At 40.0% G+C, this 57,671-nt stretch carries 54 protein-coding genes, 1 tRNA gene and 1 pseudogene (2 of these 56 cut by a window edge); 34 read left to right on the top strand and 22 right to left on the bottom strand.

Annotated elements, in window-relative coordinates:
* From rseP to ACIQXP_RS01965, 4 genes are all read left to right on the top strand, one after another.
* Positions 1-159: the 3' end of an RIP metalloprotease RseP gene (gene rseP, locus ACIQXP_RS01980; protein ID WP_090981990.1), read on the top strand. Its footprint begins 1,230 nt before the window's first position; 159 of the gene's 1,389 nt are visible here — the last part of the coding sequence; the start codon falls outside the window, past its left edge; it ends in the stop codon at positions 157-159.
* A gap of 83 nt (positions 160-242) precedes the next feature.
* Positions 243-776: a Fe-S protein assembly co-chaperone HscB gene (gene hscB, locus ACIQXP_RS01975; RefSeq protein ID WP_293744429.1), complete on the top strand. Its 534-nt coding sequence runs from the start codon at positions 243-245 to the stop codon at positions 774-776.
* Positions 777-1,264: 488 nt separating this feature from the next.
* On the top strand, positions 1,265-1,558 hold the full coding sequence (locus tag ACIQXP_RS01970) for a DUF3817 domain-containing protein (RefSeq protein WP_387504220.1): 294 nt from the start codon (positions 1,265-1,267) through the stop codon (positions 1,556-1,558).
* 88 nt (positions 1,559-1,646) lie between these two features.
* A tRNA-Leu gene (locus tag ACIQXP_RS01965) sits at positions 1,647-1,726 on the top strand.
* Between the two features lie 728 nt (positions 1,727-2,454).
* Here the strand turns inward: ACIQXP_RS01965 and ACIQXP_RS01960 are convergent.
* Together ACIQXP_RS01960 and ACIQXP_RS01955 are read right to left on the bottom strand one after the other, a co-directional pair.
* Positions 2,455-3,216: pseudogene (locus ACIQXP_RS01960) on the bottom strand (recombinase family protein); the annotation flags it as partial.
* 14 nt (positions 3,217-3,230) lie between these two features.
* A complete protein-coding gene (locus ACIQXP_RS01955; protein ID WP_387504221.1) occupies positions 3,231-3,476 on the bottom strand; it encodes a hypothetical protein in 246 nt (81 codons plus the stop codon).
* An 852-nt stretch (positions 3,477-4,328) separates the two neighbouring features.
* On the opposite strand from ACIQXP_RS01955, the gene ACIQXP_RS01950 reads away from it, so the two are divergent.
* The 3 genes from ACIQXP_RS01950 (at position 4,329) to chrA (ACIQXP_RS01940) (ending at position 7,002) form a co-directional block, all read left to right on the top strand.
* A complete protein-coding gene (locus ACIQXP_RS01950; RefSeq protein WP_387504222.1) occupies positions 4,329-5,183 on the top strand; it encodes a chromate resistance protein ChrB domain-containing protein in 855 nt (284 codons plus the stop codon).
* Between the two features lie 62 nt (positions 5,184-5,245).
* Complete coding sequence (chrA, locus tag ACIQXP_RS01945) at positions 5,246-5,839, top strand: chromate efflux transporter (RefSeq protein ID WP_387504223.1); 594 nt, start codon at positions 5,246-5,248, stop codon at positions 5,837-5,839.
* Positions 5,722-7,002, top strand: coding sequence for a chromate efflux transporter (gene chrA / locus ACIQXP_RS01940; RefSeq protein ID WP_387504513.1), 1,281 nt, complete (start codon positions 5,722-5,724; stop codon positions 7,000-7,002). The genes chrA (ACIQXP_RS01945) and chrA (ACIQXP_RS01940) overlap by 118 nt, the downstream gene beginning before the upstream one ends.
* 325 nt (positions 7,003-7,327) lie before the next feature.
* On the opposite strand, the gene ACIQXP_RS01935 is transcribed toward chrA (ACIQXP_RS01940), so the two are convergent.
* The gene (locus ACIQXP_RS01935) at positions 7,328-9,091 is read right to left on the bottom strand and encodes an alpha-L-fucosidase (RefSeq protein ID WP_387504224.1); all 1,764 of its coding nucleotides are present in this window, start codon (positions 9,089-9,091) and stop codon (positions 7,328-7,330) included.
* Between the two features lie 470 nt (positions 9,092-9,561).
* On the bottom strand, positions 9,562-9,741 hold the full coding sequence (locus tag ACIQXP_RS01930; protein ID WP_387504225.1) for a hypothetical protein: 180 nt from the start codon (positions 9,739-9,741) through the stop codon (positions 9,562-9,564).
* A gap of 183 nt (positions 9,742-9,924) precedes the next feature.
* Here ACIQXP_RS01930 and ACIQXP_RS01925 point away from each other — a divergent pair, with 183 nt between their 5' ends.
* From ACIQXP_RS01925 to ACIQXP_RS01880, 10 genes are all read left to right on the top strand, one after another.
* A complete protein-coding gene (locus ACIQXP_RS01925; protein WP_387504226.1) occupies positions 9,925-10,419 on the top strand; it encodes a hypothetical protein in 495 nt (164 codons plus the stop codon).
* A gap of 231 nt (positions 10,420-10,650) precedes the next feature.
* On the top strand, positions 10,651-11,214 hold the full coding sequence (locus tag ACIQXP_RS01920) for an HdeD family acid-resistance protein (RefSeq protein WP_387504227.1): 564 nt from the start codon (positions 10,651-10,653) through the stop codon (positions 11,212-11,214).
* A gap of 185 nt (positions 11,215-11,399) precedes the next feature.
* Positions 11,400-11,582: a hypothetical protein gene (locus ACIQXP_RS01915; protein ID WP_387504228.1), complete on the top strand. Its 183-nt coding sequence runs from the start codon at positions 11,400-11,402 to the stop codon at positions 11,580-11,582.
* Between the two features lie 76 nt (positions 11,583-11,658).
* Positions 11,659-14,169, top strand: coding sequence for a cation-translocating P-type ATPase (locus ACIQXP_RS01910; protein ID WP_387504229.1), 2,511 nt, complete (start codon positions 11,659-11,661; stop codon positions 14,167-14,169).
* 260 nt (positions 14,170-14,429) lie between these two features.
* The gene (locus ACIQXP_RS01905; protein ID WP_387504230.1) at positions 14,430-15,296 is read left to right on the top strand and encodes a universal stress protein; all 867 of its coding nucleotides are present in this window, start codon (positions 14,430-14,432) and stop codon (positions 15,294-15,296) included.
* A gap of 510 nt (positions 15,297-15,806) precedes the next feature.
* The gene (locus tag ACIQXP_RS01900; protein WP_293743309.1) at positions 15,807-16,388 is read left to right on the top strand and encodes an RNA polymerase sigma-70 factor; all 582 of its coding nucleotides are present in this window, start codon (positions 15,807-15,809) and stop codon (positions 16,386-16,388) included.
* Positions 16,389-16,443: 55 nt separating this feature from the next.
* Positions 16,444-17,625, top strand: coding sequence for a FecR family protein (locus ACIQXP_RS01895; protein WP_387504231.1), 1,182 nt, complete (start codon positions 16,444-16,446; stop codon positions 17,623-17,625).
* A 264-nt stretch (positions 17,626-17,889) separates the two neighbouring features.
* Positions 17,890-21,399, top strand: a complete 3,510-nt coding sequence (locus ACIQXP_RS01890; protein ID WP_387504232.1) for a SusC/RagA family TonB-linked outer membrane protein — start codon at positions 17,890-17,892, stop codon at positions 21,397-21,399.
* A 49-nt stretch (positions 21,400-21,448) separates the two neighbouring features.
* The gene (locus tag ACIQXP_RS01885) at positions 21,449-22,864 is read left to right on the top strand and encodes a RagB/SusD family nutrient uptake outer membrane protein (protein ID WP_293743312.1); all 1,416 of its coding nucleotides are present in this window, start codon (positions 21,449-21,451) and stop codon (positions 22,862-22,864) included.
* Between the two features lie 28 nt (positions 22,865-22,892).
* Positions 22,893-24,011, top strand: coding sequence for a TlpA disulfide reductase family protein (locus ACIQXP_RS01880; RefSeq protein WP_293743313.1), 1,119 nt, complete (start codon positions 22,893-22,895; stop codon positions 24,009-24,011).
* Between the two features lie 467 nt (positions 24,012-24,478).
* Here the strand turns inward: ACIQXP_RS01880 and ACIQXP_RS01875 are convergent, their stop codons facing one another.
* The 7 genes from ACIQXP_RS01875 to ACIQXP_RS01845 form a co-directional block, all read right to left on the bottom strand.
* Positions 24,479-25,081 carry a hypothetical protein gene (locus ACIQXP_RS01875; protein ID WP_293743314.1) on the bottom strand — a complete coding sequence of 201 codons (603 nt, stop codon included), beginning with the start codon at positions 25,079-25,081 and terminating at the stop codon, positions 24,479-24,481.
* 144 nt (positions 25,082-25,225) lie between these two features.
* Complete coding sequence (locus ACIQXP_RS01870) at positions 25,226-25,897, bottom strand: hypothetical protein (RefSeq protein WP_293743315.1); 672 nt, start codon at positions 25,895-25,897, stop codon at positions 25,226-25,228.
* Between the two features lie 936 nt (positions 25,898-26,833).
* A complete protein-coding gene (locus tag ACIQXP_RS01865; RefSeq protein WP_387504233.1) occupies positions 26,834-27,571 on the bottom strand; it encodes a hypothetical protein in 738 nt (245 codons plus the stop codon).
* Positions 27,572-27,977: 406 nt separating this feature from the next.
* The gene (locus ACIQXP_RS01860; RefSeq protein WP_387504234.1) at positions 27,978-28,337 is read right to left on the bottom strand and encodes a hypothetical protein; all 360 of its coding nucleotides are present in this window, start codon (positions 28,335-28,337) and stop codon (positions 27,978-27,980) included.
* Positions 28,337-28,546: a hypothetical protein gene (locus ACIQXP_RS01855; protein WP_387504235.1), complete on the bottom strand. Its 210-nt coding sequence runs from the start codon at positions 28,544-28,546 to the stop codon at positions 28,337-28,339. The genes ACIQXP_RS01860 and ACIQXP_RS01855 overlap by 1 nt, the downstream gene beginning before the upstream one ends.
* A gap of 17 nt (positions 28,547-28,563) precedes the next feature.
* The gene (locus ACIQXP_RS01850; RefSeq protein WP_387504236.1) at positions 28,564-29,202 is read right to left on the bottom strand and encodes a hypothetical protein; all 639 of its coding nucleotides are present in this window, start codon (positions 29,200-29,202) and stop codon (positions 28,564-28,566) included.
* A 19-nt stretch (positions 29,203-29,221) separates the two neighbouring features.
* A complete protein-coding gene (locus tag ACIQXP_RS01845; RefSeq protein WP_387504237.1) occupies positions 29,222-29,869 on the bottom strand; it encodes a hypothetical protein in 648 nt (215 codons plus the stop codon).
* A gap of 345 nt (positions 29,870-30,214) precedes the next feature.
* Here ACIQXP_RS01845 and ACIQXP_RS01840 point away from each other — a divergent pair, with 345 nt between their 5' ends.
* The 3 genes from ACIQXP_RS01840 to ACIQXP_RS01830 all read left to right on the top strand — a co-directional run bounded on the left by ACIQXP_RS01840 (position 30,215) and on the right by ACIQXP_RS01830 (position 32,689).
* Entirely contained in the window at positions 30,215-30,775 is a 561-nt protein-coding gene (locus ACIQXP_RS01840) for a Crp/Fnr family transcriptional regulator (RefSeq protein ID WP_090982024.1), read from the top strand.
* A 74-nt stretch (positions 30,776-30,849) separates the two neighbouring features.
* Entirely contained in the window at positions 30,850-31,758 is a 909-nt protein-coding gene (locus ACIQXP_RS01835) for an NmrA family NAD(P)-binding protein (RefSeq protein WP_293743321.1), read from the top strand.
* Position 31,759: 1 nt separating this feature from the next.
* Positions 31,760-32,689 (top strand): alpha/beta fold hydrolase, encoded by a 930-nt coding sequence (locus ACIQXP_RS01830; RefSeq protein ID WP_387504238.1) that lies wholly within the window; start codon positions 31,760-31,762, stop codon positions 32,687-32,689.
* A 295-nt stretch (positions 32,690-32,984) separates the two neighbouring features.
* Here the strand turns inward: ACIQXP_RS01830 and ACIQXP_RS01825 are convergent, their stop codons facing one another.
* Positions 32,985-33,302, bottom strand: coding sequence for a nuclear transport factor 2 family protein (locus ACIQXP_RS01825; protein WP_293743323.1), 318 nt, complete (start codon positions 33,300-33,302; stop codon positions 32,985-32,987).
* A 20-nt stretch (positions 33,303-33,322) separates the two neighbouring features.
* Positions 33,323-34,117 (bottom strand): SDR family oxidoreductase, encoded by a 795-nt coding sequence (locus ACIQXP_RS01820; protein ID WP_387504239.1) that lies wholly within the window; start codon positions 34,115-34,117, stop codon positions 33,323-33,325.
* A 125-nt stretch (positions 34,118-34,242) separates the two neighbouring features.
* Here ACIQXP_RS01820 and ACIQXP_RS01815 point away from each other — a divergent pair, with 125 nt between their 5' ends.
* Positions 34,243-34,635, top strand: a complete 393-nt coding sequence (locus tag ACIQXP_RS01815) for a winged helix-turn-helix transcriptional regulator (protein ID WP_293743325.1) — start codon at positions 34,243-34,245, stop codon at positions 34,633-34,635.
* 164 nt (positions 34,636-34,799) lie between these two features.
* On the opposite strand, the gene ACIQXP_RS01810 is transcribed toward ACIQXP_RS01815, so the two are convergent.
* Together ACIQXP_RS01810 and ACIQXP_RS01805 are read right to left on the bottom strand one after the other, a co-directional pair.
* Entirely contained in the window at positions 34,800-35,522 is a 723-nt protein-coding gene (locus tag ACIQXP_RS01810) for a response regulator transcription factor (protein ID WP_387504240.1), read from the bottom strand.
* 11 nt (positions 35,523-35,533) lie between these two features.
* A complete protein-coding gene (locus ACIQXP_RS01805; RefSeq protein WP_387504241.1) occupies positions 35,534-36,958 on the bottom strand; it encodes a sensor histidine kinase in 1,425 nt (474 codons plus the stop codon).
* Positions 36,959-37,191: 233 nt separating this feature from the next.
* Here ACIQXP_RS01805 and ACIQXP_RS01800 point away from each other — a divergent pair, with 233 nt between their 5' ends.
* Entirely contained in the window at positions 37,192-38,601 is a 1,410-nt protein-coding gene (locus ACIQXP_RS01800; RefSeq protein ID WP_387504242.1) for an alpha-L-fucosidase, read from the top strand.
* Between the two features lie 66 nt (positions 38,602-38,667).
* Here the strand turns inward: ACIQXP_RS01800 and ACIQXP_RS01795 are convergent, their stop codons facing one another.
* The gene (locus ACIQXP_RS01795) at positions 38,668-39,177 is read right to left on the bottom strand and encodes an RNA polymerase sigma factor (protein WP_090982041.1); all 510 of its coding nucleotides are present in this window, start codon (positions 39,175-39,177) and stop codon (positions 38,668-38,670) included.
* 394 nt (positions 39,178-39,571) lie between these two features.
* On the opposite strand from ACIQXP_RS01795, the gene ACIQXP_RS01790 reads away from it, so the two are divergent.
* Complete coding sequence (locus tag ACIQXP_RS01790) at positions 39,572-41,536, top strand: sensor histidine kinase (protein WP_387504243.1); 1,965 nt, start codon at positions 39,572-39,574, stop codon at positions 41,534-41,536.
* Positions 41,537-41,696: 160 nt separating this feature from the next.
* On the opposite strand, the gene ACIQXP_RS01785 is transcribed toward ACIQXP_RS01790, so the two are convergent.
* Positions 41,697-42,584, bottom strand: coding sequence for a helix-turn-helix domain-containing protein (locus ACIQXP_RS01785; RefSeq protein ID WP_090982045.1), 888 nt, complete (start codon positions 42,582-42,584; stop codon positions 41,697-41,699).
* A gap of 110 nt (positions 42,585-42,694) precedes the next feature.
* Here ACIQXP_RS01785 and ACIQXP_RS01780 point away from each other — a divergent pair, with 110 nt between their 5' ends.
* Genes ACIQXP_RS01780 through ACIQXP_RS01760 form a run of 5 tightly spaced genes read left to right on the top strand, consistent with a single transcriptional unit; the run spans position 42,695 to position 47,890 of the window.
* Complete coding sequence (locus tag ACIQXP_RS01780) at positions 42,695-44,212, top strand: alpha-L-fucosidase (RefSeq protein ID WP_387504244.1); 1,518 nt, start codon at positions 42,695-42,697, stop codon at positions 44,210-44,212.
* Positions 44,213-44,233: 21 nt separating this feature from the next.
* The gene (gene fucP, locus ACIQXP_RS01775; RefSeq protein WP_387504245.1) at positions 44,234-45,502 is read left to right on the top strand and encodes an L-fucose:H+ symporter permease; all 1,269 of its coding nucleotides are present in this window, start codon (positions 44,234-44,236) and stop codon (positions 45,500-45,502) included.
* A gap of 6 nt (positions 45,503-45,508) precedes the next feature.
* Entirely contained in the window at positions 45,509-45,844 is a 336-nt protein-coding gene (locus ACIQXP_RS01770) for an L-rhamnose mutarotase (protein WP_293743332.1), read from the top strand.
* On the top strand, positions 45,837-46,865 hold the full coding sequence (locus ACIQXP_RS01765) for an aldo/keto reductase (RefSeq protein ID WP_387504246.1): 1,029 nt from the start codon (positions 45,837-45,839) through the stop codon (positions 46,863-46,865). The genes ACIQXP_RS01770 and ACIQXP_RS01765 overlap by 8 nt, the downstream gene beginning before the upstream one ends.
* A 5-nt stretch (positions 46,866-46,870) precedes the next feature.
* Positions 46,871-47,890 carry a zinc-binding alcohol dehydrogenase family protein gene (locus ACIQXP_RS01760; protein WP_387504247.1) on the top strand — a complete coding sequence of 340 codons (1,020 nt, stop codon included), beginning with the start codon at positions 46,871-46,873 and terminating at the stop codon, positions 47,888-47,890.
* Positions 47,891-48,314: 424 nt separating this feature from the next.
* On the opposite strand, the gene ACIQXP_RS01755 is transcribed toward ACIQXP_RS01760, so the two are convergent.
* Positions 48,315-49,208 (bottom strand): winged helix family transcriptional regulator, encoded by an 894-nt coding sequence (locus tag ACIQXP_RS01755; protein ID WP_387504248.1) that lies wholly within the window; start codon positions 49,206-49,208, stop codon positions 48,315-48,317.
* A 104-nt stretch (positions 49,209-49,312) separates the two neighbouring features.
* Between ACIQXP_RS01755 and ACIQXP_RS01750 the strand changes: the two genes are divergently transcribed.
* Positions 49,313-49,927 carry a hypothetical protein gene (locus ACIQXP_RS01750; protein ID WP_293743336.1) on the top strand — a complete coding sequence of 205 codons (615 nt, stop codon included), beginning with the start codon at positions 49,313-49,315 and terminating at the stop codon, positions 49,925-49,927.
* Between the two features lie 117 nt (positions 49,928-50,044).
* Here ACIQXP_RS01750 and ACIQXP_RS01745 read toward each other — a convergent pair whose 3' ends face one another.
* Entirely contained in the window at positions 50,045-50,668 is a 624-nt protein-coding gene (locus tag ACIQXP_RS01745; protein ID WP_293743337.1) for a TetR/AcrR family transcriptional regulator, read from the bottom strand.
* 155 nt (positions 50,669-50,823) lie between these two features.
* Between ACIQXP_RS01745 and ACIQXP_RS01740 the strand changes: the two genes are divergently transcribed.
* The 5 genes from ACIQXP_RS01740 to ACIQXP_RS01720 all read left to right on the top strand — a co-directional run bounded on the left by ACIQXP_RS01740 (position 50,824) and on the right by ACIQXP_RS01720 (position 53,114).
* Positions 50,824-51,081, top strand: coding sequence for a hypothetical protein (locus ACIQXP_RS01740; RefSeq protein ID WP_293743339.1), 258 nt, complete (start codon positions 50,824-50,826; stop codon positions 51,079-51,081).
* Between the two features lie 6 nt (positions 51,082-51,087).
* Positions 51,088-51,828, top strand: a complete 741-nt coding sequence (locus ACIQXP_RS01735; RefSeq protein WP_293743340.1) for a DUF3667 domain-containing protein — start codon at positions 51,088-51,090, stop codon at positions 51,826-51,828.
* Positions 51,829-51,832: 4 nt separating this feature from the next.
* Positions 51,833-52,090 carry a DUF5694 domain-containing protein gene (locus tag ACIQXP_RS01730; RefSeq protein WP_391527737.1) on the top strand — a complete coding sequence of 86 codons (258 nt, stop codon included), beginning with the start codon at positions 51,833-51,835 and terminating at the stop codon, positions 52,088-52,090.
* Between the two features lie 192 nt (positions 52,091-52,282).
* Positions 52,283-52,750: a ribosomal L7/L12 family protein gene (locus ACIQXP_RS01725; RefSeq protein ID WP_293743341.1), complete on the top strand. Its 468-nt coding sequence runs from the start codon at positions 52,283-52,285 to the stop codon at positions 52,748-52,750.
* Between the two features lie 88 nt (positions 52,751-52,838).
* A complete protein-coding gene (locus tag ACIQXP_RS01720) occupies positions 52,839-53,114 on the top strand; it encodes a hypothetical protein (protein WP_293743342.1) in 276 nt (91 codons plus the stop codon).
* A gap of 264 nt (positions 53,115-53,378) precedes the next feature.
* Here the strand turns inward: ACIQXP_RS01720 and ACIQXP_RS01715 are convergent, their stop codons facing one another.
* From ACIQXP_RS01715 to ACIQXP_RS01705, 3 genes are all read right to left on the bottom strand, one after another.
* Entirely contained in the window at positions 53,379-55,019 is a 1,641-nt protein-coding gene (locus tag ACIQXP_RS01715; protein WP_387504249.1) for a TldD/PmbA family protein, read from the bottom strand.
* 152 nt (positions 55,020-55,171) lie between these two features.
* Positions 55,172-56,488 carry a TldD/PmbA family protein gene (locus tag ACIQXP_RS01710; protein WP_293743345.1) on the bottom strand — a complete coding sequence of 439 codons (1,317 nt, stop codon included), beginning with the start codon at positions 56,486-56,488 and terminating at the stop codon, positions 55,172-55,174.
* Between the two features lie 2 nt (positions 56,489-56,490).
* Positions 56,491-57,671: the 3' portion of a TldD/PmbA family protein gene (locus ACIQXP_RS01705; RefSeq protein WP_293743347.1), read on the bottom strand. It continues 454 nt past the right edge of the window; the window shows 1,181 of its 1,635 coding nt (coding positions 455-1,635); the start codon falls outside the window, past its right edge; its stop codon occupies positions 56,491-56,493.

Here is a 57,671-nt window from a genome sequence, read left to right as displayed (position 1 = left end):
GATGGTGGACACGTGGTGTTTCTTTTGATCGAGATGGTACAGCGTAAGCCTGTAAGCGAAAAGGTGCTTGAAAGGGCTCAGATTGTGGGTTTCGTTATCCTGATCTGTTTAATGGTATTTGCCTTTGGTAATGATATTTTAAAATCTTTCGGTAAGTAAAAGCAAATTTATATTATTGCCGCGGATGAGCAGGTCTTTTAGTTGATCTGTACATCTGCGGCTTTTTAATTTTAACATACCTCATGAGTGTAGCAGCATCAGATATTAATTATTTCGATTTTTACGAATTACCAATTCAATTTTATCCGGATCAAAATATAGTAAAAGCAAAGTTTTATGCTTTGAGCAAACAGTTTCATCCTGATTTTTATGCCAATGAAAGCGAAGAAAAGCAGCAGGAAGTACTGGAATTATCCACATTGAATAATAAGGCTTATCAAACGCTCAGCAATGCTAAGAAACGCTTAAAATACGTATTGGAATTAAAGGGTATCGTAGCAGCTGATGAATCCTATCAACTGCCGCAATCTTTTCTAATGGAAATGATGGATATTAATGAGGCTTTAATGGATTTGGAATTTGAGCCAGATACAGACAAGCGCACGAAGGTAAAACTTGATGTTGAGACGATAGAAAAAGATTTAACTAATGAGCTACAGGTGCTGACGAAGCAGTTCGACAGCAATCCAAAAGAAGCTGATGCGCTGTTGCCTGCTATCAAAGATAATTTCTACAGGCAAAAATACATTGACAGGATCAGGGAGAAATTAGCTTGATGATAACGAGTTAAAAGTCCGGGGTCTGGGGTCCGAAGATATGTTGTAATAGCCAGCTGACGGGCTCAGTGTCCTCTGCGCCTTCACTCTGTATATTCGGTGGTAAAAGATGGGGGTGGTCTGAAAGTCCGGGGCCGAAGATATGTTGTAATAACCAGCTGACGGACTCAGTGTTCTCTGTGCCTTCACTTAACGTGCTCGGTGGTAAAGATGGGGGTTGGTTTGAAAGTCCGGGGTCTGAGGTGCAATTTCTGAAGATTTGGAGTAATAACTGGAGAATGCGCTCGGTGTTTTTTGTGCTTTAACTCTTTGACCCCTGTGGTTAATATACAATTGATACTCAACCGGGTTTCGGAAAGGTGATCGTCTGAACCGTAAACCTTCAACCTTAAAACCCTCTACCTCATAAAACACTCTATTGTAAAATCATTTTTTACTTTTTGTTAGAAAAAAGCTTTGTTTTATTTTCGGAACAAACAATCAGATCAATGAACAGCTCCCTTTCTATTTTTCGCAAAGTAGCCGTAGCAGAAGGCATATCCTACCTGCTTTTATTATTTGTAGCCATGCCGATCAAATATCTTCTTCATTATAAAGAGGTAGTTAAATATACCGGTTGGCTGCACGGTATTTTATTTATAGCCTACATTGCCTGCCTGATTATGGCCTGGCAAGAGCAAAAATGGAAATTCGGTAAAGCTGTTTTGATTTTTTTTGCATCACTCTTACCATTTATGCCCTTTGTGGTTGATCGCAAATTAAAAGACGAAAGACCAAAATAATTGCTGTTCAGTAAGTTAAAATTAAATGAAAATAATTTTGGGAATTAAGGTTTCATTATCTACATTTGCAACCCCGTCCAATACGAATGCCCAGCTGGCGGAATTGGTAGACGCGCTGGTCTCAAACACCTGTGGGAAACCGTGCCGGTTCGACTCCGGCGCTGGGTACTAATCGGGCTCATGCCCGAAACCTTGAAGGGTTGCTCGTTAAAAAGCAGCCCTTTTTGTTTGATTTTCAGTATGTTATCATTGAACGTTGGATCAATAAAAGCGGTTCTAAACATATCATCACCCCATACCAGATTATCTTTGAACACACCTCTCATTAGCGTATGCTTCTGTGTGATGTTGCTCTTCTCATAGATTTCATAAAGATTCCCCACACTTGGTAGAAGCCTTTCCACCAACTCATCTTCATCTCTTATTTTTGATGGTTTATTTTTATTCAAAGAATATTCGAGTACTGCTTTTTCTTCCTTAAATTTTTGAAACCAAGTTTGATATGTTGAACTTTCAATTTCGTTATTCATTAACCGTTCCTCAAGCTTATAAATCTTTTCATTTAATTCATGGAGCTTTTTTATTTTTTGAGAGTGCTGCTCTTTTTTAAGTTTTATCGGCTCGATCAAAAGTGCTTTGGCAGTTTCCTTGACAAACTGGATCTGATGAGGCGAAAAACTAAGTCCACGCAGTACTGATTCTATTGCATCATGTAATCTGCCTCCTGCAAGATTATAGTTTGTATGTTCAGTACACCGGTAGTAGAGATAATAATTAGTCCTTCCCTTAGTATAACCCGCAGTCATTCCCTTTCCACACCAGCACTTCAATATTCCTCTCAAAGGAAAGTTTTCTGATGGTTGTATCCTCGTCCTTCTTTTGCTTTTGTTCATCATGTTCTGTACCAGCCAGAATTCAGCATCGGCTATTATTGGGAGATGAATTGACTTTACGTATTTTTCTGGCAGATCTTGAAAGGCAGGTACTTTGATTAATCCAGCATATATGCAATTACTTAAAATTTCCTGAATCGCAGATTTACTCGTTCTGGTAAAGCCAAGTGCTTTAACATTCTTGTAAATTAAATATTGTGGAATTCCCTGAATATATTCTCTAAAAATTCGTTCTACAATCAATGCTTCTCCCTGGTGTATCTCAATTAGATTTTTTCGACTTCCGTCAATAATATTCCGATAGCCATATGGTGCCCTACCCAGATATCTCCCGCTTTCCTTCGCATTTCGTACTCCTTGTTTAGTTCTCTTCCTAATATTAAATAATTCCTTATTAGCCATCATGTAGTCAAATGCACGTTTCATGAAAACATCTGGGTCAGAAGTATCGAGATCAATTCTTTCATTTGTAGATAAAACTTTTACACCATACTTGGTTTCAAGTTCTCCGATTTTCATCAAGGCTTCAGGAAGATTTCGGCTAAATCTATCATGGTCCAATACAATGAGATAATTGCACTGACCTTTATAATTCTTTAGATAAGATTCTAAAGCCCGATAGTCTGGTCTATCAAAAGTGTAACTTGACTCTCCGTTGTCTTTGAATAATCCGATTAAGTTTAGATTGTTTCGATTGCAATACTGTTTAATAGATGATTCCTGATACTCAAGTGATTTGGATTGGTCCTTTGTACTCAATCTCATGTAGCCAATAGCATTCATAATTCTTCTGTTATAATTATCTCTACAATGATGTTTGCTATTAAAGTTAGTAATATTTCTTCCTCTTTACTAATGTTGTTATGTGTTTTTTTATGCTTTTTATTTCCAAAACTTTTATCGAGATTCTCAATTAAAAGAATTGGTCTCAACGGGACGCATGATCGATAAGTGTCTTGATTATTCGTTGTAGATTGAATACTATCTGAAGAATCCATGACGTTTTTGGAAAAATTTTCTTTCATAAAGTAACTTTAAGAATCAAAAATACTCCACTATATTTCCTGAAGTTGACACTTTTTCAATGTTGTTAATGATTTTTATAATTGTTTGGCCCGATGTATTTAGCTGTTATGTGTTTTAAACCAAAAATGCAAGACTTATGAGCACCTTAAAGCCAAATTAGTTGTGTTTTCTAAATATTTTCGCTCCTTTATAAGGACTTATCTTTTTAGTCTTGATATTCTGGTTTATCGGTGTGCTTTTGCTGTATGACTGTAACCGTGGTTGCCATTTTAGAGACTGATTTTAACCTGAAAAGGCTTTGGCAAAAGTGATGAACGACAGGTTGCAAAATGCAGCTAGAGATCTTGAGCGCGTTCATTTAAAATCGTTATTTGGTAGAGGTTTTCAGTCTGATGACCTTATAATATACTTTAGCTACAACCCAAAGTATAAGATTAGGTTTCGGATCGTAAACGATGTGCCTGCGGATATTGAATATTTTATTGCTGAATGTTGTGGTAGGTTAGGCTATATTCTATGGCGGGCGAATGCGATAGGGGTTAGCAAAGATGGGACTAATGATTGATAAGGAAAATCAAATGTATTGGAACTTCCTGGCTACCAATAATTTTTTTAAAATTTTTCTATTCATTGTGTTATTTATGCTATAAAAAGAGGTAGATTGAATTGCATTTCCACACTAGTCTTGACTGGGCAAGCCAGCAAATTTTTCTTGTCTGATTTGCAGGAATTAGCCAGAGTTGCAAATCATTTTAAAATTTAATAAACGTTCAATTGCCGGACATAAACTTATAAAAATTTAAGCCGGCATATTTAACCGAACTGACTAACTTTATCAAAAAGCTAGAACAATGAAATGGATTACCAGGGAAAGACCAAAGATCGACCGGATAGCCTGCCCATGGCTAATTAAGCGTTTTATTGATACAGATGCCGAAATTATTTATATCCCTTTTGATCAGGTTCTGCAAAAAGCATGTGAAATTGGAGCGATTCCCTTTGACATCCCTGGAGTTGAGTATAGTCATTATAATGATCAGTGTACTTTTGATTATTTCCTTAAAAAACATCAACTTAAAGATTCAGGCCTGGATCGGATGGCAGCTATTATACGTGGGGCCGATACTGATCGTTTTGATTTCGCCGCGCAGTCTGCGGGACTGTCTGCGATATTTCTTGGGCTATCATGTAATATCACCGATGATCAGGAACTTCTGGAATTCGGAATGAAAATTTATGATGGACTTTACACCTGGGCAAAGCACCTGCACACCCAAAAGCATACCCAATCTCCGGTTGAACACCTGCTGCTCGAGGTGTACCATAAATATTTGAAATCGGGTACATCGAGGAAGGCTCCGGAATGGACAAGGGAGCTCCGGGAAATGATCCAGGACCAGATGGATACCAATATGAGCATGAGTCTTCAACAGGCCTCTGATTCTTTGGAAATCAGTCCAGCCTATCTTTCCAGGGAATTCTCAAAATATTTTGACAACCTTTCGTTTGGAGAATATATACGCAAAATAAGAATCGAAAAGGCGATTGTACTCATTGAAACAACGGAATATTCTCTTACCGAAATTGCCTATTTAACAGGCTTTTCCGACCAAAGCCATTTTAACCGGATCTTCAAAAAGCAGATAGGAGAAAACCCCTCTTTTTTTAGAAAAAGACTCAACAAAGGTAAAAAGGATACAAAATAGTAAATAGCGTACAATTTTACGAATTTTTTCAGGTGCAATATTGTAACCAAATAATGTTGTCCATGGAAAAAATCACCTCGGTAAATAAACCGTCCTATTCTCTACTCCAGATTGCACTCTATTTTCTTAAGCTCGGTACCTGGGGATTCGGAGGGCCGGTGGCACTGGTCGGTTACATGCAGCGTGACCTTGTAGAGGACAAAAAATGGCTGACCGAGGAGGAATACAAAGAGGGGCTTGCTTTGGCACAATTGGCACCTGGCCCTTTGGCTGCGCAATTAGGAATCTATATTGGTTTTGTGCATTATAGCTTTCTCGGCGCAACCCTAACCGGCCTGGCTTTTGTCGTGCCCTCATTTATTATGGTGGTATTACTGGGGATGTCCTATCAGCTTTATGGAGGACTTGCTTGGATGCAGGCGGTATTTTACGGAGTTGGCGCTGCGGTAGTCGGCATCATCGCCATGAGCGCCTACAAACTGACCATAAAATCCATCAGCAAACTTGAACTTTCAGTTATGAAATCAAAATGGCTGCTCTGGATATTTTACATTGCCGGTATTGTAATTACTGTCATAACCGAAAGGGAAGAGATACTGCTTTTTGTAGCCTGTGGACTATTATATATGGTTATCAAGGCTCCCTCAAATGGCTAAGGAAACCTTCTTCACTTTCGGTAGGGATCCTTATCGGTACGGGTTTCTATAACCACGATAGTAAGACACTTCAGGAAATTGGATGGTTTTTTGCAAAAGCAGGTGCTTTCGTATTCGGTAGTGGGCTTGCGATTGTTCCATTTCTTCACGGTGGGGTGGTGAAGGAATTTGGCTGGCTAACCGAGGGTCAGTTTGTCGATGCGGTGGCTGTTGCTATGATTACGCCTGGACCGGTAGTAATCACTGTAGGCTTCATTGGTTATCTGGTTGCTGGTTTTCCCGGAGCATGTGTAGCGGCCCTGGCCACTTTTCTGCCCTGCTATATCTTTACCGTTGCCCTTGCCCCTTCGTTTAAGAAGATTGCAAAAAATACCAGCATTAAAGCATTTGTAGACGGCATCACGGCAGCTGTAATTGGTGCTCTGGTCGGATCTGTCATTGTTATCGGGTTTCGTTCGATTAAGGATATACCGACAATACTTATAGCAATAGCAGCAGTACTGGCGCTCATTTACAGCAAAAAACTTCAGGAACCTTACATCATTGGTGCTGCGGCGGTCATTGGCCTGCTTATCCGGCAAAACCCTAAATCCCCGGTAGCGCTATTTGCGGTTTATGAACTTGCCAAACCCATATCCAATCCACCCGATTTTCCATCTGCATTCCGATTGCTTGATCCGCTGCTTCAGCAATCACCTCTGGGCAATTCTATTAGTAAAATGATCGTTTCGCATAATTTTTATGTTGTTGGCAATACTTTTCCTGATTTTATGCAGCCGGATGTTACAGGTAAGCTGATCAGAACGGCTGACTTCAGAGGGAAATACCTTTTTGTTGATTTTTGGGCCTCATGGTGTGGCCCCTGCAGGTTGGAGAGTCCCCATCTAAAACGGGCCTTTGATCGCCATAAGAAAGACGGATTAGTTGTTCTCTCCGTGTCAATAGACGATTCCAAAGAGAAGTGGTTAAATGCGATTAAGCAAGATCAAACAGGTGAGTTTCTACATGTAGGGGACATGAAAGGAAGAGAAAATGCTGCTGCGCAACTGTTAAAGGTTAACATGATTCCTCAAAACTTTTTAATTGACCCTCAGGGAAAAATTATTGGAAAGAACTTGCTGGGCATAGAACTTGATGAAATCATGAAGAAAATATACCGCTAAAAATCAACGTTTAATTGACACCATCAGATATTTAACAAAGAGGCTCTTTTAAAAAGGCAGCCTCTTTGTTTGCTAAAAAACAGACTTTTTTTGCCGTTAAGTTTGTTTTATGGTGTTGATTTTTAGTGTTTTATTGTAAATAATTTAGGCTTATTCCTGCACCAAATCCCTTTTTTAAATCTTACTATTATGACCATTTCGAACGACCCTTAATAAGCTTTTGGCAGAAGGCCATTCTTTTTGCATTGTAAACGATATCATTAACCGAATCAATATTCAAAGGATTTTAAATGCTTATACCCGGGTTTGATTACAATTCATAATGTTATGATTCGACCTTAAAAACCAGAGCGGTTGAGAACTTGATATTATCAGGGCATGTTACGATTAAGGCATCAGACTCCTGTTTCCATTGCAAACTCCCACGGTAACCCAACAGGCTGACTTTTTTAACTTTGGCTTTTAAATAATCACTTTGACTGCCCAGTGATTTTATCTTAATTTGCGACCCACCTTCCGGAATCGTCATACTGAAGGTGTATAAAGATCCATCCTTTCCTTTAGTGAATCTAAAATCTTCAGCGCTAAATTTAAAATCAGCATGTCGCTTGTTTAGCGCTCCTCCGGGGATCATCCGTAATTTGCCGTTTTCTTGCTGTCCTTCTCCCGGAATGCGCCAGGCATGACTGCCATAAATGGCATCTCCGTTTCTACGCATCCAAATACCAACCTCTTTCAGCATTTTTGTACTCCCTTCATCCAGCGAACCGTCAGGCAGCAGGGAAATGCAAAGTGCGGCATTTCCATCTCTGGCAATTGCCTCTATTATATAGCGGATCATCATACCGGAATCATACGTGAAATTAGGCGCATAATACCAGTCTCCAACAGGTGCTTCAGCAATCCATGGCTGGTCAGTTTTGATGTTGGCTGGTATCGCGAATTCTTCGGTTGTTACTGTTCCATTAGTTTTGTCTCTGAACTTAACGATACTGAAAGTGTTAACTTTTCCTCTTTTCTGCAAGGTCCTGTTGTAATAATCAGCAATTACATTTTGCATCGCATCCACTTTGTAGCCAGTTCCTGTACCATTACCAGTGAAAGGTCCCTGAACTGTTCCGTCAGTGTATATAAAATCCGGATCATAGTGTTCAGTCACATCCATCATCCGTAGTGCCCATTGGGTCGTGTACCATTTTGCATAGTCGAGGTGCTTAGTGAAGATGCCAGGGTCTGGTGGTGACCAAGGAGAATGAGCCCGCTCCTCTACTCCTTTGTATTCCCTGAGGTCGATACCGTAAAGTCGTTTAGGGTCAAGGCCTTCCCACCATTTTCCCTTCCCATCTTCCATTGTTAAATTTCCATCATAAGGTATGCCTTTTTTGTCACCCGATGTGTCGCTTCCAAAAGCGGTTTGCCACCACCACCATGTATATTCATGGTGGAAGGTTATGCCGTAACGAATATTATTTGCCCGGCACGCCTTGGCCCACTCACCTAATAAGTCACGTTTGGGTCCTATGTTTACTGAATTCCAGGGCTGATAACGGGAGTTCCACAAATCAAAATTGTCATGGTGAACGCCCTGTATCATTAAAAACCTGGCTCCGGCATCCTTGTAAATTTTCGCAAGTTTAGCTGGATCTAGTTTTTTTGGATTCCAACTGTGAAGAACTTCCTTGTAACCAGAATCTGATGGATGACCGTATTTTTTAAGATGATTCTCATAAGCTTTTGATCCTGGGGTATATAATTTTCTGGCATACCAATCTCCACTTTCTCCAGATGCCTGTGGTCCAAAATGAACCCAGATTCCAAATTTTGCATCTCTTAACCAGGATGGATCTCCAGGATAGTTGGCTTCTATAGATTGCCATGTAGGCTTGAAGGGGCCCGGATAAATTGGCAAATCCAGTTTTACTTCAGCAAAAGTATTGATGTCGCCCAATGCTGTGCTGTTTTTTTGTCCCGGAGGTGGAATATTTGGGATGGGAGGGAGTGCCTTTTGCTGGTTGGCAGACTCTTGAGCACTTAATTGATAAAAACAAAATAAAATGAGGAAGCTTGCTATAAAGTTTTTGATTCTCATAATTTGTAAAAAGGGTTTAAGAATTAAATTAAGTCGGGGAAATAGGTTTGCTAGTTGTTAACGTTAATAAACTTCAATATAACATTTATTTTTAGTTGCATAATTTGTTTTTGTATTCTACCAAGACCAACATACAAATATCGCCATTGCAAAAGGACAAGTCGTAGTTACGGGCTGGAGATGATTTATTGATTTTCTTTTATGACCTAATAAGAAAGCTACAAGATCTTAAAAAAAGCTTCACACTGTCCAAAAGAGCCTTCATCCAGATCTATATCACATCCATAAACCGCTTTGTTTATTTTATATTGTTAGTAAATCAAAGTTAGGGCATTACTCCAAACAAATGTTGTACAATCCATACCAGAGTTTGTATAAATCCGACATCTCCGATTCAAAATATTTTTCGAATTCAATTTTCTTCATGATATACCGACAATTCAACCTTAGACCGGAGAATTAACGTATTGCTAAAAGTTTCGTATCGTAGCATAAACACCATAAGCTGTGCTGGTAACCGAGTAAAATGGTGATAATCGGTAAATTTTATCTCCATCTTTAAGAATAAAACTATCGTCACTGATTTTTCTGATATTTTTCAATAAGACATCCCGGTATGGATAAACCGGAGTAGGGTGACCCCGTTTCACCGGAAATAGATTTGATTGACCACTTAAAAAGTAGCTTTTTTATTTTGGGCCTCGTAAATGGCCTGTGGCAAAAGAAGGCTACTAATCTTCCGTTTTTTTATCCTAATTATCATTCCGGAGCATGACAGCCGTCATTACTTTTCATTTTTGCGGAGTCTATCTTTAATCAAAAATATAAGAGGTATGAAAAGAATTGCTGCTATTTTTGATGGATTGGACTTTGCAGGATCGACCATGGACTTCGCTATCGGGTACTGTAAGAAATCGGACGCGCACCTGGTGGGTGTTTTTCTGGAATCTTTTCTTTATCACGAGTATGACTTTGCTAAACTGCTTGGGAAAAACGGCATTTCCGCAGTAAAAATCAGGCATGCTGTTATGAAAGAGGCCGAAAAAAGGGCCAGGTCACGAAAGCTGTTTGCCGATGGATGTAAAAAGGCAAATATAAGTTATTCCATTAGCCACCCCGAGGGTATTACTATCAGGTTCAGCCCAAGTTTTACAGCGAGTTTCAGCGCTGCGTCTGTAGCGTTTTTATCCCTGTTGCTGAATTCTGTAAGCATTAGGATCATCTTTGTGGATACTTTTTTCTTGCTGTTCATGATTTTCCTGTTTTATACAATAAATATGGCCAAAAAGAATGCTACAAATGCTGACTGGTATCATGACGCTGGATGACCAGAATCATAGCTGTTCTGGACATAAGCTGTAAATTTGTATTTGGTTCAAGATTTGTTCCGAAAATCCCGGTAAAATCATAATAACCTGTAAAAGTTTTATTTACGATGTAATTGTTGTGACTACCATTCTGAATTTTTTTAATATTCAACTTTGGCAAAAAACTTAAAGTATCTACCTAGCTCCCTTATTCATATTTCTTCGGCACCAGGGACTTAAAATTTCTAAATTATGAAAAACGTACATTCTACAAGTGGGATCATGCCAGTTCTTCAGATGATGTTGATTTCAGGAATAATGATGGTTATTATAGGTGTTTATGTACTCATAAGTCCATCAGAGGCATACTTTTCATTAAGCCTGATATTGGCCATGGGCTTAGGTTTATCCGGTTTTTTTCATTTATATCTGGCATTTACATTTCGCAAAAGGGTTTCCGGTTGGTTATGGCTGCTGAGCGGGGCAATCGTAGATATTGCATTAGCAGCTTACCTGTTTTATTTTCCCATGCTGACCATGATCCTTCTACCTGTTTTGATTGGGGTCTGGCTGTTATTTAACGGTTTTATGGAGATCGGAAGGTCATTGAATACTACACCATATTCAGGACGACATTGGTTTGTTTTCCTATTACCCGGCCTTATCATCCTCATTTTCTCTTTTTTAATTCTTGATCATCCGCTTATGGGCATGATCAACATTGTCTCCTGGATGGCCCTTTTATTCATTAGCTCAGGCCTGTTGAGGATCTTTTTTTCGTTTAGGCTATTCAAATCTGCAGATACGCAGGGCTAATTTTTTAAATTCTGAAGCAGATTTCCGCTTTTATTGATCGTGTAATTTATGCTTAAACGCTTGATATCAAAATCATCTGTTACAATGATTGAGGTCATTATTTCTATTTCAAACAAGTGATAAATTTGAAATGAGATACCTTTTATTATCGGCTAAGGCAGCTAAATCAAATTTCAATAGAAAATATGATCAAAAATTACCGGGCTATGCCGGAAGTGGTTTTACGCAGCAGCGGTTTTGGGATATCAAACCTGGCACGCTGGCTAAGTGCATTCCCGCAATGGTTCAGGGGAACAAAAAGCCCTATGCTTTCGCCGTCAACGCCCTCTTTTCAATATTCTTCAAAGCCGGGAGTGATAGAAGAGTAAGGGGCAAAGCTGTTAGTGGTTTTTTTCTATCTGAATTAAAATACTGTTGTAAACGTTATAAAATAATTCACCGATAATGGAGATAAATACTTTTGGGCTTAGCGGTTTGAGCGATATTCAGGTGAAGGCCTCCCGGGAAAAATACGGCACAAATGTCTTGTCCTACAAAAAGCAAAATGCCTTTCTGGATGCCCTGAAAAAAATTATAAAAGAGCCAATGGTGATCTTGTTGCTGGCTGCTGCCCTGATTTATTTTCTTACAGAGAAAACCGGCGACGGTATTTTTCTTTCTCTTGCCGTAATAATTGTTGCCACCATCTCACTCTATCAGGATTCGCGGAGCCGAAACGCCCTGGAAAAATTACAGGATTTTTCGCAGCCCAAATGCAGCGTGATCAGAAACGGGATGGTGATGGACATAAACTCAGGAGACCTTGTTATAGGGGATTACCTGATGGTTGAAGAAGGAAAATCAATAACTGCTGACGCAGTAATTGTTCATTCCAATGATTTCTCCGTCAATGAAAGCGTGCTCACCGGCGAGTCCCTGGCCGTTTATAAAGACAGTTCTTCAGACGAGAATTTAATCTTTCACGGAACCACCGTAGCAAGCGGCCTTGCTATTGCCACCGTACAGGCTGTAGGAAATGAAACCCGCCTGGGCAGAATCGGGAAAAGCCTGGAGTCGATAAAAGAAGAAAAAACACCGCTTGAGCTGCAGATAAACAATTTTGTTAAAAAAATGGTCATGGTAGGCGGTATGGTATTCCTTGCCGTGTGGTTAATAAACTACCTCCGCTTTCCGCATATTCTCGACAGCCTGATCAAGGCCCTGACACTGGCAATGAGCATTTTGCCCGAAGAAATCCCTGTAGCATTTACAACCTTTATGGCACTGGGTGCCTGGCGCATGATGAACATGGGGATCATCGTCAAACAAATGAAAACCGTTGAGACCCTTGGCAGTGCTTCAGTAATCTGTACCGATAAAACCGGAACCCTGACCGAGAACAGGATGAGCCTGACAAAAATATATGCCCTGCAGACCAATGAAATCTGTGATGTTGAGGGTCATGTTTTCGATTCGGCCACTCAGGAAATCTTAACATTGGGTATGTGGGCCAGTGAACCCATACCCTTCGATCCAATGGATGTTGCCCTGCATGATGCCTACCTTAAAAATTCATCCGAAGACGAGCGCCATGCCTTCCATATGATTCATGAGTATCCGCTGGGAGGGAAGCCCCCTATGATGACACACCTGTTTGAAAACTCCCATGGCCAGCGGATTATCTCAGCCAAAGGGGCGCCAGAGGCGCTTATGATGGTAAGTCATCTTAGCGAATTTCAAAAGCAAAACATCAATGAAGCGATTTTTTCTTTGGCTAAAGAGGGGTATCGCGTTTTGGCAGTAGGACAGGCAAGTTTTGAAGGGGATAATTTTCCGAAAAATCAACAGGAATATGAGTTCTCATTTAAGGGGCTCCTGGCCTTCTATGATCCACCCAAGAAAAATATCAGTGCTGTACTGGATGCCTTTTACGCTGCAGGTATCGCGGTTAAGATTATCACAGGAGACAATGCACAGACTACTGGCGCCATCGCAAGGCAGATTGGTTTCAGGGGTGCTGAAGATTGCATAGGCGGCGATGAGCTGATGCCGCTATCTTTAACGCAGCTCGGAAAAAAAGTCAAATCTGTAAATATTTTTACCCGGATGTTTCCTGAGGCCAAGCTAAAGATCATCAATGCCATCAAAGCCAATAAAGAAATAGTAGCCATGACCGGTGACGGGGTGAATGACGGACCTGCATTGAAAGCTGCGCATATTGGCATTGCTATGGGTAGAAAAGGAACTGAAATTGCCAAGCAGGCCGCTTCACTGATATTGCTTGAGGATGATTTATCCAAGATGGTTGATGCGGTGGCGATGGGCAGGCGTATTTATACCAATTTGAAAAAGGCCATACAGTATATTATATCCATTCATATTCCCATTGTATTAACCGTATTTATACCGCTGGCCATGGGCTGGATTTATCCTAATATTTTCTCACCTGTTCATATCATTTTTTTAGAGCTGATTATGGGCCCAACCTGTTCGATCATCTATGAGAATGAGCCGACCGAGAAAAATACAATGCTGCAGAAACCCAGACCGATGACTTCAACCTTCTTTAATTGGAAAGAATTATCTATGAGCATCATTCAGGGATTGGTCATTACCGCAGGGACACTTGCAGCATATCAGTATGCGATAAATGATGGGGCGGATGAGCTCATCACACGCACCATGGTATTCAGCTGCCTGATATCCGCAAATATATCGCTCACGATGGTCAACCGCTCGTTTTTCTACTCGCTTTTTACTACCATAAGATACAAGAATAACCTTGTTCCCATCATGATAGGTATTACCGTTGTCATTTCAGGTGCGTTGATCTACTTGCCACCCCTGGCATCGTTTTTTGGATTTCGGTCTCTTAACTTATCCAGACTCTTGATTTCCATTGTCTTGGGATTTGTTTCTGTCGTCTGGTTTGAACTTGTCAAATGGAGAAACAGGACATATCAGCAATTAAAATAAAAAGCCCGGGTTAAGTCCGTCCGGAACTCCCATCAACCATCCTGCTTATTGGATGAAAAAAAAGCAATGAGCCAGAGTTTGAGTGTTGAGCAGACTTTTTGAAGTTAATGAGCTATATCAGTCCTGAATCTGAGCTGCTGATCGAAAACATATTTATATATGATCAATATCATCGCCGGAAAAAAGAAAAATTATGAACTTGGATGCATACATGGTTGTGCAGTCGCCTGGCCAGCACAAAATTGATAAATATTCGGATCATGAAAACAATACTTGCTTTGACCGATTTTTCAGAATCTGCTGAAAATGCGTCACGCTATGCATACGAACTTGCAAAAAGGGTTAAGGCTCACCTGACGCTTTGTAATGCCATCACCGTTCCACTTTCACAGCCCATTCCCAGCGGAATGGTTTGGCCAATGGATTATGATTCGGTCATTAGTAAGAGCAAAAGAGCGCTGAAAGACTTTGCCCATCTGATCGTTGATTCCAACGGTCTTCCTGATAAAGCTTTTCCCAAAGTTTCTGTAAAAGCAGAAGTGGGCGACCTCTCTGATCTGGTGCGGGAAGCCATTCTAACCACCAAGGTTAATCTGGCCGTGATGGGGCTTTCCGGTGCCGGAGATATGCGGAGGTTTTTTCTGGGTAGCAGTACCAGGGACATGATAGACGCGGCGCAGCTACCGCTGATGCTCATACCAAAAACTGTAAAATTCAGTCCCTTTACCAAGATCGCGTTCGCAACCGATTTGAGTATAGCGGACTTTGAGGCCATCCAGTCCCTAGCGGTGCTGGCATCAGCATTTAATGCAGAGCTGCTTATCGTCCATGTTGTAGAGAATGGGATGGGGCCCGAGAGAACAGGAAAGATCAATGACTTTATTGCCCGGCTGAAGACAGACATCAACTACGAGAAGATATATTATAAAAATGTATACAATAAGGATGTTGAGGGTGGACTGGAACGGCTCAGTGAACACGGGCAAATAGATTGCCTTTCTATGATCCATCGTCCGCATGATTTTCTCGACGGGGTGCTAAAGGGTAGCCATAGCCAAAAAATGGCCAGGCTTACCGAACTCCCGCTGCTCGTATTTCCCCAGGGCCATAAGGATGTTGTTTCCTAAGAATCTCCAGACAAGATATATCCAAAATGATCCTAAAACTATGAAAGCCGCTGTGATCCATGGTTTGTGATCATCCCCAACGTATTGAGTGGGTAAAGGTCAACAAAAGGATACTTGGCTAAACGCATGTCGATTTGTTATCTCTCACAAATGATTATGGTCTATTCAACCAAATTCAATCAATTAACATGTCAGGTTTTTCGTTCAAAGTTTCCGAGTCAGGATATTTTTGACACGAAATACTTAACCTGGGTTTGGTATTATTTTATAAATCCTTTGGCTTTCAAATCATCAACGATAGGCTAAATAAGCATTAAAAATGCTTTTAACATCTTATGTGGGCCTTAAATGTAGCAACGTTTTGCCTGATCCATCTCTTTTGTAGTATCAAAATTATAAAGAAGTCAATAAACTTTACCCGCACTAAATAATAGTTGGTCTTTTTTGATAATACGTTCATTTCGTAAATTCGTAGCTTTTGACTAACTATGTCATTCATTAAATTCTTTAATGGGAGGAGAAGCTAGTAAAACACTTCATATCGACGAATTCGAAACAATGTTTCGCAGAAACCATCAATTTCTGTGTGCTGTGGCTATGCAATATGTGCATGATCAGTTTACAGCGGAAGATATAGTGCAAGACTTTTTTATAGACTTCTGGCAGAGGCGCCATACCATTCAACTAACCACAAGTTTTGAAGCCTACGCACGCCGGGCAGTAAAATATAAATGCATTGATTTCCTGCGTAAAAGTGCAGTGACTGAAAAAAGGAATTTGATGCTCGCCGCTCTGGAAAAGGAACAAGAGGATGCCAATGAGCTGGAAAATAACGAAATCAAGCATCAGCGCTATATAAAAATTGTCGAATTGATTCAAAAACTACCTGAAAGCAGGCAAAATATTTTTATTATGCATGCGGTAGACAACATGAGCTACGCTGAAATTGCTATGAAGCAAAATATTTCCATTAATACGGTTAAAACTCAATTAAGCAGGGCCTATTCAGCACTTCGTAATCATTTAACTCTTATTTGTGTCGCATTTATCCATTGTCAGGGCATTTTTAAATTTATTTTAGAGAAAAAATAGAAATTCTCCCATTTGCTGTCACCCATTTTCCATATATCTACGACAGTGTTTTAATATGGATAAAAAAATCAGCACTTTTACTCCCGACTGGAATAAGCTTTTAGATCAACTGGAAGCAGAAGAACAGTTGTCAAATGCCCTTAGTGCCGATGAACAGGTACTTTTAGCAGAACTTCGTGCCATAAGGGATGAGTCTGCTGATGCACTAAAAACTTATTCATTTTCCAATACCAATGCAAAATGGGCTGATTTAAAAGAGCAGATTGAGTCAACAGCTGCTTTACAGCCTAATGGTAAGCTGCGGAGACTTTGGTTCAGCATTGCGGCTGCCGCAATTTTATTCATTATTGGCATTAGCATTATTTATTACAGCTATCGTCAGCAGCAACAACAGCCACAAAAGCTGGTTAATATTATCAAAAATGACATTCCTCCCGGAAAAAATACGGCTACACTTACCTTAGAGAACGGTAAAAAAATCGTCTTGTCTGCTGCCAATAATGGTCAGCTGGCCAGCGAAGCAGGGATCGTGATCACTAAAACTGCCGATGGGCAATTGATTTATTCCGTGAAGGATGGTCAAAAGCCAACAGGTATACATATTAATACCCTATCTACTGCCAGGGGTGAAACGTACCGTCTCCGTTTGCCAGATCAAAGTGAAGTATGGTTGAACTCGTCTTCCTCGATTAAATTCCCTGCATCATTTGCATCAGCGAAATTGCGCGAAGTAGAACTTACAGGTGAAGCCTATTTTCAGATTGCAAAAGATAAATTACATCCTTTTATAGTAAAAACCAACCTCCAGGAAGTACAGGTACTAGGCACGCATTTTAATGTAAACAGCTATCCGGATCATCATAAGGCAGTAACTACGCTGGTTGAAGGAAGCGTGCGGGTATCAAATCATCTGCAACAGACAAAAACCATTAAACCTGGAGAGCAATCGACAGTGCAAAATGGGCATGATATCTCCATTGCACCAGCGGACATTAAAAATGTAATGGCCTGGAAAAATGGTTATTTCCGTTTCAGAAATGAGCCGATTGAGGAGGTAATGGCAAAAATCATGCGCTGGTATGATATTGAGGTCGTGTATACAGGGAAAGAATCTGGCGAGCTGTTTAATGGTAACATTTCGCTTCATAAAAATATAAGCGAAGTGCTGAATATGCTTAGCTATTCCAATGATGTAAAGTTTAAAGTTGAAGGAAGGAGGGTGACCGTTATACAATAGAAATTTACCTTATCTAATCTATCGGAAATTCAAATTCATCCCTAAGGGCCATAAGGGCTGAGATGGAGAATAAATTTAAATACCAGTCCGACGCCAATCGAACTGGTAATAAAAGTCCGGTAATCAAACAAACAGTTAACTAACCGCTAAAAAGCCGCGAACTCGAAATACAAGGCTTTAAGCAACAACCAAACTTATCAAATGTACCAAATTTGCACTAAACCAGTGCGCTTTTTTAGCGCGCAACACAAACTATGGAGAGTTATGAAGCTAACCACTTTACTCATACTTGCTTTATTTATGCAGGTAAGTGCGGGCACCTACGCACAAAAAATTACCTTATCGGCTAAAAATGCCGGATTATACACCATTTTTGATCAGATTAGTGAGCAGACCGGTTACGATTTTGTTATTACAAATTCTGTATTAAAGAATTCAAGAAAAGTTTCGATAGACGTTAAAAATGCTGAACTGAACGACGTTCTTGATCAGATATTCAAAAACCAATCGCTGGAATTTACGATTACAAACAAATCTGTGCTGGTAAAAAAGAAGGAGCCTGCATTATTGGATAAAATAATCAGACAATTTCAGGCAATTGATATTACTGGTAGAGTGCTCAACGAAAAGAATATGCCTCTTCCCGGCGCTATTGTAAGTGTAAAGGGATTGAAAAAACAAGTGGTAACCAATAGTGATGGTGAATTCAAACTGGAGAATGTGGATGAAGATGCTGTACTTGTAGTTACGTTTTTAGGTTATCAGACCAGGGAGATCAGGGCCTCGCAAAATCTTGGTAATATCATACTCACCATTCAAACCAGTCAGCTAGATGAAGTGACCGTTTCAACAGGTTATCAAACGCTTTCAAGAGAACGCGTTACCGGATCATTTTCGAAGGTATCATCCAAACAGCTGGATCAACAGCGTTTGAGCAGTTTACCATCATTGCTGGAAGGCCGGATACCAGGCTACAATAATGGTCTGATTAGGGGTACCACATCTATGAATGGTTTGGTGCAGCCATTATACGTGATTGATGGCTTTCCCGTTGAAAATATAAATTTAAATGCAAACAGCAGAAATGTGACTGAAAGTATCCCGGGGTTGAACCTTGAGGATATTGAGAGTGTTACGGTATTAAAAGATGCTGCTGCGGCTTCTATTTATGGAGCACGGGCCGCTAATGGTGTTATTGTTATTGTGACCAAGAAGGCAAAAAGCGGCAAGCCGCAAATCTTTGCCTCCAGTACATTCACTGTATCACCTTACAGGTTATATACAGATAACCTGACGAATTCGTCAGACATCGTAGAACTGGAGAAAGAATGGGCGGCGAATAACCCGAATTTAAGGGGTGCAAATGCTGCTAATTATGCGGCAAACCTATTGCAAAATATGGCCTATCCGAGCCAGGGTATTAATGCTATTCTGAAAAATGCTGCCGGTACGCTATCACAAGCAGATCTCAACAGCAGATTAGCACAACTGGCATCCAGTGGATACCAGTATTACGATGATGTAGAAAATTACAGTAAGCGTAATCCCTTTTATCAGCAATATAACCTGAGTGCCGGCAGTGCAACCGAAAAAAATGCTTTATATTCATCTGTCACTTACCGTAATAATAAAACACAGGATAAATTTGCAGGTGATGAATCTGTTGGTGTTAATATCAACAATACCACCCAGATCACCAAGTGGCTGAGCATGGAACTGAGTACATTCCTATCTTATGCTCAAGGAAATACCCAGCCATATAATACCTTATCACCGGGATATGCCTATTTACCTTACGACCGTTTGGTGAATGCCGATGGAAGCAACTTTACGTCTACCGCGGCATCACGTTTATCTGCCAATAGTATGACGCTGATCAATAATAACCGCTTGTATAATATGGACATCAATCCATTAAATGAGCAGGAGATGAACCTCGGTAAAACAAAGAATTTCACCAACAGGTCCTTTATTAAATTTGGGGTAAAAATTGCCAACTGGTTATCCTATAATCCGAGTTTTCAATATGAGTATTCAAACAGGAGATTGGAACAGTTAAATGATAAAAATTCTTACTATGTGCGGAGCAGGGTAAACAGCTTTGCCTCGGTTAACCCTGTGGCAGGCGGATCAGCCATCTTCAATCTTCCGTACGGAAATATCTTTTACAAAGAAAATCAATTCAGCAATTTATACAATTTCAGGCAGCAGTTCAATATCGATAAAACCTTTGGGGAGAAACATAATTTAACGGCAATTTTAGGCTCCGAGATTAGAAGCAGAAGAATAGAATTCGGAAACCAGACACTTTATAACTACAATCCAAACACACTAACCTATAGCCTGTTGAACCAGCCATTGTTGGGAAGTTATCCTGGAAATATTCTTGGTAGTGGAAGTTTTACAGCAGCAGATGCAGCGGTGATGAGGGTTAACGTAGAACGTTTCGTTTCTTTTTATAGCAATGCAGGCTACACCTATGATGAAAAATATCTGCTTACGGGTAGTATCCGCTGGGATCGGTCGAACCTCTGGGGTACCAGTTCTAAATATCAACATGACCCAATCTGGTCAGTAGGTGCTGGCTGGAATATTCATAAGGAATCATTTTTTAACGTAGATTGGATAGACCGATTAAAACTGCGTGTTTCACAGGGTATCGGTGGTAACGTATACACCAATACTGCGCCATTTACCACTTTCAATTTTAACCCTAACTACAATGTAGGAGGCTTGCAGGCAACAGTAGGAAGCAGACCAAATCCACTGTTATCATGGGAAAAAACGGCCATAACCAATGGAGGCTTAGATTTTGCAGTGTTGAACAACCGTTTATCGGGTTCAATAGATTATTATCGCAAAAGAGGTACCGACTTGCTCGCTAACACTCAAGGCGTACCGACGGAAGGCTTTGGTTATTCTACCTATGTCATCAACAACGGAAAGATGTTGAACAATGGTATTGAACTGAATCTGTCTGGCGATATTATACGCGCTAAAGATTTGAACTGGAACTTAAGTGTACAGTATGCTTATAACAAGAATAAAGTTACCTACGTGAATGTTGAGGCTCCTTTCTATATCCTTCAGCTTGATTATCCGCAATCATTTCCGCGTATCGGAAATCCATACAATGCCATTTACAGTTATCAATGGGCTGGTTTGAGTGATAAAGGATTGCCACAGGTTTATAATGAAAAAGGAGAGAAGGTGTTGGCTTCGCCTACTACGCTACAATCTATTGTGTACAGCGGAACGACTGTTCCAAAATACAGCGGATCATTTAACAGTACGCTGGATTATAAAAACTTCACTTTATCTTTTCTGTTGACTTTCGAGGGGGGGCATAAAATGAGGAATACATTTTTACCTACGCTCGGAGCCGGCTATAATAGTGCGCTTAACGGCTATGTAACGCAAATCAGTACCGTAAACAAAGATATTGTAAACAGGTGGAGAAATCCTGGTGATGAGCTAACAACCAATGTGCCTAAAGTGGTTTTTGCTGAAGATCCTGCATATAACAGCCAAAGTGCCAGTATGTATGGTTATGCGGATATCAATGTGATTGATGCGAGCAATATGCGTTTACGAAATATTTCACTTGCATACAAAGTACCGCAACTGGTAGCTAAAAAAGCAGGGATGAGCAATATACGTTTCCAGTTTAATGTGGAGAATGCATTTACACTGGCCAAATCTCAAACGGCGAAATACCTGCTTAATGGATACAGCATGCCGAATTATGTATTGGGAGCTTATCTGACTTTCTAAAAAACGTTATGCTGCACCAGCAGTAAAAGAACATTTAAAGACATAAGTGATGAAAAAAATACTTTTAAACACCATAAAATTAGCCGCTATCGCTTCGGTACTTAGCTTTAGCTCCTGCAATAAATTTATTGATATACTTCCTGTAGGGAACGGTCAGATTCCTACCGCACTATCTGATTATGAAGCCCTGTTGCGCGATGAATATGGCAACCACCGCACAGATATTACCCAGGCTGTACTTTTGCTGAACGACAAGTTTGAAACCAGCGGCAACCTGAATTACTATCCCCTGTACAAGGCAAACTATAACTGGAATGAATCGGCGGATCGGATTGCATTAAACAATGCCGATGAAGGTACCTATTACAACATGTACACCGGAATAAACACCAGCAACCTGATTATCGAAAAGACAGCCGGTACTACCGGTGGTACCGATGCACAAAAAGCTGAGCTCATTGCGCAAGCAAAAGTATTAAGGGCATTTGATTATGATATACTGGCTAATTATTATGCAGATACTTATGAAGAGGCAAATGCAGGCACCAAATTATCGGTGCCGCTGATCCTTAGTGCTGATATTGGCGCTCCCTATACTCAGGTATCGATCAAAGAGTTATATGATTTCATGTTAAAGGATATCAATGAGGCCATTCCAGCTTTGGGTTCCACCAGTGCAACAGTACTTCATCCTAACCTCGGATCAGCAAACGCACTGAAAGCAAGAATACTCCTGCAAATGGGAAGATATGCTGATGCCCTGGCTGCGGCAAACGAAGCGCTGAAGTACAATGATAAACTGTTTGACTGGACAACGTTTTATAATACCTACAAAACGCAAATAGAGGCAGTTAATGTCTATACCAATGCGCCATCGCCAATGGGCTTTAATTACGTTGAAAATTATTATTTCCGTCACGGTGCGTCGAGCAATGCCGGCCGGGAACAAGCAATCCGCGTTGACCGTGCAAGCCGTTTCGAACAAGGTGACGCAAGGTTCGCTTCCCGCTGGAAACTGCGGACCGTTGGTGCAGATACCTATTATACCAGCATTACTACTGGTTACTTCAATATAGGTGGTTTAACAACTACTGAAGTATATCTGATCAAAGCAGAATGTCAGGCACGCCTTAACGATATTCCTGGCGCAATGGCTACATTAAATGCGGTAAGGGTAAAAAGAATCTTTGCTGCAAATTATGCACCGCTAAGTGCAACTAACACTATCGAAGCGGTAAAACTCATTCAGCGGACCAAAAGAAACGAACTTATTTTAGGCATTACACCATTTGCTGATACACGTCGCCTGAATAAAGATGCCAATTATGCTGTTACGCTGAGCAAAACGGAAGGTGGGCAAGCCTTAACGCTTACTCCTAACTCACGTATGTGGACAATGCCATTTCCACAGGGTGCCTCAAAAAATCCGGGTAATGGAACCATCAAACAGAATGTAGATAAGTAAAGAAATACCAAGTTAAAAGCGATACAACATGAACATTTTATTTAAGACCGTATTCACCCTTGTACCTGCGACGCTCATGTGTTGTGGAGGCCCGCTATTTGCACAGAACGGGAAATATGTAATTACCGGTAAGCTGCCTGCCGTTAATGAAAAGGTATATCTTGGACACGAAGCTGGCGACAAATATGTCATAACAGATTCAACCAAAGTTATTAATGGCAGTTTTATGTTTAGAGGAGCGGTTAAACAACCGGGCTTTTATAAACTGGAAAGCAAACACCTTAAAAATCCAATCGTTTTTATATTAGAAAATGCGGCCATCAATGTGTCTAAACCTGACAGTGTATCGCCCGTGGTGATTAGTGGTTCTCCTGCGCACGATGTGTATATGAGTTTTTATAATGGCCCATGGAAAACAATCACTGCCAAAGCCGGAGGTATCTACGGAAGACTTGATCAGGCTGAGAAAGCTGGCAAAATGGATACCGCCACCCGTGCAGGCTTAGACAGAGAATTTAGAGCCCTGGATACTTTGAATATCGCAACTGTGAAGCAATACGTTTCTAGGAATCCAAGCTCAGCCGGATCGGCAGGTATCATCTATGATCGCTTCATCAGTTATCCGAATTTTCCGGTAGCTGAAGAATTATATGGGATGCTCACGAAAGAAGCACGGCAATCAGATATTGGTGAACAAATTAGCACCGCAATAAAAACGAATGCGAAAACTGCCAAAGGGAAAGTTGCTCCGGCAATTGCCATGCCTGATAAAGATGGTAAAATTGTAAAGCTTTCTGATTTTAGAGGGAAATATGTACTCGTTGATTTCTGGGCGAGCTGGTGTAGCCCCTGCAGGAGAGAAAATCCAAATGTAGTGGCTGCTTATAAAAAATATCATGACAAAGGCTTTGAAATTTTGGGCGTATCCCTCGATTCTAAAAAAGATGCCTGGTTGAAAGCCATTGCAGCTGATGGCCTCACCTGGACGCATGTTTCAGATTTACAGGCTTGGTCTAACGCTGCTGTTAAGGAATATGGCGTAAAAGCTGTACCAGCAAGCTTCCTGCTTGATCCCGAAGGTAAGGTTGTAGGTAAAGATTTGAGAGGAGAGGAACTGAACAAAACCCTGGCTGGTATTTTCAAATAAAAATTATATAAACGCCAGTTTATAAATAGCTGCGGCCCCCGGGCTGCAGCTATTTATGTTTGAATGAGGTGAATTTTGTTTGCTATATTACAGTTTAGAAACCACCGCGGATTATAGCATAAAATGTGAGCTCACAATTTTTAAATTTGCCAATCTCAACTGGAATGAACTGGCTAGGAAGTTAGTCAAAACTTAATCTAGCAGTTACCAGAAGTCACTGATCTTTTTTAAAATTGTATTAATCGATCATGTATTTAGCCATCATTACATTAGCACCGATATCATGATAGGAGCCTATCATTCCCAGGCACGTCTTTTTCAAAATTATATTGGCCTTCTTAGATTATTTTGAACTTTCATGTATCGGTTTCATAATTCCATGGCTACTGAATGTATATATGTTCTTTGCGATTCGATCCACCTGCAAAGTGCCGCCCTTTTTAGGTTTGCTCACCAGTCTGGTTGGCTCAATGCTTTTCTCTTCGTTTTAATTCTAAATTTTTATACCTCTCTACCAATGCCCTAAATTTTTCTGATATCGAATGATATTGTTCCTCATCAAAATCTTCTAAATAAATTTTCTTGAATTGCATTTTCGCTTTAATGGTCGGGATTTTAATCAACATGCCTTTTTCGTTATTCGCCAAATGATCAAAATAATGCCAGTTGCCCACGTATTCGCCAGTAAGTAGATTTATACTTGCTTCACCACTACCGTCGTTTGTGGCGTTCCCCAAAGCGTACTCACTTACGCCGATTAACCTTATTCGCTTTTCATTTTTCTCATACCTAAACTGGCAGGCATAACCCGAGCGCATCCAGTTCGTATTCATTTCGAAACCGGTTTTTTTAGGTTCAATGAGGGTATTATCTCCAGCCGTTTCTATTTTTTTACTTTTTATTTTTTTAAAGTTTTGGGTAGATAATCTACAAGTAATTTTATGATCGTGTTCATCCAGGTAAACAGTATCCATCTTTCCATCCAAATCAATGTCTTTTACCAACTTTTTCTGCGCATAGGTTGATAAATTTAAAGTTAATATACCTGCAATAATCATTAGTTTTTTCATGTGTGCTTGCTAAAGTTGTACCTCCTGATCGTTACTTAAACCTGAAATTTAAAATATCACTGTTTATTTTTTAAATGTGCTTTACCATTGATAGGTCTTGGTATATTCTTGCCATATTTTAAGTGACTCCTAATGGTTATGTCGTTAGTCCTCTTTGGTTATTTTAACATCAGTAAAGTGACCTAAGGTTCCCGGGCCTATCCATAATCCTATACTTCCGCGGAGATTTTTACCCTGTTTCAGGTCATTTACAATTAAAGTAGGCTGAGCTGCACCATTTATATATAGTCTGGCCGTTTCATCCTTTACCACAATTTTTATTTTGATCCATTCTGCCGGCAAGATATCTACATAAGCTTCATACTTGCCCGGTGTTTCTTTTCTTAATTTTTCCCATGGATATCCTGGGATAGAGATATACTGACTGGAATGATTCCGGCGTAACTGATCATTTGCACGGCCATTGGTGGGACGTAAATAAAAAACCTCCGCTTTTGACGCGTCAAGAGCTGCTCTGAATGCTATTCCTACAAAACCACGTGCTGTCTCACTAGCGTTTGAAAGTGTTTGTCCCGAAATGGAGGCTTCAATTATTCCGTTATGAAAGTCAGTATCCTTTAAGATCGCAAGTGTATTGTCTCCATCTGCTTCACCTTTTATTTCGAGGGCTAACGCATTTTTACCTTTGAAGACAGAAGCTTTAACCGTTACCTGAAATGGAACTACATCAGACGGGCTTTTTGCAAAGTTTTGTGCCTTTAGGTCCAAGCTGAATATTGTGCTTAAAAACAACACGTATAGTATTCTAATGATCATAGGAGAAGTATATTTTAGTGATTTAATTCATCTAAAATAAAGAAAATGGTTTTTCTCTTAGAATCTTTTGATAATATTCTATTTCTCGAAATCTTTTAGCGGGTGACTACAACTCAATTATCATTTCTATTGATGATATATTATCATTTATTTGCTCCTTGGATTCAAAATACCACCACTGAATTACTAAAATAATGTACTTAAAGTCACGGTACTTTTGAAGCTCATCTTGATGAGGAATGAGATTGCAATTTAATACACCGTTTTTGCAATTTGTAAAGCATTTTATTTCCAGTTAAGCAATCCTGTAGCGGGATAAGCTACCTGATAAACGGGACGATTTCTCCAAATGGAGTGCTGGTTAAACTTCCATAAAGAGACAATAGAAATAATATACCGATTACCAAAAGAAATAAGGGTTTGTATCTAAATTCTTTTTCTTTTTTTACTGTGTATCTGTAATAAAGATAGGTGCTTGTCAGATAAATTGTTGTGAAAACCAACATCATGTAAGTAACAGTCATAATTGTATTTAGCTTAAGTTTTTTGATAATATTAGATTAAATTTAAAAATCAATTTTTTATGATTTTTATGCTAACTGACATTCGTTGAATATAGTTCATTATTCGCAGGAAACTGAGCTAAATCCGTTTTGCAGGTGCTGTTCAACGCTCTAAGGTAGTTGATGCTTGAAACAAAGCGGAGCGGATGATCGCTGGTAATCACGTTTAAAAAAAATTAAAATCGGGACCAAATTATTTTAACGTCGGATGCCTGACAACTTCTATATCCATAAATTAGCCACTCAAATGGAATTAAACTGTAAATAAAGGGATTCGCAAGTGCTTTAATGTTAATTTTAGCCAGCTTAGGTCAATCTGGTAATCTATAGCAGGACTGCAACTACCATAAATGCCGGAGTTTTAAGGTTTAACTTAGTTTCCCACTTTATTGAAAGCATTGTTCATGATCTTACCTGGATCGCTATCTTTGAATAATACCGTTGGTATTTTGTAGTTTTTGGTATCAGTGGTGCTTGGCATATCCTCTTTCATGGTGTTTATATCGGTTTGAGTGTAAGTGCCTTTCAACAAATCAATTTTTTGTTCTGTATGCCCTCCTGCACCCATGCTAAAAGCACTAACCTGTGTTAAAATTAAATCTTTGTTGATGTATTGATAAGTACTTTCAATGCTTCCTGCCGGACCAGTTGCCTGCATAGAAATCACCAGCTTTCCACTATCAATCTTAATATCTTCGTAGTCGTAGATGGAGTAACCATTTTCACGGTATTTAGCGTCTACTGCCGAGAATGATTGATCATAGCGTTTGTATTTTTCACCTTGTTTAAAAAGTACTAACATAGGGCGAAGTGCCGTGCTATCCTGCTTATTTATGAGTACGATAACTGCATCTTTTAGTCCATCGTTGTTCAGGTCGCCTGTGGCTTCTAAATCCATTTTATAGTTGGCCGGAACAAAATCATTTATGGTATTACCCGTACCGGGAAAAAAAGGATCTGCACTTGTGGAGTCAGCTTGTTGAGCAAGTTCCGGTTGATTTTTTACAGTATCTGCAACCATTTTGTCCGCTTGCTGTTTTTTATTTTGGCAGGCGATAATGGTTAATGAAATATTAAAAAAGAGTATAAATTTTTGAAGCGGTTTTATCATGATATTTTGATTAACTTATGGAGACGTTATCATTTAAATGTTTCCTGATTACGAGGCTTTAAGAGAAATGCTTTATTGTTGCAACACTTTCCTTTTCAACGATGTACATTTTTTAACTTGTAAGCCAATAAAATTAATACATAGCGGTTAAAAAAGGTTAGTTTTTGCTGTTCCGTTTTTTTTAATGAGCCTGGTTCAAAAAGTATGTCTAAATTTTACGGCTTAACGTCTTTCCAAATTTGTCATAGTAATTATGATTAAGTTTTATTTAATGTAGACAAATACACCGTTATTCAATGTCTTTAAATCATTAACAAAAGCTTTGTTAATCACAAAAAATACCCATTGCGATGTGGCGTCCGGTCCATGCTCTTTACGGTTCCTTCTTTTTTATCTACCTTTAGTTTTACGGTGTTTTTTCATCGTTGAAAATGGCAGAGTAACGAAATATTCTATCTTGCGCGTCCCATCCATAAATGGTAAACTTACTCATGAAATCTCCTTCCAGTTTCTTGGGTTTACCATGTCTGTTGGTCAGTGCCGCAATGAAATCCTTCGCTTCTTTATCCGTCATATGGCTAACTTTGGCACCAATGGCTTTGATTTTTCCATTAGGGGATGCTGCTACACTTAATGAACTGAATGCTTGTTTACATGCTATGGCTAATGTGTCATCACTTGATGAACTCATTTGACTGTATTCTACACCAACGGCCTTTTGCTCCTGGGAAAATTCGTTAATAAAAGTAGTATCCCGCAGCACCATTACGTTTTTTCACCTACAGGGATATCAAAATAATTTTCCAATTTTTCACTTTTATATTTTTCAGGATACAAACTTGTTACCTTGATATCGAAGTTTATATCTATTAAATCTAAAGGTACCTGTCCTACAGGTTTTAACTGTCCCATACAGCCAATAATTGCTATAAATGGCACAAACGCATAAAAGCTATGTTTAAAATATTTAATCATATATTCTGAAAACTAAATTATGTTTTTTTTAAAAATGCAGCGGCTTCCACTTTTTCAAATTCTTTCTTAATCTCATCCCATACATAAGCTTTGTAGTAAACTTTTCTGTCTTCCGGATTTTCTTTGCAAACGCCGGCAATAAAAAGTCTGCTTTTTCGGTTGCCCATCGCCCTGTCTTCCGCAAAAAGACATGAATTTTCTTCACCTAAAGGCAGATCATAAATTTTTCCGTCTCTTATATCGATCATAAATCCCATGATGCAACTTGCGCCGCAGCCAAACACCGACATCACATAGTATCCGGCAAAGTCGGCTTCGTTGGTTTGGTAAGCTTCCGTAATCCTTGTTTTAAAATCTTTGGCTTCAGGATAACTTGTCCAATCTATAGGTGCGCGTTCTGTTACTTTTTTAGAATCTACATTATATCGTTGGAAATCTACACTATCTTGATATTCAACGAGAATTTCTTCGGGCTTTTCCTTTGGCAGCTCAACTGAAGGTGATGAAGCGCTAGGCGTATCAATGATGGCCTTTGCTGCATTATCTGTAGGACCAACTTCCACTGCTTCTTTGTTACTTTGGGTTACGCTGTTACAGGCGTATGTCGTTCCCAAAATACCCAGAAACAGGCAATTGATCAGTTTTGTCATTTTCATAAGCATTGTGCGGTTCAATCTAACCAGCAATGTCGATTCTCTTAAATTTCAGGTATTTTCCATCAATAACTGCGAAGCTGTAAATAATATTGTATTCGCCTTCGCTTACGGCATTGTCTTCTTCATCTTTGGCATTGTTGGTATAAGCTAAATTTAAACTTAACACCTTACTGGTCTTATTGTATTCGGCAATCAGTTGATATTTCGTATCGGTTGTGGTAATTTCTGGCGTCTCATTATAACCTGTTTGGTATAGCTGGTTAGAATTAATTTTTAGTAATGTTTTAACAAAATCTGCATTAAAAATTCTGCGATAATATTGTTCCAGGTCTTGTTCGTAAAATAGATCGGGATTTTCGAATTTGTTTTTTCTTTCCCTTATTTCAGCTTCGGTCAAATTGCATAAGCTCCAGATTGATGCATCATCATCTGCAATCGGGAAATCAAAATATGCTTTGAGCTTTTTGAGATCTTTTGAATAAATGGTTTCTCTAAAATTCTTAAAATCATCTGACCAATCCTTAACTTCAACATCATTTTTTGCTTGAGGTATAAGAATAGTATCTTTTGCCGCCGTTTGAGAGGTTGGCTGGTCTTTTGCCTTTTTTTGCGAGTTATTGCAGGCTGATAATAAAATTAATGCGAGAATTAGATGTACAGGTTTCATAGTAGCGTTTTAAATTTGTTTGTATAGGTTAACGCTAAAAACTTATAATGGTTTTGATATAAATACGTTGAGATAGAAAGTTCTCTTTTAGCATATGGGACGTACTGCGTAGCTGAAAAATTAGTGTCCGATGATGGGCTTAAAGTGAAGCCATTGGGCTTTCAGGGAATTTTGTCGATTGTGCTATTTGTGATAAGCGATATTATTGCAGATCAGCCCAAAAGTTGGCCTGACCGGATTTTTCGCTTTAATTCATCTGTATTTCAAATTTCGATCTGCTTTGAATCAACATAAGGAGCAGCTAACAATTCTAAAATATTAAGTATATTTAATGCCGAATCAGCTATGCAGGAACTTAAAAATTTGATACGTTCCAACGTTTGGTTGGAAGAAGAGGATCTTAATAAGATATTAGGGTGTTTTAATCTGAAAACGTTACAAAAGAGTCAGCTGCTGCTAAAACGTGGCCAGATCGCTTCACACTATTATTTCTTAAACAAAGGAGCACTTCGCTTTTTCTATAACGATGAACAGGAGCTTACTGCCTGGATCGTTCAGCCTGGCGAGTTTTTTGCTGAAATTTCCAGCCTGAATCCAGGATTGCCTTCACGCTTTAATATAGAGGCGGTTGTAGATACCGAACTATACTGTATCCATAAGAACGATATGGATTCGCTTTACAAACAAATTCCGGCCTGGCAGGAATTTGGACGAAAACTCTGGGAAGGTATGTGTGTGCGTATGATCAGTGAGATCATCAGTTTCCAGACCATGACTGTAGAGGAACGTTACCTGGCATTTCTACAAAAGCCCGGCTTCATGCAATTTATTTCTGTTAAGCAGCTCGCTTCTTACCTTGGCATAACACCAAACGCCCTGAGCCGCATCCGTAAAAATCTTCGATAATTTTATTATCTACCAAATGGTAGTTCGATCGACGTTCTATGGGCCTAGCTTTGTGAACTCAATAAGAAAGAACAATGAACAACATTATTTTAGTTGCCGGTGCTACCGGCGACCTGGGAAGCAGGTTATGCAAGCGCTTACTCCGAAATGGCGCCAGTGTACGGGCTTTGGTAAGAGAACACAGTGATCAGGTGAAAGTGAATGAACTGCGCAACTCAGGAGTAGAGGTTATAGCGGTTGACTTTGCTGATGAAAAAGGACTGGTATCTGCCTGCAAAGGCGTTTCTTGTGTGGTGTCTGTACTTGCAGGCTTGCGTGAAGTGATTGTAACCGCACAAAGCCAGTTGCTTCATGCTGCCTTAAAAGCTGGCGTTCCCCGTTTTATTCCATCCGATTTTTGTACGGATTTTACCCAGCTACAGACGGGCGAAAACAGGAATTTTGACCTGCGTAGGGAGTTCCAATCCGTGTTGGAGACCAGTAACATCCGGGCTACTTCGGTATTCAATGGTGCTTTTGCCTATGTTTTGCAGTATGATATCCCACTTTTAGATACCAAAGCGAAGACCATTTCCTGCTATTCCGGAAAAGCTGATTGGCAGATCGACTTTACCACTATAGAAGATACAGCCGCTTACACGGCATACGCCGCATTGGATGATACTGCGCCGCGATTCCTGCGCATAGCAGGCTTCCGGTTTAGCCCGAACGAATTGGAAGCACTCACCGGACGTGTTTTTGGTGAACATTTCAAACTAATAGAACAAGGCACACTGGAGCAATTCTCGGCTTACATCCAAAAGTTGCGGACAGAAAATCCTGATGGGGAAAACAAGCTATACCCGCAATGGCAGCAGATGCAATATCTCTACAGCATGTTTGCAGCACATCATTATATGCTTGATAACGATCGGTATCCTGGTGTAAGCTGGCAAACCGCAGAAACAACACTTAACGAAATAAATAACAACAAAATAGCGTAATATGGAACAGGTATATAGTGATGAGCAGCTCATAAAACATTGGCCGGGCTTTACCAGCCATGTAATGGAAGTGAACGGAACACAACTGCACTTTGTAGATGGCGGCGGCGAAGGTCAGGTATTGATCTGCTTGCCAGGCTGGCCGCAAACCTGGTATTCTTATCGTTCTGTTGCGCTGCCTCTGGCTGATCACTTCAGGGTTATCGTAGTCGATATTCGTGGTATGGGCAGTTCGGCAACACCGGCATCAGGTTATGACAAAAAAACAATGGCTACTGATGTGTACGAGCTGATGCGCTTACTGGGTATTGGTAGGGCATATGTTATGGGCCATGATATAGGTGGTATGGTGGCCTGCAGCCTGGCGCATAATTACCCGGAAGTGGTAGAACGCCTGATCCTTGCAGATGGTCTGCATCCTAATGAAGGAATGATGCAAATGAAACTGATGCCGCCTCCTGAAACTTTTGGCAAAAAAATAGATCACCAACAACCTTACACGTGGTGGATGAGTTTTAATCAAGTTAAAGAACTGCCTGAGAAATTGCTGGAGGGACGCTACCGTTACCTGCTCGACTGGCTTTTCGATTATGTGATGGTGGACAGTTCGAAAATGCCTGATTTTGATAGGGAGGTATATGCATACGTTTACAACCAGCCGGCGCGTATACGCGCTTCCAATGGCTGGTACCAGGCTTTTAACCAGGATATAGCCGATGCCAAAAATTATTCGAAGTTAAAGATGCCGGTTTTAGGTATTGCCAGCAATGTGTCGTACGGTTTTTATCAGTATACTTTACCAACGATAGCCGAAAATTATCAACTGCTTAACCTGGAAAATACCGGTCACTATATGTTTGAAGAGAATTCGACATGCGTTTGTGAAGCAATTTTAAAGTATTTAAAAAACAGCAACCAGGGTAATGACTGAATCGCTCCGATAGTAAGTGATTAACTAATTATCAGTCAGTATTTTATAAAAATAAAGGGGCTGTATCATCTTTGTAATTTCATGTCTAACTTGTCACGTTGAGCCTGTCGAAACGCCATCAGTATATTTGATGGAGATTCTTCGACAAGCTCAGAATGACAACTTTTATATCTATACGGCCTCTTTTTACTCCTTCATAAATCAAACTTAAGACATTCTAAGAATTGCTTTCGATGTAATTGCCTCCTTAAAACTTAAGCAGCCTGGTTTTTTTCGTCCAGGTGAAAGAAAGGCATCAGCCAGTTATTTTCAGTGATTGAATAAGTTCATTATAAAATTGAAAATGATATTTTAAAACGATTGGACTGCCAGGAAAGTTTCCTGAAGTTTTTGCGGATAGGATATTTGCATCTTCGTCATATTCTACTGGTTCAATAGTGGCGTTATATTCGTTGTTTGCTTTATCAATCCAGCTTTCAATTTCTGCTTTTCCGTTATGGGTTTTGCCTTCATCAAATACTTCTGCATTTTCAGTAAAACAACTGGCATACGCAGCACTGTCAAATTCGTTTTGTGCTTTTACTAATTCGGAGATCATTTTTGGTAAATTCATCGTATTATATTTTTAAGAGTTTAAATTGTTGGTACTGTACCGCCGTCTATTACAAATTCGGTTCCTGTTAAGTAGCTGGCTCTTGGCGAAACCAGAAAGCCGACCAGTTCAGCTATTTCTTCAGGTTCGGCAGGTCTGCCGAAAGGTATGCCACCCAAGGCATCCATTACACTTTGCTGCGCTTCTGCTAGGGTACTATTTGCGTTTCTTGCAATTTCACCCAGCCATGCCTCCGATGCTGCTGTATTGATCCAGCCTGGCGAAACGGTTAGCACCCGGACACCCTTAGGGGCAACTTCGTTCGATAAACTTTTACTATAATTTCTCAATGCTGCTTTTGCGGAGGCATAGGGCAAAGTAGAATCATACAGCGGCAGTTTACCCTGTATGGATGCAATGTGAATAATGACACCACTTTTTCTGTCGATCATTTGTGGCAAGAATCCCCTGTCCAGCCGTACCGGCGCAAGCAAATTAGCTTGTAAATTTGATTCCCAATCTTCATCGGTTAATACAGAAAAACCACCGGCCGGCGTTGATGAACCGCCAAGGTTATTCACCAGAATATCCAGCTTTCCATAAGTCGACAGCACTTCGCTAACTACTTTTTGTACGCCATTTGCAGTACTCAAATCAGAAGCAATAAAATGCATATTGCTGTTTTCTTTTTCAGGTGTGTTTCTAGCACTGATGATCACTGTTGCGCCAGCCTTTAGCAGTCTTTCTGCAATTGCTTTTCCGGCTCCTTTTGTGCCACCGGTTACCAGGGCCGTTTTACCCTGAAGTTCATTGTTGTAATTAAATTGATTTTCCATTTGTCAGATTCTTTGATACAAATTTGAGAAGTATCACTTTTTCAGGCAATAACGGAAAACCGAATGGCATAGGGATAATTTTTTCCCCTATTTGCACGATTTGGTACATTGGATTAAATTTGTGTATGCACGAAAGAAAAATACCTCTGAATTTAAACTGCGGCCTCGACCTGATCGGTGAAGTACTTTATGGCAAATGGAAAATCCGTTTGCTGTGGTTTATCCATCAGGGACATCTGCGTCCTAGTGAGTTACAGCGGAAAATTCCGGATGCTTCGAGGCGTGTTTTAAATATCCAGTTGAAAGAACTTGAAGATCATGAGCTGGTGAAAAAGAAAATTTATGCTCAGGTTCCGCCAAAAGTTGAATATTCCCTTACAGATTTTGGTAAAACCTTGGTTCCGGTAATTTCTGCATTAGGATTTTGGGGCGATGAACATGAAAACAGGCTGAGGAGGGTAATTTTGAAAAGAATGGAATCCTCACAAAACCTTTCAGAATATGCTACGCTGCCATAAGGATCATGGAAAAACAAAATAAAGAAGGCTTATCCCTGAATTCAATTTTATTAACAATAACATTGGATTTTTAACTTTTGATATCTTGACTCCTGATGTATTTGAGGGAAAAAGCCATTGGGTTATCGGTTCCTCCTGTTCTTAGCTATCTATTCTTCCTCAAACTACATATTTTCACTGTGCTTATGTACCTTCAAAATGTATCCAAGGCCGTATACATTTTCAATACTCACCTGGTTAGATGCCCGGAAAAGCCGGCGCAGTCTCGAAATGAATACTTCCAGACTCTTTCCATTGAAATAGTCATCATTTCCCCATAAGGATAAAAGCAGGTCCTTTTTTTTAACCACCTGGTTAATATTACCTGCCAGCTGATCCAATACCTCTGATTCCCTTACCGTGAGGGAAATTTCTTTACCATCGGGCATCAAAACCAATAACTGATCCTTTTGGTACCTAATATCTCCCAGGTTGATATAGTCAGATTTTACAGCAGCTGGTGGTTTTGGATCAGGGGAAAATTTATTGATGATGTTTGCGATTCTCAGTACCAGTTCTTCAATTTCAAACGGCTTTGATATATAGTCAATAGCGCCAATTTTAAGACCCCTGAGCCGGTCTTGTTTTTCGCTGTGTGCCGTTAGAAAAAAGAAAGGTTGGCTGGCGTTAATTTTCACCAGTTCAGCAGCCAGTTCAAAACCGTTAAGGTCAGGTAGCTGTACGTCAACAATCACCAGCTTGTTGTTAAACGGGTTTGCAGTATAATACGCTAACGCTTCTGTAGCAGTATTAAACCATAATACGCTAAAGCCACGTAATTTCAGGTACGCGGTGATGACGTTGCCCAGATCCGCTTCATCTTCAATTATTATGATATCATAAGGCATAGGATTGCAGTTTAGTTGATGTTAATCTGATTTACAGGTATGTGTACCAGAAATTCGGTTCCTTGTTCAGGCATTGTCTTTATACTGATTTTCCAACCGTGAATATCAAGGCATTGTTTTACATAATACAAGCCAAGCCCCAGGCCTGAAACGTTATTGTCTTTAACTCCGCGGAAGAATTTATCGAATATTTTTTCTTTCATATCCGCTTCAATTCCCTTTCCATTATCTTTGATATGCAGGGTATAGCAATCCTTGCTTTTGCTGATAAAGATCATCGTTATTTTAACGTCGCTTTGATTATGTTTAAAGGCATTGTCAACGATATTCTGCAGCATGGTGGTAAACACAAAAGGATCCAGCATCACCAGTATTTCCGAATCGTAAGGATCAAATGTCAGCCTGTCTGGTGCCTGTATTTTTATTTTATAGTCGTTTACCAGCGTTAGCACAATATAGTTGAGATCTGTTTCTTCCAAATTGATATGGTTATTCATTTTCGATACTCCAAGCATTTGGTTGATGTGGGAGTGAAGTCTCCTGGCTTGTCTCTCCACAATATTTACCAGTGTATTTACACGATTCCGGTCGCTGAGTATCTCATTTTCATGCAGGCTTTTACTCGCCAGCAGAATGGTGGTAATAGGGGTATTGAATTCGTGTTTGATACTGTTGAGGAAATCGGATTTAACATCCGTTTCTTTTTTCTGCCGCATCCAGTTGATATAAGTGTAATAATTGATGCCTACGATGATCAAGATGCAAAGTGCAACCAGCAAAAACGTAGGCAACATCTGATATGCCACTTTGAGTGTGCGGCCAGGCTGATCAACAAAAAGGTTAAAGGTTACCCTGTAATTGTAAACCAGGTTACCACTGACAGAAAGATTGGTAATTCTGTTCTGTATCGTTGGATGAGTTAATGTGCCATCGATGATGATACCGAACGGTGTCTTTTGGTCTGCTTTAAAACTGGTAGGGGTATGGTTGTTAAATACGGTGAGGTCTCCGATTTTGGTGTCGAAGTTGATGTCTATCTGCTGGAAGGTAAGCAGGTATTGTAAGTTGCTGTCCAGGCCATTTCTTTTTACTATCGATTGGAAAACACTGTCCATCGTACTTTCCTTTTGAAGCTTCTTCAATAAGCTGTTGCTAACGCTTTGCGAAAGTTTAATAAATTCATGCCGGTTACTGAGGTAAGCTTTTTTAAGTGCAGGCATATTTCTGATGAGGATCGAATCGATAATCTTTCCTCCACCATTGTAAACCTTATCTTCAGATATACTGCGTCCATATTCATCATTAATCAGTGTTTTTTCCTTTAAACTATAGTCTCTATCTCTGAGTACGTAGGAGTTGTAGGTTAACCTGAATTGCACAAGAAGCAATATCAGAAAGCTAACCAATACAACTGCCTTATATATCCGATCTTTCATTTTATTCTTTAAAAATAGCCCTATTATTCCATAAATGACATATCGTTAAGCTTTTGTTAGGTTTCTGTTACGTTTTTGTTCGGCAAATTGTAGCGGTGTGGGATGTAGCTTTGACAATGGATCTGGATGACCTTTTAAATCAGGTTTATCAAACATCTAACTCGGGTAAATAGGTGCGTGAAGCCTATTATTCGAAAAATTCACAATAACAATTAAACTAAAAAAAAGGAAAAATGACCTTTAGAAGGATTTTATCATTATCACTCATCGCTTCGGCTGTAATAGCGAAGAGCCCGGTCAGGGCACAGCAGAAATCTGCCAGCAAACCCCTTGCAGAGCTGCAACAAGATTTCGTTGACCTCGGATTGGGCATGTTTATTCATTACGGTATGCCGACTTTTATGGATCAGGATTGGTCTGATCCGGATGCAAATCTTTCCCTGTTCCAATCGCCAAAACTTGATGCCGATCAATGGGCTAAAGCTGCAAAATCTGCTAATATGACTTATGGTTGCCTTACCACCAAACACCACAGTGGTTTTCCGATCTGGAATACCAAAACAACGGCTTACAACGTCATGAATACACCATTAAAGCGCGATGTGGTAAAAGAATATGTAGATGCTTTCCGAAAAAATGGCTTAAAGGTAATGTTGTATTATTCTATACTGGACACCCACCATGGCATCCGTCCAAATCAGATTACACCCGAAAATGTGAAAATGATTAAAGATCAGATTACCGAACTACTGACCAATTATGGTGAGATCACTGCCCTGATAATTGATGGTTGGGATGCGCCATGGTCGAGGATTTCTTATGATCAGGTGCCTTTTGAAGATATTTATTACCTGATTAAATCGTTACAGCCGAATTGCCTTGTCATGGATCTGAACGCGGCCAAATATCCTGCTCAAGCGCTATTTTATACCGATATCAAATCTTATGAACAGGGGGCAGGTCAGTTTATTTCAAAAGAAAACAATAAACTTCCGGCGTTGGCCTGTCTTCCGCTGCAAGCCAACTGGTTCTGGAAAACATCTTTCCCTACCACTGGGGTAAAGAACGTACCCGAACTGGTAAACAAATTCATTATCCCGTATAACGGTGCATACTGCAATTTCATTCTGAATGTAGCACCTGGCAAAAATGGTTTAATAGATGATAATGCTTTAACTGCCTTGAAGGAAATGGGGCAACTCTATAAAAAACCTACTGGTATTCCACGTATTCCACCGCATGCTGCTCCGATTATCTCCAGTAATATGGCTAAACATATCAAAAGCAATAGCAGCTGGAGTGACGATATGAACATCATGGATTTTGCCAACGATGATAATTTTGGCTCTAGCTGGTCATCCAATTATACGGTTAAATCGCCTTGGTACGAGTTAAATTTTGAGAAGGCAGTGCCATGTAACATGGTGGTGCTTACCGCTGGAAATAACCAAAAAGCATCCTATCATTTACAATATTATGCAAATGGTCGATGGAATGCACTACCCGCCAATAATGAAGGAGAAAAAAAAGTTGCCATTTTCCGGTTCGAGCGGATCTGGTGCGAGAAAATCAAAGTTACCATTACCGGTTTCGATAGTCCGCCTGCTATTGCTGAACTAGGCGTATTTAACGAAAGAAAATAAAATGTGCTTAGCCGGATTGGATGTGGTCCGGCTAGGCTATTAATACGCTAGTGAACAATTTTGATACTAAGCTATCCGATACTGTTTCAGGTAGGTTTTCAAGATCTGTCTCGCCTGGTGGATATGGGTTTTTACTGTTCCTAAAGGAATACCCCGCTCTTCAGCAATTTCTTCATATTTATACCCCTCAAAATACCGCTGAAACGGAATCCGGTACTGTTCAGGCAAACTCTTCAATGCTTTTTGGATATCATCCATCACAAACTTTCCTTCAGAAGAAATTTTGGTTGAACTTTTGAGCAGGTTAGGGCTTGACAAATCTTCATCCCTGCTAATCACTGAATGCCTTTTCTGAGCCTTACGGTAGTCGTTGATAAAAGTATTCCGCATAATTACATAAAGCCAGCCACGTAAATTGGTGCCTTTATCAAACTTTGCGCAAAATCGAATTCCTTTAATCAGTGTATCCTGCACCAGGTCTTTTGCATCATCTTCATCTTGGGTAAACCGCATCGCATGGGAGAGGAGGGCAATAGCATGCCCATCAGCCGCCCTGCTGAATTCATTTTGATTCATAGTTTTTCAATTAGGTAGATAGGTTATTAAATAACAGGCTGAATTAAATTATGTTTTGATTAATCTTGAGCAGCAAAATAAGCCATAGCAGAATAACGGACCTGTTATAGATTAAGCATCTGGTGGTTTAGCTACGGCCAGGCGACTTGATAGAAATTTTTTGCAAAATAAAATGGCGAGCAATAATCATTCAGGTGAATTTAATTCTGTTAACATCAACGTGATTGTTACATTTAAAATAAATTTGAAGAACATCAGAAAACTATTCTTGTTGCATACAGTTTTTCTTAATTAAGGCTGCTTACAAACAAAAAATATTTAAGATGAATGATTGTTTAAAAATATCTTCAATAAATTTGAAGGTTCTTTCAAATGGATTTAATTCCTAATCACTATGATAAAGTCAGCTCATCTGCCTGATCTCTTCACGCTTCAATCCATTTTTGAAGGTATTCAGGATGCCATATATTGTCATGACCTCGAATTTAGAATAACCAATTGGAGCCCTGCGGCAGAACGTATGTTTGGCTATAACGCAACGGAGATATTAGGACAGTCTATTTTTCTGCTGATTCCGGATGACAGGCGTGCAGAGAAGATAAAGCTGATGCAGGAAATTTTAAATGATACGCGTATCAGCCATTTCAGAACCGTCCGGCTAGACTGTTCGGGCAAGGAAATACCTGTTTCCCTGATCTTTTCGCCGATCAAAAATCAGGATGGGAAAATTATTGGTACGTCGCAAATTGCACAGGATATCTCCTTCGAACACCAGGCAGAAGAAAAACAATCCATGCTTGCTGCCATTATAGAAAGTTCTGAAGATGCCATTATCAGCAAAACGCTTGATGGGATCATTACAACCTGGAATAAGGGAGCAGAGCATATTTTTGGCTACACTGAAAAAGAAGCCGTCGGGCAACCGATCTGCATACTTCTCCCTGCGGACCGTTTGAGCGAAGAAGAAGCCATCATTGCAAGCCTGCGGCGGGGTGAGCGGGTAGGCCATATACAGACTATCAGAAAAACAAAAGATGGACGCTTATTAAATATTTCACTAGCAGTATCTCCTATCAAAAACCGCGATGGCGTGGTTATTGGGGCGTCGAAGGTTGCCCGTAATATTACTTCTCAAAAGAAATCTGAAAGGCTAATTGCCAAGCACATGGAGCGTCTGGAGCTGTTGAATGTAGTGGGCAGGAGCATTAATGGATCGTTGGATCTCCAGCAGATATTACAGCAAGTAACTGATTCGACAACAAAACTTACGGGTGCAGCCTTTGGGGCATTTTTTTATAATCAGGTTAACCAGGAAGAAGAATCTTATGGGTTATATACGCTATCGGGTGTTCCCAAAGAGGCTTTTGCTAACTTTCCGATGCCACGTAACACCACTTTATTTCATCCCACCTTTAGCGGTGCGGGCGTAGTACGATCAGATGATGTTACCCTGGATTCCCGCTTCGGCAAAAGCGGACCTTTTTTTGGAAAACCATCAGGTCATTTACCAGTGGTGAGTTATCTGGCTGTTCCGGTTAAAACCAAATCAGGCGAAGTCATTGGCGGGTTGTTTTTCGGCCATCAAGATAAGGCCGTTTTTAAAAAAGAACATGAGGAACTGGTGTTAACAGTAGCTTCACAAGCGGCTATTGCCATAGAAAATTCCAGGCTTTTTAAAGAGGTAGAGGAACTAAGCGCCAAAAAAGACGAATTTATTGCAATGGCTTCCCATGAATTAAAAACACCAATGACCTCTCTTTTCGGCTTTTTGCAGCTGGCCAACCGTCATGTAGTTGAAGGTGTTTCGAAAAATCTGATTGAAAAGTCGATCAAACAATTGCAGAAAATGATCGGTTTGGTTACCGATCTTTTTGACGTTTCCAAGATCCAGGCTGGAAAATTACAATTGAACATGGAATGTCTCAACCTGGGCCTACTGGTTCAGGAAATCAAAGAATCTTTTTTACAAGCCCATCCCGACCATAACTTAACTATTGAAATTCCCGAAGAAAGTTTTGTTCATGCTGATCGCATGCGTCTTGAACAGGTACTTACCAATTTATTGAATAATGCCGTTAAATACGCACCTGAACAAAAAACAATTGAATTAAAGGTGCTGCATGTGGATAAAGTGGTACATACATCGGTTAAAGATTTTGGTCCGGGGATTAGCGAAGAAAACCAACGGCACATATTTGGCCAGTTTTATCAGGCTAAGGAAAATAGAGATAGCTCATCAGGGCTGGGCTTAGGGCTTTTTATATCAAAGGATATTATTGAAAGGCATGGTGGCCAGATCTGGGTAGAAAGCAAGCCTGGTAACGGCGCTACCTTTAATTTTTCTTTGCCATTGGCATAAAAATTCAGCTTGCAGCACCTGTCCCTCGGGTTTACTGGATAAAAATGAGATGGCAATAGAAACGCTAAACCAACATCACGGCGGCAAACCATATAGGTAAATGACTTCTGACAGGCACCCCTGCCGTTGGTCAGGTTTTTAACTCTTGATTGTTGAAATGTTACAAAGTAAACCCTACCGTATAAACCTGTTTCTTATAGGTACTGGGCGACATACCCGTAAGTTTTTTAAAAGATTTTGAAAAGTAGGAGAGGTTGTCAAAACCGGTTTGTGTTGCAATTTCTGAATAGGCAAGCCGGCTGGTAGCCAATAAATACTGCGCACGTTCGATCCTTTTTTCAAGAATATAACTAACAGGGCGTTGCCCGGTAAAAGTTTTGAATAAACGGGAGAAGTAATCGGGATGCTGATTAATACGTGAAGCTAAACTGGTAACAGATAGTTCCTGGTGCAGATTGACCAGTATATAACCCACTGTTTCCACGATCTTCGCGGGCGCATGCCGTTCTTCTGGTTTACGTTGTAATTGTGGTTGGAGCAAGCGTCCCATCAACTGAAGCAGTATTCCCTGTGTTTCCAGGTAGCTGGCTAAACCCTGCATGTTGTTCAACTCCTGATATTCTTTATAGTAAATATTTTTCTCATAAATCTTCGGATCATCAGACCGGTTAATGCCACGGCCCGGATTTATTTCGAGCAATCGTTTAAAAAGGTCAATATCCATCTGCTTTGCCTTCACTTTCGAAGCATTACGGCTTCGTGCAAAAAGAGAACTCCCATCTACAGACTCTTCGAAAAACTGCACAAAATACTGGCTTAAATATCCGTCGCAATGTAAATTACAGAGGGTAAAACTGGGTATAATATACAGGTATCCAGGTTCAAGTTTTAAAGAACCCGACTGGCCGGATATCTCACCGCTTCCTTCGTCTATGTAATAAATCCGGAAATAAGGACTGATGACGTTTAGGTAATTCCATTTTTCCGATAATTTCACATAATCTACATTGAGTAGTGAAAAGGTATTCTGCAGTACTCGCTTAATCATTTTTAAATGTCGGATTTTTACAATAAATAGTCTAATTTATTTAAAAATAGACCGGATAACATGTTTATTTTTGGAAATAGTAACCAGATATAAAAGGCGTTATTACACAAATGAGAAAAAAAATATCCATAGGCATTATTGCAATTTCCATGTTGCTAAATGCACAGGCTCAGCAAAAAAACACCAGCCCTGAGCAGGGTAAGTTCAAACCTACAGACGAATCTTTAAAGCAGTATCAATACCCCGAGTGGTTCCGTGATGCTAAATTTGGCATCTGGTCGCACTGGGGCCCCCAGGCAGTTCCCCGTCAGGGCGATTGGTATGCCCGTGGCATGTATCTGCAAGGAAATGATCAGAACAAATATCATGTAGCACATTACGGACCACCATCAAAATTTGGTTATAAAGATATTATTCCACTCTGGAAGGCAGAAAAATGGAACCCTGAACAATTGATGGCCCTTTATAAAAAAGCGGGTGCAAAATATTTTGTGAGTATGGGTTCACACCACGATATGTTTTTCTTGTGGGACTCGAAAATCCATAGATGGAATTCGGTTAAAATGGGGCCAAAAAAGGATGTAGTTGGCCTTTGGCAAAAAGCAGCAAAAAAAGAAGGCCTCCGTTTTGGGGTTTCTGAACACCTGGCTGCAAGTTTCAACTGGTTCCAACCCAGCCATGGAGCCGATAAAACCGGACCGCTTGCCGGGGTTCCGTATGATGGACATGATCCACAATATTCAGATTTGTACCATTTGCCAGCTGATTCAAGCAACATTAAAGAATGGCTGACCAACAATCCGGCATGGCATAAAAAATGGTTAACCTATGTAACCGAACTGATTGATAATTATCATCCCGATCTACTTTATTCCGATAGCAAAGTGCCTTTTGAAGAATATGGTCGTAAAATGGTGGCGCATTACTACAACCAAGACCTGGCTAAAAATAAAGGTAAACTTGAAGCGGTTTATACACCTAAAGAACCTTCTGAAGGTAAATGGGCGCAGGATGTGGAGCGTGGTGTACTCGATTCGATCAGTCCTTTCCCTTGGCAAACCGATACCTCAATTGGCGATTGGTATTACCGCACAGGCCAACGTTACAAAAGTACAAATGAAATTGCCCAGCTATTAATCGATGTGGTAAGTAAGAACGGAAACCTGCTGATTAATGTGGTGCAAACCCCTGAGGGCGACTTAGAACCCGATGTAATTAAAATTGTAACGGAGTTAGGCGAATGGACCAAAACTTATGGAGAAGGAATTTATGCCACAAGACCCTGGAAAGTGTATGGCGAGGGACCATCTACTATCAAATCGAACCAGAAAAAAGGAGATTTTGGGGGATTGGCCGATACACGCGATTATCAAGCTACGGATATCCGATATACTACAAAAGGGGGTAACCTTTTTGCGTTTTGCCTGAGCATGCCTGAAACAGAGATCAAAATGGAATTATTAGGAAAAAATTCTAAATATCTTGAAAAACCGATTCGTTCGGTTACCCTTCTGGGCAGTAAGGAAAAACTGGACTGGACACAAACCGATGGTGCACTGCTGATCAAAAAGCCTATGAATTACCCTGCCTGGGCGGTTACAGGATTTAAAATAGAATTTAAAAAATAAAAATGTACTCAATCTTTTTTGATGGAAAATAAGCGCTCCACATTGGCGGTAATATTAATTACCTCACTGTTTTTTTTATGGGGATTTGCCCACAATCTTGACCCTATATTAATTCCGCATTTAAAACGTTCATTTACGCTCACTACGGTACAGGCTACGCTTGTAGACTCGGCGGTTTTTATCGCCTATTTTGTAATGGCATTGCCGGCAGGTATCATCATGAAAAAATATGGCTATAAAAGTGGGATAATAATTGGTCTTTTGATATTTTCGGTAGGCTGTTATTTGTTTTTGCCTGCAGCCCAGGTGCAATCCTACAATTTCTTCCTGGCTGCACTTTTTATTATTGCATGCGGACTCACTATTCTGGAAACAGCGGCAAACCCCTATATTACCTTAGTCGGAAAACCGGAAACCTCTACTTTCAGACTAAATCTTGCCCAATCTTTTAACGGGCTTGCGGCTTCACTTGCACCAATCATTGGTGGTAAACTGATCTTGGTTGAGGGTGTATCAGATAGCGCGCTTGCAAAAATGGATCTGGCTACTCAAAAATCGGTACTGGCATCAGAAGCTACCTCTGTGCAGGGACCATATTTTGTGTTGGGGACCATATTGGTTATGCTGGCTGCTGTATTTTATTTTATCAAATTACCCGATATCAGAACAAATAATGAAGGGACGGCTAAACAAAGTTTTTGGCAGGTTTTTAAACATAAACATTTATCGTGGGCAATAGCTGCACAGTTTTTTTATGTTGGCGCACAGGTATCTGTATTTAGCTTGTTTATTCTTTATGCAACCAAATCAGCGGGTATTACAGATAAAGAGGCAACTTATTACTTAGGTGTCTGTGGTTTTGCATTTCTGATCGGACGTTTTTTTACTACTTTCCTGATGCGCTTTTTTAAGGCCCAATATTTATTGGTTACCTATGCCTTTATCAGTGCTCTGCTTTGCTTTGTTGCCATCATGGCTTCTGGCATCACAACGGTGTATGCCGTTATTGGCATTTGTTTTTTTATGTCGGTGATGTTTCCTACTATTTTCTCTCTGGGCATTAAAGACCTTAAAGAGGATACCGAACTGGGTAGTAGTTTAATTATCATGTCAATTGTGGGTGGCGCAATATTACCACGTTTTTTTGGATATTTGAGCGATGGAACGGGAAATATCCAGAATGGATATTATGTGCCCCTGGTTTGTTTTGTTGTGATTATGCTATTTGGCTTAATGGGGCAAAAAACGACAAGAAACGACATCATTAATCAACCGAATGAAATTTTATAATTAAAAATGAAAAGATACTGTTTAGCCCTCGATCTGGTGGACGATGAAAAACTGATCGCAGAATATGAAGCGTACCATGTTAATGGATGGCCTGAAATTAAACGCAGCATAATCGACTCGGGCATACTGGATATGCAGATTTACCGTGTTTCCAACCGCCTGTTTATGATTATGGAAACAAAAGACGATTTTAGCTTCGACAAAAAGGCACTGATGGATGCCTCCAACCCGAAGGTAGAGGAATGGGAAAAGCTGATGTGGAAATACCAACAGGCATTGCCATTTGCAAATCCCGGAGAAAAGTGGGTATTAATGAAAAACATATTTCAGTTAAATGCTTAACAAAAATAGACAGCAAGAGCCGGTAATAAACTTGCCTCCGGTTGTTTTTGGAACCAGTAGTTTGGGAAATCTTTATCAGGCAATAGATTATAATGTTAAACGGGAAGTTGTAAAAGCCTGTGTAGACTCTTCAAAACCAGTTACCTTTTTTGATTCGGCAGGTAAATATGGGGCAGGTCTCGCATTAGAATCGCTGGGGAAATGCTTGGCGGATTTGAAAGTAGATCCACAACAGGTAGTCATTAGCAATAAGCTGGGCTGGTACAGAACACCGCTTTTAACTCCCGAACCTACATTTGAGCCCGGTATCTGGAAGGATATTGAACATGATGCGGTACAGATGATCAGTTACGATGGGATATTAAAGTGTTTTGAGCAAGGTAACGAGCTTCTGGGCCATTACAAGGCACAGATGGTGTCGGTACACGATCCAGACGAATATCTTATTGCAAGCGAAAGTGAGGAAGATTATAAAGAACGTTATCAACAAATTCTTGATGCTTACATGGCTTTGGCCGAACTAAAATCTGCCGGCTTAGTTTCTTCAATCGGGGTAGGTGCAAAAGATTGGAAAATTATTCAGGCTATCGCGGCAGATGTTCATCTTGACTGGGTGATGATTGCCAACAGCTTAACGATCAAATCGCATCCCCATGATCTGATCGCATTTATAGAAGAGCTAGACCAGAAAAATATTAAAGTAATTAATTCGGCCATATTTAATGGCGGCTTTTTAACCGGCGGAGATTTTTATAATTACCAGCCGGTTGACGGGAATAGTTTGACGGGGAAAGCGCTTTTGGCCTGGAGGGATAAGTTTTATCAGGTTTGTAAAACGTTTGAGCTACTCCCTGCTGAGGCCTGTTTTAGTTTTTCTGCAGGTTTTCCCGGCGTAAAAAGCATTGCTTTAAATACCACACGGCCTGAAAAGGTGGCTGTTAATGCTGCGCTGGCCCAAAAAGAAATTCCTGCAGGGTTTTGGCAGGAAATGAAAACACAGGGATTAATTGAATTTTTATAATAAGGATGAAAGCATTAGTTTGTAATACACCGGGAGAATTTACCTATGTCAATAAAGAGATGCCATCAGTTGGAGATGGAATGGTATTGCTCAAAATGAGGAGACTGGGGATTTGTGGCACCGATTACCACGCATTTGAAGGTACACAGCCATTTTTCGAATATCCAAGAATCCTTGGCCACGAAATTGCTGCTGAAGTGGTAGAGGCTGGGGCAGGAGCAAGTTTTAAAACCGGAGATCTGGTTACCATTAGTCCATATTTTTATTGTGGAAAGTGCATTGCATGCCGAAGCGGCAGGACCAACTGTTGTGTAAATATTAAAGTTTTCGGGGTTCATATAGATGGCGCCATGCAAGAGTATATCACGGTTCCTGCAACTGCAATTGTTAGTGGGGAAGGATTAACTGTAGATGAACTTGCGCTGATAGAGCCATTGGCCATTGGAGCGCATGGCGTTGGCCTGGCACAGTTGGACAAAGGCGACACCGTGGTGATACTCGGCGCCGGACCTATCGGTTTGGGTACTATTGCCTTTGCCAAAATAAGTGGAGCTGAGGTTATCGTTATTGATGTAAATGATAACAGGTTATCTTTTTGCCGCGAGCGTTTCGGTATTAACCATACCATAAATCCATTAAAAACCGACGTTTTAGAGCAGCTATCAAAAATTACCGATGGAGAAATGGCGAAAGTGGTAATCGATTGTACCGGAAATTTAAATGCCATTAACAATGCTTTCAAATTTTTGGCACATACCGGTAAATTTATCATGATAGGCCTTCAGAAAGGTACGATTGAGGTAATACATCCTGAGTTTCATAAGCGTGAAGCGGTACTGATGAGCAGTAGAAATGCCTTGCCGCATGATTTTGCCTATGTGATTGATTGCATTAGACAAGGGCTGGTTAAACCGATGGATTTTATCACCCATAATGTTCCATTTACGGAAGTAAAAGAAAAGTTTAATCATTTGCTACAGGCAAATGAATCGCTGATCAAGGCATTGATCAGTTTTGACGAATAACGCCAAGGTATTTAATTCTAAAAAAGGAATTCCAGTAATTAAAGAGCAGGACTAGTTTTGTATATCAAATCTAGTCCTGTTTTTTATAATTTTACATCGATCACATCCTGAAATTTGCAGAGAGAAAGCTGTTGTTTATATTCATTTAATAGCATAAATTACCGCTATTATTTACAAATTCACTGCTACGCTCATTATTCTCGCTCATGCGTCAATCTTGAGCAGGTTGCACTATTACACTACTGTAGCTATATAAGACGAACTTGGCAAACAAATAATTATCCTACTTATAGTGGTAATTTGTAAATATCTGTCCTGAGCTTGCGGAGTGGACTTCTTAGCAGGTATCGACAGCTTTCTCAACAGCCGATAAGTTCACAGGGATAAATTAGCGGTGAAATTAAAATATGATATCGTTTTCTATTTAACCCTTAATTTCAAGCTTATATCCCTTGGCGCGGACCACAATAATATTGATGTTTGGATCAGGTGCCAGTTTTTTTCTCAGTTTTGATATAAACATATCCAGGCTACGGCCAACAATAATCCCTTCATCTTCCCATATTTCTTTTTGCAGCCGGCTTCTCTCTATGGTTTCGTTAGGAGACTGGGCGAAGATGAGCAGTAATCTTGTTTCCGTGCCAGTTAATGCTATTGTTTCTTTATTTAGGGTAAGCTTACGGTTTTTAGCATCAAACAGAACTGAACTTAAAGTTATCAGGTCGTGATGTTCATCATCATTGGGTAAAGCCTTTCTGGGTTTAACCGATCTAAAGAAAATAAAGCCAACAAAAGCTAAAAATGGCAGGCTACCGAGCAGATAGCTGTGCTTTTTGGTGATTATGCCTGTAGTTTTCAGTTGAATGTTGATCATATATTGTGCTTTTGGTTGTTTTCTTCCTATGCAGGCTATAATTTCATCTTTTTTGTTGTGGGCTATTGCGTAGCCATAAACAGTGCTTGAATCGTTAATATTGATTACTTTAACTACGTAGTCACCTGTCATTGGATCATTTGCTAGCAAACGTTTAGTCGTATTCACCAGGGTGATGGGGTTGAAACTAAATTCATGCTCAAACTGAATTTGATATTCATTTTCCGCAACCTTTTTTATCGGAAGCACCCTGGATATACTATCGCCCGATTGTAAAAGTAGTTCATCTCCGATGCGACGAAATAAAACCTCTCTTCTCGAAAGCTGAAAATTATCATTATCCGAAATACTGAAAGCTGCAAAAATCATGATGAAAGATAAAAGCAGTAATGCCCCAAAGAGGTACATGCTTTTACCCGTGAAGAGGTTTTGACTAAGTTGCATAATGTCAATGTTTTATTTACAAAGTTTACATTTTTATTTACAATCCTGCTTCTTCAGACGGATAAATATCAAAGTAAGTTTGTTTCATTAATTTTTAAAAAGATATGGAAAATAAACAAAAACCCTTAAACAAATCTGATTTATCAGCAGATAGATCGATGATGATCAAACCAGCAAAAAAAAGGAACAAAATGATGTATATGTTGATTTTGCCGCTGGTGGTGGTAAGCGGATTAGTATTTGCTAATCGTGAAATTAAAAATGAGAACAAAATGCTAAGCTCAAAACCCCTTTCTGCTGCTCAAAGAGATGCCGAGAAGAAAAAATGGGAGGTTAGCCCTGATGGTATTAAATTTAAAAAATGGGAATCGTCACCTACAGGAAAATATTTACATGCCAGTGCTGCTAAGATAAGAAAAGATATAATTGAATTTACAGATATGGAAGCCGTGGTAACGGCATTAACGCTTCCGCCCGGATCAAGATTAGGGTTCGGTGTAATGGCCCGCATCAATGGTGCCGATTACATTGTAAATTTTGAGGCAGAAAAGTCTCAACTTGCACCATTGAATAGCTTAAAGATTAACGATAAGATCATGGTCAGAAGCCGTAATATGTCATACGCACCTAAGTATTCATATCCGATAGTATCTGCAGAATATGTAGAACGGGATAATAAGGTAATTTTTAAACGCTTACCACGCAAAGGTGGTTGCTAAGCAGATTAATAACGTCGTAAATTTAATGATGCTATTGTAGCCTGTTATAAGGTTGATAACAAATTATGCATTCAAGAAGAAAATGGAAAGGAAGTATCTAAACTTTCTTCCATTTTCTTACTCATAAGTTTTATCGATCAAAAACGAGATGGCATTTTCAATTTCCGATCGTCCATCTGCACTTTTCAGGTCCAATCCACAAAATGTACAATCGTTTGTGGTGGCATAAATGTCGAGGTAGTAAATTCCCGAAATCAGCAATGCAATAATGGCCCGGTATCTTTTGGAATTTTTCTCGAAATGAGGATCAGTAATGCCTTCAAATAAGCGCGCTCCGTTTTCTTCGCGATCGTTCGCCAGTTTTTTCAAGGATCTACGGTTGTCTAATAATCCCCAAAGCAGAATTTTCTGGATATTTTTATTCTTGAAAACATAATCGAATTGAGAGAGAAGCATGTCTTTAGAAAATTTTTTTCCTCCATCTTTTATCAAAGCTCCACCCGATTCATCTTTTACATTGCTCCAAAAATCCTGTGATCGGATGTATTCATCAATCAGACCGTCCTTCCCTCCAAAATAATTATAGATTAATTTTTTGTCCAAACCTGCAGTACGTGCAATATCATTGACCTTTAGGCCTGAAAAACCTTTGGTATGCAGTATTTTTTCTACCGCATATAAAAATTTCTGTTTGCTTTTTTCTTTGTTCCTAAACGGTTTCGCTTCTGTTTCCTCTTCCATATCATATAAATAACCAACGGGAAAATTACATAATCATTTTAAATATTTTTATCACCAATTGGTGATATGTTGTATATTTGTCTAGTCGGGGCAATTGGTAAAATAATGACGAAGCGCTCTGCAAGACCCAAATTACATTAATCTGAGCAAACGATATGAAAAAGGAAACTTCCATTTCGGCAATACCTGTAGAAGAATTGTATAAAAAGAAAAAAAGTTTGCAGGGTGCACTGCTTGGGCTTGGCCTGGTATTGCTCGTTGCTACTGCAGTTATCATCTATCTGGCCTTTTCATCTAACATGCCCAAAGTACTGATGATCGTTCCGTTTTGCAGTTCGCTAACACTATTTCCAGCTTTTATCAGCTTGTCGCAGATTAATACTGAACTTAAAAACAGAAACGCCAAATCATAGCCAGCCATGTCAACAGATTGCCTCAATTGTGGCGCTCCGGTGATGCAGAATTACTGTGCAAACTGTGGGCAAAAGTCTACTACACATCGTTATTCCATTAAACACTTTATTGAACATGATTTTATTCATGGGGTTTGGCATGTAGACAAAGGCATTTTATTTACCCTGAAAAGTCTGTTCACCCGGCCGGGGCACAGTGTCCGCGAATACATTCAGGGCAAAAGGGTTCCTTATTTTAGTTTTATTACGCTCATCCTGCTCATTCTTACGGTATCAGGTCTCATAGCGCCCTATGCACATGGCAATATGTCCGATCTGATGCCTAAGGGGGGCAAAGCAATGATGAACGATCTCGAGAAATTCATCTCTCATTATCCCAAACTGATACTCATTATCACAATTCCTGTTTATTCGTGCTTCAGTTTAATCTGGTTTAGAAAAGCGAAGCTTAATTTCTCAGAACACCTGGTTTTAAACTCGTACCGTGTGATTGTGGAAATGATCATTGGTCTTCTTGTTTCGACCCTGACCATATTCTATCACAATACCCAGGTGCTGTTATTTCTATACTTCGGTGTATTAAGCTTTTTCGGTCTTTTCTATAGCATTTGGTTTTATTATCAGTTTTTTTCGGCCTTTAACTATCGTAAAATCGCTTTGATTTTAAGAAGTACCCTCGTTCCGGTATCGTATAATTTACTCGCTCTTCTACTTGGCATTATTTACGCTGTTATTGTAAAACGTTGATTTTATTAGGCGAACACCGTTTAAACAAGGGACTTTATATTTCATTACTAACAGAATCAGTGCTAAAGCCAATTTTTTTGCCTGGACCTGGTATCCCCCCTGGTATAAAAGAAATTTGATTAGGTATGCAAATGTATCGAACCAGGTTTTGCAGGCAGACGAAAATATTGTGGTTATTGCGGGGCGCGCTGCTGTGATGGAAGATTTTATCGGAAATAAATTAATCAGGATTAATGAGGTTTTGAAGAGATATATTCTTTAGACCAAGTCAAAAACCTATCTTTTTCTTTCCTTGGATACCACTTTTAAAACGGACAGATTGTTATGAAACATTACTCTTCGTTCAGAATGAAAGTAAGATCTGTTGGCTGCTGATATTTAAACAGCGTAGCGGAGTGGCAAAAGCAAGGTAGAAATCTCATTTTTCGGAATACATTTTGCTAAATTATAAGTGATGATTAATGTTAGTCCCGAAACAAAACAGCAAGCCTTATTATTCCTCGCAAGAGATCAGAAAGTGGCAGCTGTCAAAATAATTAAAGATCAGAGTAACTGCGGTTTAAAAGAAGCTAAAGATTATGTAGATGCCTTAGAAGGCGGAGTACAGCAACCAATAACCAAACTCGGCAATTTGGACACTGAGCTACTGGCTATTTTAAATCAGGGCAATAAACTAAACGCCATTAAGCGTTATAAGGATGCCACAGGTTCGGGGTTGGCAGAAAGTAAAGATTATGTGGAAAAGTTGATCCGCTCTGAGGTTACCGGCAATGTGATACAGCGAAGCAGGGATGCGGAGATCAAAGATATCGTTTCTGACCATGTAGGGGATAACCAAAATCCTATTCAAAAATTTTTGATAAAACTATTGATTATTGTTATGGCTTCAGCAGCTTTAACTTATATTCTGTTTAACATGTAGTAAAAAGTGATGCAATATTTCTGATAGAATTAAAATGCGTGAATTAAAATCATTAATTTGATTTCACACTCAAATAAATCTTTAGAATATGAAAATTACATTGGATTCCAAATCCCTTTTATTGGGATTTTTTGGCGCTGCCATTATGTTTACCGCCATCAGTTTTAAAAATAGTCAGGATCAAACGGGCGGAAGGTACCGTACGGAAGTGAATGCCACTAACATGGTTGTGATCGTGGATAGCGAGACCGGAAATTACATCATTGCACCAGAGATAAAGGACATCGGTAAAGTACAATGGGTAAAGGGTGAGTTTAATAAGACTTTTGATACTGCGATTGATAATAAAAAGGAACCGAAATAACAAAAGGAGTATTTTTATACCATTGTGCATCCTGTTTTCAAAAATGTCAATCCTGGGCGCAACGAAGGATCTTTCAAGTGTAAATATACTACCTTATAGAAGGATTCTTCAATGCGTTCAGAATAACAGCAGGGGGCTTCGTATAAAGGATGCGTACGAAAAGCATAGCTGTTCAAGCGCAGATTCCAATGCTATTTTTCAATTTTCAATACTGAGTGCAACGAAGGATTGTTTAAAGTTAGTTTATATCTGTCAGCGATAAATCTACCCCAACTTCCTGCCGGTATTAATTACATTAACGCCATTAAAACGTGTGGTTGCGCTACCATGCGAAACGGCGCTTACCTGCCCTGGCTGACCTTTACCATCTGAAAATGTCCCGCCCAGGCGATAATCGTTTTTGTCGCAGCGCTGTACGCATGAATTCCAGAATTCCTGGGTATTGGCCTGATAGGCCGCGTCTTTTAACATGCCGACAATTTTGCCTTCTTTAATTTCATAAGCCAGCTGTGCGCTAAATTGAAAATTATAACGCTGCTGGTCGATAGAGTAAGAGTTCCGGCCAAACATATAAATACCTTTTTCTACATTTTTAACCATGTCGGCTGCACTTAATTCGATATTTCCAGGCGCCAATGATACATTCGGCATCCGCTGAAACTGGATGCTGTCCCAACTGTCGGCATAACAACAACCCTGCGATTCTTTTAGTCCTAAAATATGAGCCTGATCGCGGATGGTTTGATAATTTACCAAAATTCCATCTTTAATGATGTCCCATTTACCACATTTTACGCCCTCATCATCATAGCCTACTGCACCTAACGACCCTGGTTCAAGTTTATCACCAATAATATTCACTTCTTTGCTGCCGAAGTTGAATTTTTTTGATTCCCACTTATCCAATGTCAGGAAACTGGTTCCGGCATAATTGGCTTCATAACCTAAAACCCGGTCTAGTTCTGTGGGATGGCCGACAGATTCATGTATGGTTAGAAAGAGGTGTGACGGATCTAAAACCAGGTCGTATTTACCTGGTGTTATGGGTTTCGCTTTTAATTTCTCATTAACATGTACTGCAGCTTCGCGGACATCTTCTAGCATATCGTAACGTTTTTTGTACATGGTAACCGGCCCGCCTTTTATCTTTTCTTCATCTTTGGGCTTCAGGTACTCGAAACCCATACCCATTGGTGCGCTTAAAGCATTTCTGGTTTCGAACTTGCCGCTGGCAGAATCTGTTTTGGTCAGGGTAAAGGTTGGCCATATCCTGTGGATATCCTGATTGATGTAAGATCCGTCAGTAGAGGCAAAATATTTTTGTTCATTGACCATGAAGAGATTGGAACTGATATATTTAGCGCCACCTTTCATGGCCTCGCTATTTACATTTAAGAGGAGATCAACTTTGTCGGCAATGGGCACTTCAAAGGCATTGATTTCAATGGGTGTTTTCCAGCTTACCTCGCCAAAACCCTTTTGCGCGGCTATTCTTACAGGTTCTTCCATTAATCTGGCATTTCCTTTAGCTATGGCCACGGCAGCTTCAGCAGCCTTGGCAATGCTGCTGTGGTCCATGTTGTTTGTTGCGGCAAAACCCCAGCTTCCATTGGCAATCACGCGAACACCTAACCCATAGGATTCAGAATTGGAAATGTTTTCTACCCGGGTTTCCCTGGTGGCCACAACCTGGTTCAAATATCTTCCTATACGAACATCAGCATAAGTGGCACCTTTGCTTTTGGCTGCATTGAGCGCAACATCGGCCATTTTTTTCTTTAAAGCAACATCAACAGGCGTTAAAGATTCTTCAACAGAAATCATTTTGCCGAAGGCCGGGATATTTGGCATCATACCGGCGGTAAAGCCAACACCGGTCATGTATAAGAAATCTCTTCTTCTCAATTTTTAGTTGTTTTAAATTCTTAAGTTGGTCGTCATTCCCAACTTGATTGGGAATCGTAATGCAATAGCTTTAGGATTCCCGCCTGCGCGGGAATGACGAATTGCTTATGTCTGTACTTCAGTCTAGATGACGATATGTAGGCTGGAGCTAGTTAAACCGCGTCTGATAATGAAGTGAATGTAAAATCCCTGATTTTCATCGGTGGGATCAATCCGCTTCCGGTTCTTACCGGCTTGCCCAAAGCTTCTACATTGTTAAGCATAATAACGGGACTTTCATTGAACCTGAAATTCTTGATCGGGAATTTGATCTCGCCGTTTTCAATGTAAAAAGTACCATCACGGGTTAATCCGGTCAATAATAAGGTTTGCGGGTCTACTGAGCGGATATACCAGAAGCGTGTAACCAATATCCCTTTTTCCGTGCTCTTGATTAAATCTTCCAATGATTGATTGCCGCCTTCAATGATCATGCTGCGGCTAAAAGGAAGTGGTTTGACATTTTTTTGCGCAGCCCAGTATCTCGAATAAGAAAGGTTTTTTACCACTCCTTTTTCTACCCATTGCGTTCTGGTTACCGGCAAACCTTCTCCGGTAAATGTAGCAGATGGAATTTCAGCATTCATCGGGTCAGAATAGATATTCACATTTTCGGAGAATAATTGTTCGCCTAAACGTGTACCGCCGCCTTTTTTGCTCATAAAACTCCGGCCTTCATCAGCACTGCGGGCATCAAAGCCCCTAAACATATTGCCAATAATATCGCTGGCAGCAAGTGGCTCTAAAATTACAGTATACTTTCCTGGCTCAATGGCTTTTGCGCCTGCCGAGCCATTGGCTTTGTTTGCCGCAATTTTACTGAGTGCCAGGGTGTCCATTTTATCCAGATCATTAAAATCCTGCTCTACATAACCGGAACCTGTTCCCTGTTTGTTTCTTACTGTAACAGAAAAGGAAACATTTGTCCCTTTATTATAAGCAAACAAACCTTTCGAGTTCATAATGGCATTGAAACGGGTAGCATTTTCAAGGAAACCAGCAGCATCCAGGTTCGCAGCTTTAGATACGCTCAAACTTTTACCCACCATTTCGGCCCGGGTATCTGGGGTAATAGCAGCTGTTTTATCATTATAGTTATTCGATTCTGCAAAGGTTTGTGGACCTAGGGGTGGCATAAATTCGGGATTCTCTGGCGCCAGCATGGCCAGCTCTTCTGCTCTCTTTACTACTTTTTGCAAAGAGGCATCATCAAATTCATTGATAGAGGCAGAACCGGTTTTCTTTCCAAACGTGGAACTTACGCCTAAGCTCATGGTATTGATCTGGCCTGCGGTAGAAACGGCATTACGGGCATAACGGATGTTACCTCCATCAGCGCCGGTTAAACTTACCTCACAAAAATCGGCTTTCGAATAACCGATTACTTTTTTTAATATCGCCTGGGCTTCTTCTTTACTTAATATGGCCATAATTATATTTTTCTTGCTGTATTAATAACATTAACTCCATTAAACCTGGTGGTGGCGCTGCCATGCGAAACAGCACTGCTTTGAGAAGGCTGGCCTTTTCCATCATTAAACGAGCCACCCAAACGGTAATCACTTTCATCGCAAATGGCATTACAAGAGTTCCAGAATTCTTGTGTATTGGCCTGATAGGCCACATCATTAAGCATACCTACAATTTTGCCTTGCTTAATTTCATAGAAAATCTGTCCGCCAAACTGAAAATTATAACGTTGCTGATCAATAGAGAAACTTCCGTCACCGATAATGTAAATGCCTTTTTCAACATTTTTGATCATCTCATCCACACTTAGTTTTTCTTTGCCAGGCTGTAGTGAAACATTTGGCATGCGCTGAAACTGAACATCATCCCAGCCTTGTGAGTAACAGCAGCCGTTCGATTCGGTTAAACCGATAATATGTGCCTGATCGCGGATGGCCTGGTAACTGACCAAAATGCCGTCTTTGATCAGATCCCATTTTTTGCATTTTACACCTTCATCATCATATCCTACAGCACCTAACGATCCAACCTGCGTTTTATCGGCCACAATGTTTACTTTATCGCTGCCAAATTTGAATTTTTTCGATTCCCATTTATCCAATGTCAGGAAACTCGTTCCGGCATAATTGGCTTCATAACCTAAAACGCGGTCTAACTCTGTCGGGTGGCCAACCGATTCATGAATGGTTAACCATAGGTGCGAAGGATCTAAAACGAGGTCGTATTTGCCTGGTTCAACGGATTTTGCTTTTACTTTTTCTGTAGCTACACGGGCTGCTTCCTTTACATCTTCGAGCATATCGTAACGGCCTTTATAGCGCGTAACAATACCGGTAACTTTATCTTCAGGTCGCGCGTGCATGTATTCGTAACCCTTGCCGGAAGGAGCACTTAATGCGTTACGGGTTTTAAATTTACCCGATTCACGGTCGACTTTGGTGACGTTGAAAGTGGGATAAATGCGGTGCACGTCCTGATCGATGTAAGAGCCATCGGTAGAAGCGAAGTATTTTTGCTCATTAACCGCGAAAATGACTGAATTTACAAAATTGGCGCCGTTTTGCATGGCCACATCATTAACATTTAAAAGCAGGTCTACCTTTTCTTTTACCGGCACTTCAAAGGCATTAATTTCGATGGGTG

This window comes from Pedobacter suwonensis (genome assembly GCF_044762335.1).
Lineage (GTDB): Bacteria > Bacteroidota > Bacteroidia > Sphingobacteriales > Sphingobacteriaceae > Pedobacter.
The sequence above is the reverse complement of the archived record's forward strand: the minus strand, read 5'-3'. Positions and strand labels throughout refer to the sequence as shown.

Coding starts and splice junctions, on each gene's coding strand:
- ACIQXP_RS01770 (WP_293743332.1), top strand. CDS start 45,509: ATGAAAAGATACTGTTTAGCCCTCGATCTGGTGGACGATGAAAAACTG.
- ACIQXP_RS01830 (WP_387504238.1), top strand. CDS start 31,760: ATGGAACAGGTATATAGTGATGAGCAGCTCATAAAACATTGGCCGGGC.
- ACIQXP_RS01935 (WP_387504224.1), bottom strand. CDS start 9,091: ATGAGAATCAAAAACTTTATAGCAAGCTTCCTCATTTTATTTTGTTTT.
- ACIQXP_RS01875 (WP_293743314.1), bottom strand. CDS start 25,081: ATGAAAAAACTAATGATTATTGCAGGTATATTAACTTTAAATTTATCA.
- ACIQXP_RS01765 (WP_387504246.1), top strand. CDS start 45,837: ATGCTTAACAAAAATAGACAGCAAGAGCCGGTAATAAACTTGCCTCCG.
- ACIQXP_RS01920 (WP_387504227.1), top strand. CDS start 10,651: ATGAAAAACGTACATTCTACAAGTGGGATCATGCCAGTTCTTCAGATG.
- ACIQXP_RS01910 (WP_387504229.1), top strand. CDS start 11,659: ATGGAGATAAATACTTTTGGGCTTAGCGGTTTGAGCGATATTCAGGTG.
- ACIQXP_RS01750 (WP_293743336.1), top strand. CDS start 49,313: ATGGAAAATAAACAAAAACCCTTAAACAAATCTGATTTATCAGCAGAT.
- ACIQXP_RS01870 (WP_293743315.1), bottom strand. CDS start 25,897: ATGATCATTAGAATACTATACGTGTTGTTTTTAAGCACAATATTCAGC.
- ACIQXP_RS01815 (WP_293743325.1), top strand. CDS start 34,243: ATGCACGAAAGAAAAATACCTCTGAATTTAAACTGCGGCCTCGACCTG.
- ACIQXP_RS01740 (WP_293743339.1), top strand. CDS start 50,824: ATGAAAAAGGAAACTTCCATTTCGGCAATACCTGTAGAAGAATTGTAT.
- ACIQXP_RS01970 (WP_387504220.1), top strand. CDS start 1,265: ATGAACAGCTCCCTTTCTATTTTTCGCAAAGTAGCCGTAGCAGAAGGC.
- ACIQXP_RS01915 (WP_387504228.1), top strand. CDS start 11,400: ATGATCAAAAATTACCGGGCTATGCCGGAAGTGGTTTTACGCAGCAGC.
- ACIQXP_RS01820 (WP_387504239.1), bottom strand. CDS start 34,117: ATGGAAAATCAATTTAATTACAACAATGAACTTCAGGGTAAAACGGCC.
- ACIQXP_RS01840 (WP_090982024.1), top strand. CDS start 30,215: ATGCAGGAACTTAAAAATTTGATACGTTCCAACGTTTGGTTGGAAGAA.
- ACIQXP_RS01780 (WP_387504244.1), top strand. CDS start 42,695: ATGAGAAAAAAAATATCCATAGGCATTATTGCAATTTCCATGTTGCTA.
- ACIQXP_RS01835 (WP_293743321.1), top strand. CDS start 30,850: ATGAACAACATTATTTTAGTTGCCGGTGCTACCGGCGACCTGGGAAGC.
- fucP (WP_387504245.1), top strand. CDS start 44,234: ATGGAAAATAAGCGCTCCACATTGGCGGTAATATTAATTACCTCACTG.
- ACIQXP_RS01725 (WP_293743341.1), top strand. CDS start 52,283: ATGATTAATGTTAGTCCCGAAACAAAACAGCAAGCCTTATTATTCCTC.
- ACIQXP_RS01720 (WP_293743342.1), top strand. CDS start 52,839: ATGAAAATTACATTGGATTCCAAATCCCTTTTATTGGGATTTTTTGGC.
- ACIQXP_RS01800 (WP_387504242.1), top strand. CDS start 37,192: ATGACCTTTAGAAGGATTTTATCATTATCACTCATCGCTTCGGCTGTA.
- ACIQXP_RS01795 (WP_090982041.1), bottom strand. CDS start 39,177: ATGAATCAAAATGAATTCAGCAGGGCGGCTGATGGGCATGCTATTGCC.
- ACIQXP_RS01785 (WP_090982045.1), bottom strand. CDS start 42,584: ATGATTAAGCGAGTACTGCAGAATACCTTTTCACTACTCAATGTAGAT.
- ACIQXP_RS01845 (WP_387504237.1), bottom strand. CDS start 29,869: ATGAAACCTGTACATCTAATTCTCGCATTAATTTTATTATCAGCCTGC.
- ACIQXP_RS01955 (WP_387504221.1), bottom strand. CDS start 3,476: ATGAAAGAAAATTTTTCCAAAAACGTCATGGATTCTTCAGATAGTATT.
- ACIQXP_RS01900 (WP_293743309.1), top strand. CDS start 15,807: ATGGGAGGAGAAGCTAGTAAAACACTTCATATCGACGAATTCGAAACA.
- ACIQXP_RS01885 (WP_293743312.1), top strand. CDS start 21,449: ATGAAAAAAATACTTTTAAACACCATAAAATTAGCCGCTATCGCTTCG.
- ACIQXP_RS01850 (WP_387504236.1), bottom strand. CDS start 29,202: ATGAAAATGACAAAACTGATCAATTGCCTGTTTCTGGGTATTTTGGGA.
- ACIQXP_RS01810 (WP_387504240.1), bottom strand. CDS start 35,522: ATGCCTTATGATATCATAATAATTGAAGATGAAGCGGATCTGGGCAAC.
- ACIQXP_RS01865 (WP_387504233.1), bottom strand. CDS start 27,571: ATGATAAAACCGCTTCAAAAATTTATACTCTTTTTTAATATTTCATTA.
- hscB (WP_293744429.1), top strand. CDS start 243: ATGAGTGTAGCAGCATCAGATATTAATTATTTCGATTTTTACGAATTA.
- ACIQXP_RS01805 (WP_387504241.1), bottom strand. CDS start 36,958: ATGAAAGATCGGATATATAAGGCAGTTGTATTGGTTAGCTTTCTGATA.
- ACIQXP_RS01735 (WP_293743340.1), top strand. CDS start 51,088: ATGTCAACAGATTGCCTCAATTGTGGCGCTCCGGTGATGCAGAATTAC.
- ACIQXP_RS01895 (WP_387504231.1), top strand. CDS start 16,444: ATGGATAAAAAAATCAGCACTTTTACTCCCGACTGGAATAAGCTTTTA.
- ACIQXP_RS01825 (WP_293743323.1), bottom strand. CDS start 33,302: ATGAATTTACCAAAAATGATCTCCGAATTAGTAAAAGCACAAAACGAA.
- ACIQXP_RS01790 (WP_387504243.1), top strand. CDS start 39,572: ATGATAAAGTCAGCTCATCTGCCTGATCTCTTCACGCTTCAATCCATT.
- chrA (WP_387504223.1), top strand. CDS start 5,246: ATGGAAAAAATCACCTCGGTAAATAAACCGTCCTATTCTCTACTCCAG.
- ACIQXP_RS01950 (WP_387504222.1), top strand. CDS start 4,329: ATGAAATGGATTACCAGGGAAAGACCAAAGATCGACCGGATAGCCTGC.
- ACIQXP_RS01745 (WP_293743337.1), bottom strand. CDS start 50,668: ATGGAAGAGGAAACAGAAGCGAAACCGTTTAGGAACAAAGAAAAAAGC.
- ACIQXP_RS01710 (WP_293743345.1), bottom strand. CDS start 56,488: ATGGCCATATTAAGTAAAGAAGAAGCCCAGGCGATATTAAAAAAAGTA.
- ACIQXP_RS01880 (WP_293743313.1), top strand. CDS start 22,893: ATGAACATTTTATTTAAGACCGTATTCACCCTTGTACCTGCGACGCTC.
- ACIQXP_RS01760 (WP_387504247.1), top strand. CDS start 46,871: ATGAAAGCATTAGTTTGTAATACACCGGGAGAATTTACCTATGTCAAT.
- ACIQXP_RS01905 (WP_387504230.1), top strand. CDS start 14,430: ATGAAAACAATACTTGCTTTGACCGATTTTTCAGAATCTGCTGAAAAT.
- ACIQXP_RS01890 (WP_387504232.1), top strand. CDS start 17,890: ATGAAGCTAACCACTTTACTCATACTTGCTTTATTTATGCAGGTAAGT.
- ACIQXP_RS01855 (WP_387504235.1), bottom strand. CDS start 28,546: ATGATTAAATATTTTAAACATAGCTTTTATGCGTTTGTGCCATTTATA.
- ACIQXP_RS01860 (WP_387504234.1), bottom strand. CDS start 28,337: ATGGTGCTGCGGGATACTACTTTTATTAACGAATTTTCCCAGGAGCAA.
- ACIQXP_RS01925 (WP_387504226.1), top strand. CDS start 9,925: ATGAAAAGAATTGCTGCTATTTTTGATGGATTGGACTTTGCAGGATCG.
- ACIQXP_RS01755 (WP_387504248.1), bottom strand. CDS start 49,208: ATGCAACTTAGTCAAAACCTCTTCACGGGTAAAAGCATGTACCTCTTT.